This is a genomic window from Mucilaginibacter sp. SMC90 (genome assembly GCF_022811725.1).
In the GTDB taxonomy this organism is placed as follows: domain Bacteria; phylum Bacteroidota; class Bacteroidia; order Sphingobacteriales; family Sphingobacteriaceae; genus Mucilaginibacter.
Genome location: NZ_CP094527.1, coordinates 2,651,533 through 2,709,203 on the forward strand (window position 1 = coordinate 2,651,533; position 57,671 = coordinate 2,709,203).

Below are 57,671 nucleotides of genomic sequence, written 5' to 3' on the forward strand. Positions count from 1 at the left end.
TATTAAAAAGCCATATTCAAACTTACCGTTACAATGGCCAGGTGGCTTCCATATTTCAGCATTATTTTTTATCATCAGCAAATACTGTTTTGGGTTTTAATCCTCTGGATAATAAAATGGATGCCAGCAGAGTTTCAAACAAAACAACACTTAAGCCATACTCAGATAGCATATCGGCAGATAATGTAGATGCCTTGAATTTATTTATAAATGAATGTAAGCGGCAAAAAATTCAGCTTTTCGTTTTTGTATCGCCAAGGTATAATGATGATACCAAGCAAAATTCTTATTTGAAAATGAAAAGTATCTGTCAAAATAATAGGGTTATTTTTCACGATTTTACAAATGATGAATACTTCAAAAATCCGGAATATTATTCGGACAGGGCACATTTGAACAGCAGAGGAGCTAATTTGTATACTGATACTATCGTAGCTTTCATGAAAAAGAAACTGACTCCGTTAGCCAATGTTCAATATTTGAGTAAGAACGAAATACCTGTTTCTCAAAATTAATATTGCATAACGCTAAACAAAAAAAGAGGCCGCTTTAATTTTAAAGCGGCCTCTTTTTGGCTTAAATACTTAAGCCGGGGTAAGCAATTTAATTAACAGTTTTAACGCCAGCACCTGCGGTTACCACTGCCGGAACATTTGCAGCAGCATCAAGCAGTGAGCTGTAAGAGTACGAAGGTACCCAGCTTGATAGCGTTGTGGTGATATTGTTGGCACCACAGTTAGAATAGATATTGGTTGATGTACCGCTAAAATAACCTACAGGGTCTCCATCCAAATTAGTAGTAAGCGGTTTTTTACAGCCCGAGAAATACTCGTTATCTGTCCTTACCATACCGCCGTACCTTGCACCGATAGAATATCCATCATTGTTTAAGTGGTAGTTATTGTACATGTGGATGCTACCAAATACCAAGGTTGGTTCCCTTTCGGCAATATTGTACCAATAGTTGTGGTGCATGGTAACATGTAGTTTACCTGTGTTGGCTGCAACAGCATCGCTTGTTACCGAACCAATTAACACTGATAGATAGGTGTCGTGGAATTTGTTCCATGAAATGGTTACGTAGTCAGATCCTTCAGCAACGCCGATATCTTTACCCCAGTAATCCCAGCCATGGCTGCGGTCTGTTGCAAAATCGCAATGGTCAATCCACACGTGGTGTGACTGGAATTTTACGTAGATACCACATTCAGTTACATAGTTTCTGAATGTAACGTTTTGAATAATAACGTTGCTAACTGTGAAAAGGTAAAGGTTCATACCCTTTAAAACAGCACCGGTTTTACCTATGATGGTAGTGTTTGAACCAACATACACAGGATCTAAACCTGCTCCGGTGATGGTACCGCTAACGTAAACGATTTTAGCTTTAGAGCCGGCTACAGCCGATTTAAATGCAGCTAAAGTAGTTACTGTTACAGCAGTGGCACCTTTACCACCGGTTGTAGTTCCGTTAACATTGGCATATCCGGTTAATACTGTACTTAAAACAGAGCCGGTTGCCGGTGCTGAACCTGCCGGTGCGCTTGAAGCAGGAGGTGTTGTTGTTCCGCTGCTTGCTGTACCTGTAAGGGTGTAAGTGTACTTTCTTCCGTTTGTCAGTGGGCTGCTGTTGTCGGAAGTTGAGAAATACAATCCGTTTGACCAGTGACTAAAGCGACCTTTACCAAGGTCCCTGATGTCGGCATGAACGGAATGCGCCGGACCTAATGCAACACCATTTTCATAAACTTTAAGTGTTGATACGGTTGGCTGTTCGTTTGAATCTCCGTTTACAGGGATAGGGCTAACTTTGTAAGAATAGCCTTCATCTTTTCTGATCGACGAAACGTCCATCGTGTAAACGGTGGGGGCAGTAGCAGTTGTTGCTAAACTTGCCTGAGAATTTAAATCATTAATTGGAACGGTTACTGGTTGGTCTGCATTTTTGGAGCAACTCCCGATGAGAAGAAACGTGCTCAATGCCAAACTGCCAAATGTCATTTTTTTTAAAGATTTTGTTTTTTGCATGTTATAATTTTTAATTAAGGCAACGAAACGCGGTCTTATATTAAAAATTACTGTTAAATTTTATCTAAAGATATAGACTAAAAGCTTAGATAGTTCAAAAGCGCCTATTCTGGTGTTCAAACGTATAAAAATGTGTGAATTCGTAAAACATGTGGTTGTAAGGAATTGCACACTTCATGACATTAATATGACAATTTTAGCTGAGACGAAAATGTAATTTTCTTGTTATTGCCTTTTTTTGTGTGTGAAATTTAGATTTTGTTTAAGGTTTTTAACCTGCAATTAAGAGTTTAAATTGTAAAGATGCCTTTACAAAAGGCAGGTCTTAAACCGGCTGTTGTCACTTACATATACGGCTATTAATTTATCCGTTCATTTAAAATGTCTTTGCAGCCACAAATTCTTTTTTTGCTTCCATGTGGGGAAGTATATAAATGTGTGTTTTACTAATATTAAAGCATATCCATTATTAATGATTTTACATATACCGCAATTGGTAAGGATGTTGTGTTAAAATCCTATCCAATAATATAATGTATATACGCTATTATTATACATCTATAAATACTTTTTGTTTTACAAATGTAAAATGAGCCTTGATTTATAAATAATGAACACTGTTCATTATATTTGCAGCGCATTAATTGATCATGGGAGTAACTGACAGAAAGGAACGCGAAAAAACTGAAATGAGGGAGCTTATAAGAGCTACCGCTATGAGGATGTTCCTGGAAGATGGTTACGCTAAAACGTCTATCCGTAGCATTGCCGAAGCGATAGAGTATAGTCCCGGCACCATCTATCTTTATTTTAAAGATAAAGACGAGCTTTTATACGAAGTACAAGGCGAGGCATACGGCCAGTTACTGGAGGTTTTTAAAAAGGAGGCCACCAGTACCGATCCGCTCGAAAAGCTGAGGCAAGTCGGCAGGGCTTATATTAATTTTGGCCTTCAAAATCCTGAGCTTTACGACCTGATGTTCATTATCCGCGCACCAATGAATGTAGATGAAGAAATTCATAAGGCTAACGGCGGTAACTGCTTTGCTTTCCTGGTTGATTGCCTTAATGACTGCATCAGCAAGGATCTTTTGCGTTTAACGGATTTGCAACAGGCTTCATTGCTGATATGGTCAACAGCACATGGCCTGGTATCGCTTAATTTACGCTGCCGATTAAAGATCATGGATCAGGCAGAAGAAGCCATACCTCAAATTTTAATTAAATCAATGGAAGATTATTTAGCTGCTGTAACAAAATAAAAAAAATTTACTCAATTACTAAACATCGTTCATTATTTAAACATCATATAATATAAAATCATGATTCAGTTTACATCGCATCATTCTGTTTAACAAACCGATAATTTTTTTACTCATATACTAAACATTGTTCATTATGTATACATCGTTCAAAATAAAATCCATTCCAATCATAGCAATATGCATGCTGGTTGGTATTAGCACTTGGGGGCAGGATAGCCACAAGCAGCTTGATAGCTATATAAATGTTGCATTTGCTCAAAATCAGGGTTTAAAAGAGCAACAGTTTGATCTGGATAAGGCTATGGCGGCGCTAAAGGAAGCTCAGGCTATGTATCTGCCTACGGTAAGTTTGCTTGGCAGTTACACCAAATCATCAGGTGGCCGAACTATCGATGTTCCGGTAGGTGACCTGGTTAATCCTGTTTACACCGCATTAAACCAGTTAACCAACTCTAATAAATTCCCTCAATTAAAAAACGAATCGTTCCTGCTTAACCCGGATAATTTTTATGACGCTAAGGTGCGTACATCACTTCCACTTATCAATGCCGAGATCCGTTACAATAAATTAATTAAGCAGCAACTGATAACCAGCCAGCAAGCAGCAGTGAATGTTTATAAAAGGGCTTTAGTAAAAGATATTAAAACGGCTTATTACAGGTATTATCAGTCGCTGCAAAGCATAGCTACCTATAACAGCGCAATAGCTTTGATTAAAGAAAACATTCGCGAAAATGAAAGCATGTTACGCAACGGCGTTCGTAACGGTACCGCTTTGCTTCGTTCTCAAACTGAAAAAGAAAAAACAAATGCTGCTCTTATCCAGGCGCAGCATAACACGCAAAACGCTAAATCATATTTTAACTTTTTGCTCAACAGGTCTTTACAAGACACTATTATTGTTGAACCCCAAACCATAGCGGATATTGCTGCTGATCCGGATACCTCGGCAGGTACCGGGCAACGTGAGGAGTTAAAGCAGTTGCGCACCCTGCAGCAGGTGTACACACTTGATTATAAATTGCAGCGTTCGGGCTTTATCCCTAAGCTCAATACCTTTATTGATCTGGGATCGCAGGGGTTTGATTTTGCCGTGAACAACAAAACACGCTACTATCTATGGGGCGTAAACCTGCAATGGGATATTTTTACCGGAGGACAGCGTAAATACAAAGCAGAACAATCAAAGGCTAATTTCAACGCTGCCACAGCGCAACTGGATCAAACCGAACAATCTTTACAGTTACAGCTCGATCAAACCTACCATAACTATCAGTCGGCTAAAGCAGCATATAAAAGTGTTGTTGCACAGCTCGCATTTGCAGGTAAATATTACAATGACCAGCTAAAGGCTTACCGTGCCGGACAACTCCTGTATCTGGAGCTGGTAGATGCACAAGATCAGTTAACAGGTGCACGCCTGCAAATGGCCGGCGCACAGGCCAGCCTGCAAATTGCCCTTGCCGAGCTTGAACGCCAGCAGGCTACTTATCCAATTAATAACTCAAACTAAAACAGATTGATATGAAAAAAATTAAATACACCGGTTTATTGTTGTGCATACCATTTATTTATGCCTGCAAATCACATCCCGCCATTGTTAGTAACGAAGGTGGGGCCGATACTATCCCTGTACAGGTTATGCAGCTGTCGCAGCGAAGTAACAATGCTCCAATGGCAGTTTCAGGGCAGTTCACTACTGATGATGAGGTAATGCTCTCCTTTAAAATTGGCGGCATCATCAGCGGCCTGAACGTAAAAGAGGGCGACGCAGTAAAAAGAGGTCAACTGCTGGCAACGCTTAATCCTACCGAAATTAATGCTCAGGTACAGCAAGCCAGCCTGGCGACAGAAAAAGCACAGCGCGATTATGAGCGCACCCAAAACCTTTATAAAGACAGTGTAGCTACGCTTGAACAATTGCAAAATAGTAAGACCACTTTACAACAGGCGCAGCAGCAATTAAAAGCAGCATCGTTTAACCGTCAGTATTCTGAGATCCGCGCACCAAAAGATGGCTATATTTTGCATAAGCTGGCCAACGTGGGCCAGCAGGTTACCGCAGGTACTGCTGTATTGCAAACTAATGGTGCTAAAGCAGGTAAGTGGATGTTGCGGGTTGGTATAAGCGATAGCCAGTGGGCTGTACTACAGCTTAATGATAAGGCGACTATCCAAACTACGGCCATGCCCGGACAGGTTTTGGAGGGTTTAGTAAGCCGTAAGTCTGAAGGGGTGGATGCTGTAACGGGTACTTTTAGTGCCGATATTACCATTACAGGTAAAAAGCCGCAGGCTGTAGCGGCGGGGATGTTTGGTAAGGCTACCATTACACCTTCACGCCCCGCTGCTGCCGGAAACAGCACCTGGCAAATCCCGTACGATGCGTTGTTGGATGGTGACGGTAACAGCGGCTACGTGTTTGTGACAGATGATAATAAAACCGCTCATAAAGTAAAGGTAACTGTTGCCGGCATCGATAAAAATACCGTAACCATCAGCAGTGGCCTTGCGGGTGCAAAATCGTTGATCATTTCGGGTTCGGCTTACCTTACCGATAACAGCGTCATCACAGTTCAACCTCCTAAAACCGCTGCCAAATGAAGATCTCTGATTATGCTGTGAAAAACAGCCAGTTTACACTGGTGATCTTTATTATGATCATCGCCTTAGGTATAACCACAATGCTTAACATGCCGCGTTCGGAAGACCCGGAAATGCACCCGCCTTCGTTCCTGGTTATTGTTAATTATCCGGGTACAAGTCCGCGGGATATTGAGGACAGGGTAGTAACGCCGCTGGAGAAGACAATAGGCAGCCTGGATGACATTAAACGGATCCGCACCACCATCTCAAATGGTGTAGCCGTATTGAGGGTTGAATATAAGTACAGCAGCAATATCGACTCTAAATACCAGGAAATAGTACGCGAAGTAAATAATAAACGGAGTGAGCTCCCTACTGATGTAGCAGGTATTGAAATTCAAAAACAACAGCCCACCGATGTAAATGTGCTGCAGGTTGCCCTGGTATCAGAAAATGCTGCCCGCAGTCAGCTGCAGCACTTTGCCGAGAAACTGCAGGACGAACTTGAAAAAGTATCCTCACTCAAACAGGTATCTATTTACGGTTTGCCGGGTCAGCAGGTACGTATCGAGCTTGATCTTGAAAAAATGGCGCAAATGCACTTGCCTGTTAGTGCTGTTACAAACAGTTTACACAGTGAAATGGCCAGTATACCCGGCGGCAGTATCGATGCGGCACATTTAACTTTCAATATTAAAAGTAACGATTACCGTACACTGGATGCTGTGAACAGTACCGTGGTGTATGCTGCAAATGGTAAAAATATCCTGTTAAAAGATATTGCGCATGTATACTATGGCTATGGCGAAGAAAAGCACATTACCCGCCTCAATGGGCATCGTTGCGTGTTTGTGGTAGCCGCCCAAAAAGACGGCGAAAATATTAATAAAACCCAGGCCGGTTACAGTAAGGTACTTACCAGCTTTAAAAAGTTATTACCGGCAAATATCGACCTGGTGCAAAATTTTGATCAGGCTGATAACGTGAACAGGCGTCTGACTGGCTTAAGTCATGATTTTATCATTGCTATATTACTCGTAGCCGTTACACTGATGCCTTTAGGTTTTCGGCCGGCGGTTATTGTGATGATCTCTATCCCGCTTTCGCTGGCTATTGGTATTGTATTGTTGCAGCTTTTCGGGTTCAACCTTAACCAGTTAAGTATTGTAGGTTTGGTTGTGGCACTTGGGCTATTGGTTGATGACAGCATTGTGGTGGTTGAAAACATCGAACGGTGGATGCTTGAGGGGCATAGCCGCCTTGAAGCTACTTTAAAAGCTACCGGGCAAATTGGTAAAGCTGTAGTTGGCTGTACAGTTATCCTGATCATCGCTTTTATGCCGCTGGTGTTTTTGCCCGAAGGCTCGGGCGATTTTATCAGGTGTTTGCCATTGGCTGTAATATTCTGCGTGTTGGCATCCATGCTGGTATCTTTAACGTTTATTCCATTCCTGTCAAGCCGTTTACTGAAAAACCATACCGGCCATCCGGATGGTAACCTGATCATGCGTGGATTGAAAAAGCTGATTCACGGAAGTTATGCCCGTTTATTAGATAAAGCATTGCAGAAGCCCTTTTTAACTATTGGCGTTGCTGTGGTGTTGTTTACAGCTTCAATTTATTTGTTCGGGATCATTGGTTTTAGTTTGTTCCCATCATCAGAGAAACCACAGTTTCTGATCAATATCACTACGCCTAATCAATCCAATCTGCCTTATACTGATACCGTTACGCGGGAGATAGAAAAACAGCTAAAACAAGAACCGCTTATTAAATATTACGCTGCAAACGTGGGGCATGGTAACCCACGGATCTATTATAATGTTATTGCCGAAAATAACCGCAGTGATTTTGCACAACTATTTGTGCAGCTTGACAATGAAACCCGGCCGGATGAAAAGCTTGCCCTCATCCAGAAGTTGCAAAAACGCTGGGCACATTATCCGGGAGCCAGGGTAGAAGTGAAAAATTTTGAACAAGGCCCGCCGGTTGTTGCCCCGATAGAAGTACGTTTATTTGGCGATAACCTGGATACCTTGCGTGCCTATTCACTAAAAGTTGAAAAACTGCTGCATCAAACAGCTGGTACCATGTATATAAATAACCCGGTAAGCTTGTTGAAAAGCGATATCCGCATAGCGGTGAATAAAGAAAAAGCACAGCAGTTTGGTGTTAACTCGTTAGCTGTTGACCAAATAGCAAGGTTGGCCGTTACAGGGCTTGATATGGGCACATACTATAATAATGATAACAAGTATGGCTACACCGTTTTGCTTACCCGTATTAAAGAAGGCAGGCCAGATCTGGATGCCTTCCGTAATTTGTATGTTAACAATGCCCAGGGAAATGCGCTGCCTCTTAACCAGGTAGCAAACCTTCAGTTAGAAGCTTCGCCCGCGGTTATCAATCACCAGGAAAAAAAGCGTGTAGTGTCGGTACAGGCAAACGTGCAAAAAAGCTTTCTGGTAAGCCGGGTTATTGATGACGTTACACAAAAAATGGATAAGCTAAAACTGCCGCCGGGATATAGCTATGAAATGGGAGGCGAAGTTGAATCAAGAAACAACTCCTTTGGTGGGTTTATGAGCATTATCCTGGTAACGGTATTTGTGTTTGTTGCTGTGCTTGTGTTATTGTTTAAAACCTTTAAAAGCACACTTATTATCCTCTCGGTTATCCCGCTTGGGGTGGTAGGAGCGGCGGTAGCGCTTTGGGTTACCGGTAACTCACTGTCTTTTGTGGCTATTATAGGACTGATTGCCTTAGCTGGCATCGAAGTTAAGAATACCATTTTACTGGTTGATTTTACAAACCAGCTGCGGCAGCAAGGCAGAAGTTTGCAGGAGGCTATCCGTGAAGCAGGCGAGGTGCGTTTTTTGCCTATTGTGCTCACTTCCCTAACAGCTATCGGCGGTTTGATCCCGATAGCTATTTCAACTAATCCGCTGATATCTCCGTTAGCTATAGTGCTGATAGGGGGGCTAATCAGTTCTACCTTACTGTCGAGGATAGTGACGCCGATAGTTTACGAGTTGATCCCGCCTAAAATAGAAACTGAATAAGTTTAACGGGCGGCCTTGATATCAAAGCCGCCCGTTTTATTTTAAAAATCAGGGTTGAAACTAAACTTTACTCCATACTCTGAAGCGCCGGGATGGTCAAGGTAATTAAAGCGTCTAATACCGTCAATCCTCAAAAATTTAAAGATATTTCCTATACCTACACCAGCTTCAACGTAAGGTTTGGTGCCTAAAGCATAAGTGCCGTTTGCACCATTGCCGCCCACCGGAAACCGGAACAAATTAGGCGAATAAAGCGGGTTGTTTTCATTACGCAAACCACCAAATAATACTTTAGCCGATAAAAACTCTCTCCATTTCAGGTGTTTTATCAATGGGAATTTATTCAGCAAAAAGCCGTTGAAGCCGTGGTTTAAGTTGATGCCCACATAATGATCACTTACAAATTCCAGATAGGTCATTTGGCTATATGCATCCTCATCATAAGCAAGCGTTTGATTGGCGATAGCAATGTTCAGGAGCGGGAATGGCACTTTTCCTACCAAATAATTTCCAAGTATGGTGATATCCGTGTAGCCCAGCTGAGAAAGGTAGAAACGCTTAAAAATACTTGCTTTAACACCGGTAAAATCATAAGAGCCATTGAACAATCCTTTAAAACCGTGATTGATCTGCAGGTTCATGATCGGGTACTTGCTGTAAATGGTGCGGCGGTATACTGTTCCCTGTAAAATCTGTTCGTGAGGCGCATACCTGAAGGCGAGGTTTAACTCGCTGGTTGTTATATTGTTCACAGTTGTGTTGGCCTCGTTGTTGTATTGAAATACCAGGGAGGCGGCAGGACGCTGGTTCCAGTTTCTGAAGGCGAGATCGAACGAGAAATGGTTTTCAAAATCCCTTACATATTCAATTTTAGCAATCTTGCTATAGAGCCAGTATATTGTTTTTCCTGTTGAAAACGATGAAAGCGCGGCTTGCTGATTGATGGTAGAGAGGTCCCTTCCCGGTACGTTAACATCGTTCAAATAGCTTGCCTTAAGATAATCGTTAGGATAGCGGTAAAAAGGCGTTTTATTAAATGAGTAGAAGGTTGCGATATTGTATTTATACGCCTTGTCGCGTGTGCCGTAAGCGCCAAAACCTTCAAAATAGATTGATTTACTTAACTCCGGGTTAGTGCGGCCGCCAATCTGAAAACGCGAGCCTTCCTGGCTATCACGCGAATAAATAGTACCAATAGGCCCTATCATTACCGGGCCAGCCTTAGCATAGCCACCGGTAAATGTTGCCGCAAACCAGGTTGCCCTCTTGAACTGCGGCATTTTTTCTAATTTAGCAATGCGAGGGTACATCTTTGACTGATGATCGGACAGGGTATCTGGTCGTTGCTGTGCCCAGTATGAGGTGTCTGGTTTGTCGGCGTCCGGCGCTATCTGCAGCTCTTTGCCATCATAAAATGTAGCAGGAAGCGGCTTGTCTGCTATATAATTAGAAAAGATCACCGTTCGCTCACCCATTAACCCAAGCCCTTTGTTTTTTAAGATGCCGAAGTCGGCTTTAACATCGCTTTTGCTTAGGAAATATCGTCCGTTGGAGTTCTGTTCAAAATCAAGCGTGATTTTGAGTGTCCGCATGAAATTAACGTTGATCTGCTTATTTACATTAAGCTCGCATGATCGTACAGCATAGTTGCCGGTCATACTTACCAGTAGCTTACCTTCAAAAAGCAAATCGCCTTTAGTACGTGGTGTAAAGCTCAGTTCAATGAGCTTTTCCTTAGCTGTTTGTATGGTGTCGGTAATGAAAAATTTGTAATAATTGGGCGAATGATCGGCAATTGGACTAAGAAACTGGTTGGTTATAATAAAAACGTTGTTATCATAAATATCAATGACATTGCCGTAAAGACGGTTCATGTACACATCCAAACCTGCAGTATCAATAAATTTAAGGATGTTGGCCTCCTTTCGGGCTTTTAGTATCTGGATGGTTTTAGCAGGCTCTTTACGGTAATAATTTTGGAATTGCTTTTCGCTGAAATAGGTGGGAAGCAACACCTGGGTTTGTCCGTTAGTTTTTACTGTATCAAGCATAAACTGGTACATTTTAAAATAACGGCTGTTCATGAGTTTGGAAGGAACGTCGATAAATGACAAATTGATCCGCTCATACTGGTCGTATTGCAGATAATCGGCGCTTTCCATCCGGTTTTGCTTTTTATGATCTATAACCTGTTGAATAAGTTCAACCGCAGGATTACCTTTATTGCGATAGCGTTGTTTTTTGCCCGAAACTACGGTTACTTCTTTTAATTGGGTTTGACTGCCATGCAACCTTATATGAAGTACGTTTACCTGTCCGGGTTTAATTACTTTGATAATAGTTTGGTAACCGATGTACGAAAAGGAAACATGTGTAAAAGATCTGGGGGCGTTTAACTCAAATTTTCCGTCGGGATCTGCAATCGTCCCGTATTTACCACCAACAAGTTTAACATTTATGCCCGGAAGCGGTTGCCCGGAGGCATCATCTACTACCTGGCCTTTAACACTTGTTACTGCCTGTGCTGCAGTTTTTTTGATACTGTCTGTTTGTTGTGCCAGGCTACATAATGGTAACAATATGTAGATGAGCAATAGTGCTGAAATATAAGGGAACAACCACTTTGTTGAGCTTGACGTCCGGGAAGAAATCTCAAAAGAAATTAGCAAATTGTGGCAGATTAAAATACAAAAAGGGTTCAGTTTTATTCATATTCCGGATTTGAACCCGGAATATGCTTTTCAATTTTCCTAAACGTACAAATTAAATTTGAATTGTTGCAGAAGATCGTATTATTTTAAGATTAACATGGTTGTGGCGCTTTGTTCAGTCAACTTTAATAAACTTTCCGTTTTCATCAAATAACAAGTCCCTGCCTTTGATCTCTGCTTCGAACATCTTTTTGCCCGCGGCATCGGTCACCTGCCCGGCTTCCTTAACTTTTGAGCCCTTGTAATTAATTTTAATATATTCAAAAACGGCAGCAGGTAACCGGGTAACAGGTATCGCATCTACCTCTTCTACAAAGCTGCCGGCTGGTGTAAAGGTAACCGAAGTATCCTCGCCGGATTTGCCACCCCAATTTGCTTCATAATTTCCTTTTTCTTTTTCCCAGGTAACTTTTGTTGCATTGGGGTACTTTTTAAGCAGACTTTGTTTTACAACCGCAGGCACATCTAAACTGTTGGCTGCTTTTGCAATTGCACCAGTGCCTAACAGGGCGGCAGTGATGGATAATAGAATGGTCTTTTTCATAAGTTTTCTTATTTGATTATTACCAATGTAAGGAGCCAATCTGGAGAAAGATGGTAGATATACAATGGTAATAACCAAATGCAAAACACTGGTCCTGCTCACTAACAATGACGATGCCTATTGATGGGGCAAATAAGTGACCCCAGCGGCAAATTCATTTACCAAAGGTGTACACGAAAAGATTGTAACCCTTATTGGTTGAGGTTTGATACTGTAAAAGCCAGGTTAAAAAAGCAAGCGTTAGGTAAATGGTTATTGAGTTTACTTTACTTCCGGTCCGTAAAATTTTAAGCCTAAAACACCGGTCATGATCAGCAACATGAAAAATATTTCAGTGTAGGAGAGGCGCTGGTTTAAAAACGATACTTCAACTAATTTGATCAGGATGAGGGTTATGGCTGTCCATACCGCATAGGCCACAGCAGTAGGTACTAATTTTATAGCCAGCGAAAAGAAATAGATATTACCGATACCAAAAACGATATAGCCCACAAAGGGTAGCCAAACCGGTAAGCCATGCTGAAGGCTTAATACAGAATTAAGACGGAGCGCTTTCAAATCGCTGAATTTCATGAATTTTAGCGAGAATGTCCAGGCCGCTTCAAATGCGGCTGCGATTAAAATATATAGCCAGGCCAATATGTTGTTAGTTTTGTTGCAGTATATCTTCTTGTTCGGGTATTAAGGTGCCGGTTTGTTGCCCGGTATTCAATGGGGGTTCTTCATTTGTTTTGGCAGGAAGAATCGTTTTTGCCCAATTTATAAGCCGCGGCCGCAGGTTATAATACCAGTTAAACCACCGGTATTTGAGTAGCGTTTTTTCATCAAAGCGTTTTACGCTGAAGGCATGCTGCATAAAGTAATCTTTGGGGTAATCATAGTAAAGCCCCCAGTTTTCGGGTTTATTGCCCGGCGCATGGCCAGGGTCATAAACAGTGCCGAACAGGTAATCCCAGAATGAAAACTTAGTTGCAAAGTTGGCGTGAAAAACTTCCTGGTAATTGGCGTGATGCCATAAATGCAGCTGGGGCGAGTTGATAATGTACTTAAGCTTGCCCATGTTTACCTTGATGTTGCCATGTATAAACATGCCGAACATGGCATCTAACATGGCTTTAATTGGTATAACTATTGAGTCTGCACCTAACAAAATGATAGGTGCAAACTCAATAGTTTGATTAATGACGATCTCCATGATATGCGAACGTGAACCAGCCAGGAAATCAACTTCTTTGCCGGAGTGGTGCGCCTCATGAATGCGCCAGAAAAATTTATTAGAGTGCTGAAAGCGATGAAACAAATAAATATATAGGTCATGTGTAAACAGGAAAAATAACACCTGCAATGCTACCGGCCAGCTGCTTATTAAATGCAGATGCGAAAGATCAAAATGCTTTTGCAGCGGAATAATAATATAACTCCCGATGATGATCTTTAAAAAGTAGCTTTGTATCAGCGTATACCACACCAAATCAATCCAAAAGCCTTCCCTGAAAAATTTCAACCCTTTTCTGTAAGGCGAAATTCTTTCCCAGGCTATGATGAATGCTATCCAGCAAAAAAGGATAATGGATGTAATTAAGGTAGTTAGATCCTGCCGAGACATTACTATTTAATTGTTTGTTTTTTCTTTGTATTCGTCGCTGATGTTAACCCTCAGGCGTTTCATCGGTGCCAGTTCTGATTCGTAGACCCTTTTTTCGCCATCGCCGGCTGCAGTTTCTACGTCCCTGATATCGCGTACCAAGCGCTGTAATCCCTGTGGCTCAACAGACGCTGCATGATCTGATCCCCACATGGCGCGGTCAAGCGTAAAGTGGCGTTCAACAAAGGTGGCACCCATAGCTACTGCACCTACAGTAGTAGCAAGACCGGTTTCATGACCCGAATAACCGATAGGGATGCCCGGATATTTGTTCTCCAGGGTTTGGATCATTTTAAGATTAAGCTCCTGCGGAGGGCATGGATAAGCTGAAGTAGAATGAGCGATGAACAATGGATAGTTTTCATCAAAAGCGTTGATATAATCCATAGTTGTTTCGATCTCTTTCATGGTCGACATGCCGGTTGAGAGCATTAATGGTTTGCCGGTTTCCAGGATGCGCTGGATCAAAGCAAAATCAGTTAATGAGGCAGATGCCAGTTTGTAAAGGATGGTATCAAACTGCTCCATGAAATCAACAGATGGTGCATCCCAGGCAGACACAAACCAGTCGATACCTACTTTTTTACAGTATTGATCGATAGTAGCATATTCGGCTATGCCAAATTCAGTTTTGCGTTTGTAGTCGATGTAGGTAATGCGTCCCCATGGGGTATCGCGCATAATATTCCACTGATCTAATGGTACGCAGATCTCCGGTGTGCGTTTTTGAAATTTAACCGCGTCGGCTTTCGCGGCTACAGCTTCATCAATTAATTTTTTACAGATCTCAAGTGAGCCGTTATGGTTAATGCCAATTTCGGCAATGATATAGCTTGGCTGGTCTTTGCCAATAACGCGGCCGTTTTGCAGGGTGATAGTGCCGTTTCTTTTGCCCGATAAAAATTTATCGCTTTTAGCTTCAATGATCAGCTCTGCAAATTCGCGGAAACAGCCATCGCCGCCGTTTAATGAACTTACAAAATCTACCTGTGCTTTAACATGCGGCAAAGCATCAGCAGGAGAGGCGGTAAGGCCGGCCAGTTTCATTACTTCCAGATCATTGTAGTCATCTCCAATATAAGCAACTTCGTTTGGCTGCAGATCTAAGCGGCTGCAAATCTCTTTAAAAACAGCTACTTTATCTTTTATACCTAAATGTAGCTCGGTTATTTGCAGCTTTTCAGCCCTTTTAATTAATGAAGGTGAATTTTCACCGGTGATGATACCTGTATTTACATCAGCAAATTTGCGAAGGCGTTCAACCCCCATACCATCGCGCATGCTGAATTTTTTTAAAAGCTCGCCTTCGTGGTTGTAGTATACTCCGGCATCTGTTAAAACCCCGTCATTGTCGGTCAGCAATAGTTTAATGCCCGCCGCTTTTTGTTTCAAAATCTCGTTCATAATAGTTGGTTTAAATTAAATAGCTGTCCATCCTCCGTCAACAACCAGGTTAGCGCCGGTCATGTAAGCCGATGCCTCGCTGGCTAAAAACACAAGTGCCCCTTGATAATCGTTTGCTTTTGCCATACGGCCTAATAAAGTTTTTGCTGAATAGTTTCCGATAAAATCTTCGGTTTGGCCTGCCTCAACACCACCGGGCGAAAGGGTATTTACCCTCACACCGGTATGCCCCCAATAGGCGGCCAGAAAGCGGGTAAAATTGATGATAGCACCCTTGGTTACCGGGTAAGCAGCCGACTTGTAAAACGTTTGCTGCCCACGCGAATCACGATAAATACTTTGATCGGGGCCAACCATACCATAGGTTGATGCTATGTTGATGATGCTGCCACTGCGGTGCAGCGCCATCTGCGTACCAAACACCTGCGAGCATAAGAACACGCCGGTAATATTTACATTAAGTGATTGTTGGAAAGCCGCTAACGGATAGTTTTCAAACGCTGATAGTTCCTTGGCCATGGCCGGGTTCTCGAACTTATCGTTAATGGCGGCATTGTTCACCAATACATCAACCGAATCATATTTATCAAGCACTGCATTGAGTGCATCTATCAATGATTCTTTGCTGGTTACATCAACGCCCAGCCCCAAATGGTTATCGCCCAGTTCGGCAGCAAATTGCTGTGTTTGTGCAATATCGATATCGGCTACAATAACATTAGCACCGGCTGCAGCAAGTGCTTCGCAGTGCTTGCGGCCAATAAGGCCCAATGCGCCTGTTACAACGGCAGTTTTTCCTTTTAATGAAAACAAATCCATGTTTAGGCTATGCTTTTTGGTTTGATGTTGTAATTGCTCACCTTACGGAAAACTGCTTCAAGTACCTCGCCTTTCAGGTGATCTTTGATGTTGCCGCTTTCAATAGCCTCTTTTACCAAAGGCAATACATCACGGTAAGCCGCAAGGATATAGTCGATATCTTCGGTAGTATGGCTGTAGCACATATTGTGGAAGCCAGCCCAAAGCACGCCGCGCTTGATCATTTCCTGCTGCATGAAGGTTTTTACTTCCAGGCCGTTGCCTGCATCGGGAGTAAAGGTTACCATGCTGCGGCAGTTGAAGCCAACGCAACGGGTGTATTTGTCAACGCCTAATTGAATGGCAAGGCTGTTGTAACCATCTTTCAACAATGCGCCGTGCTCATCAAGATATTGCGGTACTTTTTTATCGCGAAGCTCATTGATGGTAGCAATACAGGCAGCTAATGATAATGCTTCGCCGCCAAAGGTGGTATAACTAAATACTTCCGAGTTAAAAAGTTCCATTACATCTGCACGACCGGTAAGCAATGCTATCGGCATACCGTTGGCACATGCTTTTGAAAATACTGCCAGATCGGCTTTAACATTAAAATACTCTTGCGCACCGCCTAGGGCTACGCGGAAACCTGTCCACATTTCATCAAAAATGAGCAGGGTACCGTTAGCTTTACATACTTCGGCAAGCTCCTGCAGATAGCTCGGTTTGGGCGCTTCAAAAATGAAAGGCTCCAGTATCAAAGCAGCAACGGTTTCATCTAAAGCAGCTTTTACCGATTCAATGTCGTTATATTCAAAAGTGTAAGTTAAATCCTGGATAGCTTCGGGTACTCCTGAGTTACGGCTGGTGATACCAATGTACCAGTCATGCCAGCCATGGTAACCACAGCAAAATACCTTATCGCGACCGGTAAACGCCCGTGCTACACGGATAGCGGCCGAACAAACATCTGCACCAGTTTTAGAGATCTTTACGGCTTCGGCGTTGGGCACAACCTGTTGTACCAGTTCAGAAAGTTCAACTTCTAAAGGGTGCATCAATGAAAAAGTGATACCATCGTTTAATTGCTGGCGGATGGCCTCATCAACGGCCGGGTAAGCATACCCCAATGAAATAGGGCCGATAGCCGAGTTAAGGTCGATGTATTCATTGCCGTCAACATCCCATACGTGCGATCCTTTACCTTTTACAAGATATTTTGGCGCTACACCTTTGGTAAATTGCCCCGGACCTTTGGCGAGGGTTTGGGTAACTGGTTTCTGAACTTTTAAAGCACGTTCGTATAATTTATCCGACTCGGTAATGTTTGGATAATCGTTGTTAAGGTCTATTTTATTAGCCATGATCAATATTTTTATTCTGAAAATTCAGGTGTTAAAATTTGTGGTTGGTGGTGGGCAGTTTGATAGCCCAGTATTTTTTCGGCAATTTGTTTGCCTGTAAAACCTTCATGCTCCAGTACAGAAGGAAGCAGAGTTGGCCTGAACCATTTTTCATTCAGGGCCATAGGCAATACATTGGCTGTTGTGCGGTGTTTTAATAAAACCTCGGCTACAATGGTGTAAAGACCACCGGTTAAAAAATGATCTTCAAGTGTAACCACAAGTTTGCTTTGTGCCGATGCTTTCAGGATAGCTTGCTCATCAACCGGTTTAAGGCTGCGCATATTGATCAAACCGACAGAAAGGCCCTCTCTTTTCAGCATTTCAACAGCAATTAATGCCTGTTCAAATAGCAAACCATAGGTTAAAATGGTTACGTCGGTACCCTCGGCTATTATTTCGGCTTTACCCATAGTAAAAGGCTCGTGTACGTAAGTAGTTTTGCGCGTATTGATGCGGGTATACGCCGGGCTTTTGCTTTCCCAAATTTGCTGCAGCATTTTCACCAGGTCATCTTCATCGGCAGGGGCAAATACGGTTACATTAGGGATGCCCCTCATGATAGAAATATCCTCGATAGCCTGGTGGGTTGGCCCGTTACCATCCGATAAAAAGCCCGGGATAAATGAGCTTAGCTTAACCGGCAAATTGGCTATGCCAACATCGGTACGTACAAACTCAAATGCCCGCATGGTTAAAAAGGCGGCAAGCGCGTGTACAACCGGAGTACGGCCACGCAAAGCCAAACCAGCCGCTGCACCGATCATAGTTTGCTCGGTAATGCCGGTATCAATAAAACGTTTGCCTAATATGCCGGGCAGGTTACGCACCAGGGCACGGTTTTCGGCGGTCATTACAATCACCTGCTCATTGGCAAGCGCTGTTTGGGTTAAAAGTTCTTCGTAACTCATCTTATCGCACCACTAAAGTTTCTGATGTTAATGTTGTATTGTGCTGGCCATGCAGTTCCAATAAAAGCTGTTCAATCTCGTCTGCACTGAAATTGCAGAACCACCTGTCGGCACGTTCCTGGATACTTGGCAGGCCTTTGCCGCGCACGGTATCGGCAATAATTACATTGAGTTTTCCGGTTTGGAAAGGGAAGGCATTAAAAGCTTCATTAAGCTCGGCAAAGCTGTGGCCGTTTATTCTTTTAACTGCTGCGCCAAAGGCTTCAAACTTGTCGGCAAGGGGCTCCAGCGGGATCAGATCTTCCGTACGCATATTGGCCTGGAAATGGTTGCGATCAACCACGAACAGCAGGTTATCCAATTTATAAGCGTTGGCTACCAGCATGGCTTCCCAGCAGGTACCTTCGTTTAGCTCGCCATCGCCCAAAATACAAACCACTTTGTTTGTGCTGCCGCTGATCTTTAGGTCCATAGCAACACCAATAGCCACCGAAGGCAAATGGCCTAATGAGCCGGAATGAAATTCGATGCCGGGGATTTTGGTGTTGGGGTGCCAGTAAATATGATCGTTAAGCAGCAGGTGATTTTTAAGGCGATCTTTATCTAATAAACCCAGTTCGGCAAAGGTGCCGTACAGGGCAGGTACATCATGGCCTTTTGATAAAAAAAGATAATCGCGGTTTGGATCATCGAGGTTATCCTGATTGATGTTCAAAAAACGACTATATAAATAAACGATCAGGTCGACTGCTGATAGGGATGCACCAGTAAAGCAGCCGCCATCGGTAGACATGCGGATGATATGCCCCCGTACTTTCAGAGCGGTGTCCGTTAATTCCTGGTAATTGTTGTTCTCCACTGTTATCATTCGCTTTGTTATAATTCCTGTAAGTTTTTGGTGGGGGCCTGTTTGGTTTGGCCGGATGTGATAGTTTTTAATTCATCCATATGATGCCGGTACCAGTTAACGCCTGCGTATTGTGCGTTAATGTTATAGATCTCAGGCTTTTGATTAAGCAGGTTGAGAATATCATCGCAGGAGAATTGCGGGTTGTTTGCATATAACTCCCGGAATACACGCTCTATGAAATAATAATCCTCAGCATAATCAATAGTAAACCTGTGCGACATGGAATAATCCAAATCTGCAGGCCATATCACATTCCCTATTCTGAACAAATGCGGATTTTCCCAGATATAAGGCGTAGTGTGCTCGAGCTCTAAAGTGCGGTTTGCGCTTTCCCATGCTTTAGTAAGGCATTGCATGGTCATGATTTCCACATCGTTACCATCGGGATAAGTGGCCGGGTGCAGGTTGCTTACAAAATCGAAAGCCTCCCGGTTGTCAAAAAAGTAATCCAATACATCATCTACAATGCGCGGATCGATCAGCGGGCAATCAGACGGGATCTTTAATATTATATCGGCATTATAAAGCTTTGCTGCCTGGTAATGTCTGTCGAGCAGGTTGTTCAGGCTGCCACGATAATAGGGGATGCCTATGTTGATGGCTTCGTTTATAATAATGTCATCATCCGGCATTTCAGAAGTGGCGATGATGATCCCGGCTTCATAACGGATCATTTGAAGCCGCTCGATCATCCGGGCAAGCAGGCTTTTTCCCAATATAGGCAGCATTACCTTACCCGGCAACCGGCTTGAGGCCATACGGGCTTGTACTACTATTAAAATTTTCTTTTTCACGGTAAAATGATTACCAGTTAGCGATCAGTTCTTCGGTCAATTCGGCCTCCTGCTTAACAAGTTGATAGCTATTCATAGCCAGTTGCGGATCAAAGCTTTCCCTATTGCCGTTATGGTTTAAATAACCACGGCAAATGGCTGCGATATTTGTTGCAGATGCGCCATTGTTTTGTACTGGTGCAAGCCGTTTAAGTTCATCAACATTAAAAAGCGAATGAACCTTTTTGCCCAAGGCAATACCGGTATAAACCACGGTTGAATATTGGGTGATGAGCTCACAGCAATTGGCTATCATGTGGTTGGTATTACCCTTGGTGTATATCAATGTATTAGCCGGTGTGTTGGCACGGATCTCCTTTTCGGCCCGGTCAAAATTTTCATTAGGATGAAGTTTAAAGAGCAGGGGGCGACCGCTGGCAATTTTTACGGCCTTTTTAATGAAAGCGATCCTGTTTTCGATACGAAAAGTTTCACGCATATCGGTAGTAGCTACCATAACATAATTATGGTGCGGAAAATCGTTGTTAACATGCTGAACCAGGTTGTCATAGTTTGGCATACCGGTTACCACAATTTTGCTTTCATCAGTGCCTTTACCGGTAAAGTATTGCTTATAACCCTCTGATGCTGCACAGTAAACATCACAAATGTTTGATGATCCGTTTAATGATGTATTGCCGCACAGCGTCGGCGGAAGCTTTAGTCCTCTCACAACACTGCTCCATGGGGTATAACGATCAATCATCCCTTCCTGTACCCAAATGGTTTTAATGTTTTGCATTCGTTGGGGTACAATCAGGTCGGTACAAAATACAACGAGGTCGTATTTGTTTTTTTTTGCTCCAAAATCAATTTGTAAAGCATTTTTTTGAAGGTAATCTTCAGATAGGAGCCTGAATTTGGTAGAAAGTACCGTGCCGCTAAGCAATGTTGTATTATTAACAATATGGTTAAGGGTAGGGTTATCAGTAAACAACTGGCTAAACCAACAATCAAATTCAGGAAGCTCGTTTGCTATCTGGTGCATTTGCGTGGTTTGGTTAATTGAACCGGTAATGAATAGTATTTTCTTCATCCTTTTATTTCAATCAGCAATTGCGGTTAGATTCAATGATTAATAATTTTATCATTTTAATTTAAATTACCGGGCTTAACTGCGGTTAAGTCCTGATAATTTGATAAATGTAGCGGGGCTATTTTTAGATAATGCGAAGCCAGGGTTATGAAATCATTAAGCGAGGTGTGGGGCTGGATTATTTATTAACAAATAATGTATGTTGTTAATAAACCTCTGTTTCATGATTGCGCTAAGGTGTTTAATATAAGGTGTTTGGCGGCTTTAATTACGCTTTTGTGCGTTAGCGTAATTAAACCATTATATTAAATATAATAAGTATTGCAGTAACAAAAAGTACAATCATTCCGCCAAGAAAAAGATAATCGGCCACAGCTTCCGAACGGCCGCCTGGTTTGATAGTCCCCCTGATAGAGAGAAACGAGAGGATACAACTTAGCATAAAGAAAACTAATGCTACTGTTACTATTTCGTCGATATAGGTACGCTGCGAAAGGTTAAGAAATTTTAAGGAAGTAAGTACCACAAAGCATAAACCCAGCAAATTTGATGCTGCGTTTAAAATATGCGGCGATTTATCATTGCGGGACATAAGATTGAGGCTCCTGCCATAAAACTAATAATAAAATTTAAATGATAGAGAAATGTTTAATGTTCAATATCAACAGATAATAACATTGCCGGCGGCACCATGTGTGAAATAATTACAGATTGATTATTTTTATCAAAATATTAATACACCCGTTGCCTGATGTTGAAAGCATTATTTAACAGTTATGTAATCATGCTATTTGGGATAGTCATTCAGTAATTAACGATATATCGCCATTTGTTTTATATGGTTTTTTGTTAAGTATTTGTATTTCAATTTATTGTGTATCTGGTACGCATATTGACAACGGTTAAAGTATTTTAAGTCCCTACATCTTAAACACATTACCTCATGACAAAAAAGTTACTCAGTTTTTTATTTCTCACAGGTTCGGCGGTGTATGCAAATGCCCAGGCCATAGCACCGTCTGCATGGCAAAAGTTTCCGGATAGTACCGTTGTAAGTGTTCATGCATCGTATGATGACGTAAGCGGGATTCACCGGTGGTTATTTGGTGAGAATTATCGTAAAGATTGGGCAATGAAGGTTAAACTGCCGGTTTTAAAGCTATCACAAATAAATGGTGGATTAACGCCTGTAAAACAAGGCGGCGGTATGGAATCCAAATCATTAAGGCTGGAAGATAAAACCGGCCGCGAATGGGTATTGCGCAGCGTTGAAAAGGTACCGGATAAATTGCTTCCGCCAAATTTGCAGGGTACTTTCGCCGTGGATTGGGTGGGCGATGAGTTTAGCGGCCAGCATCCTTATACTGCACTGGTAGTACCGCCACTTGCCGCCGCCGCCAAAGTACCTCATGCTAACCCTGTAATTGGGGTTGTTGCTGATGACCCCGCACTGGGCCAGTATAGTAAAACCTTTGTTGGTCTGGTTTGCCTGATAGAAGAGCGGGAACCGATAGGTAATTCGGATAACTCATTTAAAATGCAGGATCAGCTTTTAAAAAGTAATGACAATCGTTTGGATGGAAAAGGGTTTTTACGTGCAAGGCTGCTGGACCTACTCATGACCGACTGGGACCGGCATGAAGATCAATGGCGCTGGGCCGATACAAAAAGTGGTAAAGGTAAAATTTATACTGCTGTACCTCGCGACCGTGACCAGGTTTTTCATGTTACTCAAGGCGTTTTTCCATCAATTGCATCATTGCCCTGGCTCGACCCCATGCTTGAAGATTTTAGCGGAGATATTCCACGGGTGAAGTATTCGCTTTTTAAAACACGGTTCGTGAAAGAGTACCCTGATGCGCAATTGTCGTATGATGAGTATATGAAAGTGGTAAATGAATTTGTAAAAGCCGAAACCGACGCGGTGCTTGAAGCAAGCTTACAACGGTTGCCTAAAGAGATTTATAACTTTAGGCACGATGAAATGTTTGCGAAGCTCAAAAAGCGCCGTGACAATATCCCTGCGGCTATGATTGAATACTACAAATTCATTAACCGGATAGTAGATATACGCACAACCGACAAGAGCGAGTTGATAACTATAAATGATGCTCCCGGTTATGCTACACGTGTAACAGTTTCGAGAATAAATAAAGGTGGCGAAACAAAGGATCAACTGATGGATATTACCTACAGCCCCGATATAACTAAAGAGATCAGACTGTATACATCGGCTGGGAATGATAATGTGCAGATCAACACAGCTAACTCGCCCATTAAATTGAGGCTGATTGATAGTATAGGCAGTAAAACTGTTGATGTTAAAAGTTCAAACAAAAGGATTCAGTTTTACGGCCGTGAGGATAGTGTAACCTTTACGGGTAACACAGGCAGATTGAATAAGCATCTGTCAAATGATACTTCAAACACACAGTTTTTACCCACTAACCTATATAATGTATGGATGCCTCTTGCAACGGCAGCCTTAAATAAGGATGATGGCTTTTTACTCGGTTTAGGTTTTCAATACACCGGGCACGATGGTTTTCGGAAACTTCCTTACTCAACATTACAGCAGGTAATGATCACTCATTCATTTGCTACCGATGCGTTCAGGATAAAGTATAATGGTGAATGGATTGATGCGTTTGGTAAAACGGATTTTGTGATGAAGGCCAATATCCAATCGCCGGATAATACCGTGAACTTTTTTGGTCTTGGTAACGAAAGCGCGTTGAACAAATTTCAGGGCTATCGCACTTTCTATCGTACGCGTTATGATATTTACCAGTTTGATCCTGCTTTACGCTGGCATACAGGTAAAAACAGTAACCTGAGCTTTGGCCCGTCATTGCAGTTTTATCATTTAAGTCTTGAGGATAATAAAGGGCGCTTTATCAATCAGCAATCGCTTATTCATTCATATGATAGCTTAACCGTTAACAAGGACAAGGCACACGTTGGTTTGATTCTGAATTACACTACAAATCAACGCGATAATAACATACTGCCAACAAAAGGCTTTTATTTTACCGTTACGGCGCAGGGTTATACAGGGCTCAATAGCTATTCAAAATCATTTGTGCAGATTTTGCCCGAATTTACCTATTACCAAAAGTTAACCCCTGGTGGTGCGATAGTATTATCCGACAGGATAGGCGGTGGAGTTGGCTTTGGGCAGGCTGCCTTTTATCAATCTATGTTTTTAGGTGGTCAGGGCAACCTGCTTGGCTACCTGGCTAACCGTTTTGCAGGCAAGCAGATGGTGTTTAATAATTTGCAGGGACGAATTAAACTTGCCGACATTGCCAGTTATATAATACCTGGTCAGTTAGGCCTGGTGGGATTTTATGATGCAGGCCGCGTTTGGATTGATAACGAGCATTCAGACAAATGGCATACAGGTACCGGCGGTGGATTATATTTTGCACCCGCCAGTTTAACTGTATTACAAATATTGGCCGGTCATTCAAGCGAAGGCTGGTATCCGTATATATCGCTTAATTTCAGGTTGTAGTAAGCCTGTTTAAGCAAGCTTGACGTTTTAATAAAAAAGCTACGGAGTGTAAACAGGATTTACACTCCGTAGCTTTTTATTTTAATGCCGGCATAAGTTACCAATCAAAACCTCCTTTTAATGGGGTTATTTCGTTAACTCGGTTTCGTATAAAACCTTGCCTTCCTTATTAATGGCTTTAACATGAAGCTTATTGCTGTTAATGGCAAAGTACATAAACCCGTGTTCTGATGCTTCAAAGCGGCTGTAAGGAACTCCGGGAGTAATGGGTGTAAGCTCTGAGCCGGCTCCCGAAATAAACTGGTGGGTGTAACCTTCAGGTTTAAGGTGCTGAAGCGAATGATCATGGCCCGAAAGGTATACATCTACTTTGTATTTTTCAAAAATGCCTGCCATCTTTTCTCTTACCGTTAAGGTATCATAATTTTTAATGCGTGGTCCTACGGTATAATAGGGGTGATGACCGATGATCATTTTCCATTTTACATTGGCCTGTGCATTTTTTAATTGTTCATTTATCCACACCAGTTGTTCATCAACCTGCTGTTTTTTCTCTTCGTGTAACATGGGGTCGGTATCGATCATCAGCATGAGTACTTTATCTCCGCCCTTACCTAAAGAAAATTCCTTTTTGTAATATAATGATGGCATGTTCCAGCGGCGGCTTACTTTGCTGTACCGTATTTGTGCTGACGGATCGGCACCATAATCATGATTGCCTAAAACAGGATACCAGTTACACTGCAACGAGTGTGCTGTGTAAATATTCTCGAACGAATAATGCCATAGCGGGTCATTTTCACTTATAACCCCCAGCGGGTAAAAATTATCACCAACAGAGATCACAAAGTCGTTAGGGTTGGAGGCTCCCCATAACCCCATTTGTTTGGCTACTTCGGTCTGGTCATATTCGCCATTTCTGCCCCAGTCGCCTATAGCCATAAAATGAACGTTAAATTCGTCTTTTAAAGACGCTTTAGATGATAGATCGTCGCTTTCAAGATGGGTTATGTTTTCACCTGCTAAGGCAGTGATCGGTGTTATTAGTGATGCGCCAATGGCGGTAATGGTAGTGTTTTTCAGAAAATCGCGACGTTTCATTTGATGGGAAATAGCTGAATAATAGATGGCTAAAATACCTAAACACCAATGTTTGAAATGATATCATAGGGTTAAATGATTGTTAATATTATATTAATAATCAGGCGTATTTTTTTACTTGAAACTGCCGAATTTAAAAGATCACCCGGTTAAAGTTTAAGTGTGAATAAGCTAAAGTGCTCAATTGACTGCTAACAGGATGTGCTGTGTTTTTTATTTTCATCGATTAATTATTTTTCTTTTTAGATTAAGTAGCTCATAATTAATAGCTAATTTGTTTTATGTTGAAAGAAAATTTCTAAGAAGTTAATATTGGAGGTGCCTCAACTGAACAATTTGAATGATTATGCCGTATAACACCCTACCTGATTTGTTATAGCGGTGGCAAAACTATTTTTACCCTGAATAAAGATCGTTTAGCGAATAGAAGCTTTAACAACCTCATCAATTTTTGGAATGGATTTTTAAGGCTTTGCGAGGTTCATGAACAACCGTTTAATTTTGTTATTATTCCTGTTATTGTCATTTAAAGTAAAAGCACAAAACTGCACTTTGAATGTCAGCCTAACAGCATCCTCTACCACCATATGTTCAGGCAGTTCGGTGGTGTTAACGGCCGGGGCTACTGCCGGCACCGAGCCTTATACATATTTATGGAGTACGGGCGAAACCGGCCCAGCTATCAGTGTAAATAAAGCCGGTACTTACACGGTAACTCTTACAGATAAAACAGCAGGTTGCAAAGGTGTTTCAAAAAAAATAACTATTGCCGATGCAAATACACCGACCGCCCCAACGGCTAAAAATGTGGTAGTATGTCCAAATAGTTCGGCAACGCTTACAGCCACCGGCCCCGGCGGTAATTACCAATGGTTTGACGCGCCTGTGGGTGGTAACTTTTTAGCAAGTTCAAGCACTTTCACCACACCGCCAATAACATCCTCAACTACTTATTATGTGCAAACCACAGTTGCGGACTGTACAAGTCCGCGAACAGCTGTGTCTGTATACATAACCGGCAAGCCCGATGTTACCGGCGGGGCTACTTGTACCGGTGGGATAGTTACTTTATCGGCAAGTGGAGGGCAAAGTTACACATGGTATGCTTCGGCCACCGACGGAACTGTTTTAGGCACGGGAGCATCATTTGTTACACCGCCATTAACTAAAACCACTACTTATTATGTTGTTGCAATAATTAATGGCTGTACCAGCGTACCAACCCCTGTTGTTGCTAAAGTTAATACGCCGCCGCCTACTCCTGTGGTTTCAAATGTTAACATTTGTTCGGGCTCGGTTGCAACTTTACATGCAGATGCAGCTGCCGGTTTTTTTCAATGGTTTGATGTGCCAACAGGAGGGACGGCACTTATTTCGAGCCCTGATTATACAACGCCGGCATTAACTGCAAGCAAAACTTATTATGTACAAACAGTACTTAACGATTGTGTGAGCCCGCGTGTGCCCGTAAAAGTATCGGTTAATCCAATACCCGTGGCACCTGCTCCTCAAACAACAACGGTTTGCTACGGTTCGGTAGCAACATTAACAGCTCCCGCAGGCACTACCGGTACTTACGCCTGGTATGATGCGCAAACAGGCGGCCGGTTACTAAAATCCGGTGCAAAATTCATAACCTCTGCGTTAACTAAAACTATTACTTATTATCTCGAAAATACTTCGGCTGCCGGTTGTACCAGCGATCGTGCGCCAGTAAAAGTTATCGTTAATCCATTTATAGGCGCGCCAGTAGCGGCAGGTGCTGTGATCTGTTCCGGCTCAGTGACTTCGTTAACAGCAACTTCGGCAACTAATGGTACTTATCAGTGGTTTGATGCACCCTCGGGCGGCAAACTTTTATCGTCACAGGCAGGGTATACAACCCCTTCGTTAACAAACAGCGTTACTTATTATGTGCAAACCACTGTTGATGGGTGTACAAGCGCCCGTACGGCCGTGCCTGTAACTGTTATTCCACCGGTAACCGCCCCACAAGTACCTGCTACCTCTGTTTGTTATAATGGATCTGCCGTGCTTACAGCTACAGGAAATGGAGAGGGTTTCACCTGGTATGACAGTGCTACCGGAGGCACAATTTTATCGTCAGGGCCAACATATGTTACGCCTAATTTAACTGCATCCACAACATATTATGTAGAAAGTGCATCAAATAGCTGTATTAGCACGCGTACCGCAGTTACTGTTAAAGTAAACGCTCAGCCTGCAGCTCCGGTTGCTTCTAATACTTCGGTTTGCTCAGGTACATCAGCTAAGCTTACAGCTACCGGTAACGGAGATATATTGTGGTTTGCAAGCTCAACTTCGGCAACACCGCTATTTACCGGGAACACGTTCAACACGCCAATTATCTCAGAAAAAACAACTTATTATGTACAAAGCAGGGTTGGTGATTGCCTGAGCAGCCGGGTGCCGGTAACAGTTACAATCAACTCGGCCGGCGAAACACAATTTTTATATACTTCAGGAACTTTTAGTCCTCAGAGTCCTAATCCTAAACCTATAATAAATAATCCATCAGGTGGTACGTTCAGTTCGTCACCGGCGGGGTTGGTATTTGCGGATACCCATACCGGCGAGATCGACGTAAAGGCAAGTGCCCCGGGCAAATATATCGTTACCATAACCGGTAACGGTCCATGTTCATCAACCTATAGTGCGGGTGTAGAGATAGTAGCCATTTTTAATGCTAAGTTCGCTTACGGCGGGCCGTTTTGCCAGTACGAAACAAATCCAAAGCCAATGTTCCCGTCTGATGCAAGTGCCGGAACCTTTTCTGTATCGCCGGCAGGCTTGGTTTTTGCAAGCACAGCAACGGGCGAAATTAATTTGGCCAAAACAATACCCGGCACTTACGAGGTAACAAATACTATCTATAACCCTAACGGAACTGTAGCAAGCACAGCCAGGGCTGAGGTAACTATACAGCCAGGGGCAAGCGCAAAGGCAGGCCCGGATCAGGATGTACAACCCGGGGAAAGCGTTCATCTGGCTGGCAGTATAACTGGTGTTAACGGCGGCAAATGGTCGGGCGGTTTGGGTAGATTTAGCGATGCCACGGATCTGAACACTACCTATATCCCGGCTGCAGGCGAAAAGCAGGTGACACTTACTTTAACCTCCAATGATCCGGCGGGCAATTGCGGGCCGGCTACAGACAGGGTTGTTATCAATATTGGCTCTACTTTACAGGCACCAACAGCATCCGGCACAACAACATGTATGGGAAGCATTGCTACCGTATCAGCTACAGGCCCCGGCGGTACATACCGTTGGTATAGTGCAGCTACAAATGGTACGTTGTTATCAACCGGGCCTAATTTTATTACCCCGGCGCTCAACCAAACAACAACATATTATGTAAATACAACAGTTGATGGTATTACAAGTGATATGACCGCGGTTACCGTAACGATTAGTGAGCCGCCTCATGCCCCGGTTGTAAATAATGTACCGGCTTGTGAAGGCAGTCATACTACCTTAACTGCAACAGGTTCAAGTGGTACGTATCAATGGTATGATGCACCGGAGGGCGGAAATTTGTTATCGCTTAATAATACGTACGTAACACCGGCTTTAATAGCAAATACAAGCTATTACGTGCAGGCAGTTGTTGCCGGTTGTGTAAGTGCGCGTACCAAGGTTGATGTGACGGTTAATCCTTTGCCGGTTATCATCAGTGGGTCTGCTGATAATGTTTGCAGCGGCATAGCTCAAAACTATTCCATCACAGCCGATAGGCCCGGCACTACTTTTTTATGGTCAAGGGCGGCAGTGCAGGGAATTAGTAATGCAGTGGCAGCCGATCAAACATCGGCACAAATAGCCGAAACATTGATAAATACAACCGCCAACCCTATTGACGTTACTTATTTGATAACACCGGTATCCAACGGTTGTTCGGGCATGCCATTTAGCTATGTGGTTACGGTTTATCCATCGCCGCAGCCTACAAGTGCCCCAACTGCTACGTTGTGCAATATGACAGCGGTTAATTATGCTGTTGCATTCAGTCCCCCCGGCACAAGTTTTAGCTGGTCGAGAGATGCGGTGCCCGGCATCAGTAACCAATCGGTATCCGGACAAATGGCAAAAGTTATCCGCGAGGTGTTGTTTAATACAACCAATGCGCCTGTTAAAGTTACCTACATATATAATTACCAAACAAGCAATTGTACCGGTGTACCATTTAAGTGGGTTGCAACCGTTAACCCTTCCGTAAATGTTACCAGTAAAGCAACAGATATAGCCTGTAGCGGAGAGCCGCTTGATTATACTATTACGTCAAATGTTCCATCTGCAACATTTACCTGGAGCCGCGCTGTGGTAGCCGGCATCAGTAATGCTGCAGTGGTGAATAAAACCGGTAGTAAGATTGATGAAGTGCTGGTTAACAAAGGAACATCTGCCATAAATGTTGTTTATGTTATCACCCCATCGGCCTTTGGTTGTGACGGTACGCCGTTTGCTTATGTTGTAAAGGTTAATCCGGAGGTGAAATTACCTGAGATCCGCACAAATTCGCCGGTATGTGTAAACAGTACCATTAAGCTAAATGTGCCAACTACTCCCAATGCTATTTATAGCTGGACTGGGCCTAACGGTTTTAAATCATCGTTGCAGAACCCGGAGATTAAAAACGTTACCGCTGATATGGCCGGTACTTATTCATTATATATTACAGTTAACAATTGCAGCAGCCCGGTGGCTACAAAAGAAGTAATAGTAAACAAACCACCTACGGCTAATGCCGGTACAAACATTTTGGCTTGTGTTACTGATCAATATATCCAGCTGGAGGGAAAGATAGGAGGAGGTACTACCACCGGTGTCTGGTCAAAAAAAGGGAGTAATTCCGGACAGTTTTTACCTTCAAATAATGAGCTGGGCGCAAGATACGAACCTACTGCCGAGGAAAAGGCCGCCGGATCGGTAACGTTGGTGCTATCTTCTACCAGTAAGGATGATTGTAGTATTGCAACTTCTGAAATGACTATAACATTTGGCAAAACCCCGGGTGCAAACGCAGGTAGCGATATTGAGGTTTGCGCAAAGCGTGACCCCATCAAGCTGGACGGAAATATCCTGATACAGGGCGGCGGCAAATGGACAAGTTCTGGCAGCGGGACATTGCTCTATGCTGATAATGCCCAGAAGGCAATTTACACTCCTTCTGAAGAGGATATCAAAAACCGGTCGGTGAAACTTACGCTTACTGCAAATACACCGGGGCAGTGCTACACGGCAAGCGACGATATGGTTATTAAATTTATACCACCACCCGCAGTTAATGCAGGAGGCATAAGATATGTGTTAAAAAATCACACCATTACCCTGACACCGACCGTAAGCGATGAAAATGTTCAGTATTTATGGCTTCCTGATATGGGCTTAAGTAATAACAAAGTAAAAGAGCCTGTAGTTACCGGCAATGAAGATATTGCCTATACACTGTACGTTACGGATGTTCGTGGTTGTGTTAATCAAAGTCAAACTATTGTTAAGGTATCTCCAGATATTACTGTTCCCAATACTTTTACGCCTAATGGCGACGGTTTTAACGATTATTGGGAAGTAAAAGGCCTGGTAGCTTATGAAAGCTCAACAGTAGATGTGTTTAACAGGTATGGTGAACGGTTATATCATTCTATAGGATATGGTGTGCCGTGGGATGGAAATTTTAACGGGCGGCAATTACCGGCAGGAACATATTTTTATATCATCGATCTGAAAATGGGTAAACCACCGTTATCCGGCTCGGTCACCATCCTGAGATAGAATGTCCTGAAATAAAAAACCGAAACAGCCTGCAACGTTTTTTTCCAAAATGCGTCATATAATTAAACACGCGATCATGAAAAAACTAATCTTCTCACTTATGGCGTCGCTACTGACCGTTTCGATAGCCTTTAATACTTCTGCACAAACTGTAAGCCGTAATGTATCTGGCTATAATGGTATAGCATGTGGTGGCCCGTTTAACGTTTTTATTAAAATTGATGGGACTGAAAGCCTGAAACTTGACGTTGACGCTAATATTGTTGACGATATTAAGACCGAAGTACAGGGTGGCATATTGAAAGTTGAGTTTAAAGATCACTGGAAAAATCACCGTAATATCCAGCGCGCTAATATTTACATCACTGCTAAAAGCCTGGGGTATCTTGCTAACAGTGGCTCCGGCAACTCAACTGTTGATGGTGTAATGACTGCCGATAATGCAAAAATTGCACTAAGTGGCTCAGGAAATATTAAAACAGCCGTTAAATCAGGCTCATTAGACATGAGGATAAGCGGATCGGGTTCAATAGATGTTAAAGGAAGTACAGGCATGGCCGATTGCCATATTTCAGGCTCGGGCGAGATCAACGGTAAGTCGCTAAAAACAGAAACCGTTGAAGCGTCAATCGCGGGTTCTGGAAATATCAATGTTATAGCCAGTAAAACAGTTTCGGCACGTATTTCAGGTTCTGGAAGTGTTGTTTACTCTGGCTCTGCTACAACAGGCGAAACCCATTACGCCGGCTCAGGCAGGGTAAGCAAGGTTGACTAAAATCGATTAGCTTTTATATTGAAAGGCTGCTCCAACCATGGGCAGCCTTTTTTATTAAAGGCAGATTTTTTATGTTTTACTTATCTCAGCGGCTACCCTTTGTGCAGACCGGATACATGATTCCATACCGCGGCTTAAATTATCGGCGTAAGTACCGGCAAAATAAATGCGGCCTTCAGGCTTCATGATCTGGGGCCAAAAACGGTGCATCTGACCTATCGGAAAGGGTTCCATTTCACAGGCGGGGGCAAATGTATCGCGTGTCCAGTCTTTGGTTAAAGCTTGTTCAATGGTATCGTGCTTGCCCGGGTAAACCTGCCTGAAGGCATCAAGTACTTGCTGTGGGGTGAGGCCGCCAGGCCCGTAAGCTTTCAGGATCACCCTGTCGCTGCCCGCCTCATTGGTTTCTTCCCATATTGATGATATGTATGGATGTTCAAAGTCCATATTAATGCTTTTAAATCCGTCATCTAGCCAAAAACGGCTGCTCGCCTCAAATACATAAAACGGGTGTGATGAATAAGTTGTACGGTTAACCACGTACTGCTTTTCGGGCGAAAGTGGAGGCGATAGCGGTATTGTTTTAAATATGGGCAGTGTAATACAATTTACCAGGAAGTCGGCATTCATTTCCTGGTCTGCCTTGCCATAAGGTTTGCATTTTACCGTAATACCGGTTGCTGAGTGGCTTATAGCAGTAATGCGATGATTTAGCTTTACTCTTTTGCCCAGTCGCCTGGCAAATGCAATGGGCAGTTGTTCGTTGCCGCCTTTTAAATGATAAGTATCTCCTTCGGACAGTGGAATACCACGCGATTCCATAACATAGGCCCTCCATAAATGGTACAATGCCGAAGTTCTCTGGCCACCCAGTTGCGCAAGTGCAGCTGCGGATGCGCCCTCTTTTTTGTAAAGCTCGCTAACAGGAATTTTATCAAGATCATCATATCCTACGCCAAAAGGCTGGTAAGGATCGGTAAACTTGCCAGTATAGGTTTTGAGGTAAAACGAACTAAGCGCATATAATGGATTATCGGCCAGAAACTTTACCTCACGTTCATTAAAGCCCATTTTTGTTAACACGGCTGGGTCTTTCATCTGGTTATCTGTATAAAACTTGCCGCCAATCATACGTAAGCCGTTACGGTTGGGTGCAGCAGCCGAGCCTTCTGCATGGGGGTAGGGCAGTGCAGTTAGCTTAAATTCGTCAACATATTCAAAATACTTTTCGTAACCCGGTTTGGTGATATGGTCAGCGCCATAATCAGCATATAAACCATCAGATAATCCGTCCCTACCCGTAAAAACATGGCCGCCATACCGGCCATCGGCCTCCAGTACTATTACGTCATGGCCGGCTTTCATTAATTCATATGCGCAGCAAAGCCCTGTAATACCCGCTCCCGCAACAATTACCTTTTTGCCCGATGTTGCATTATTGTTGGGTGTTATTGCCTTTGAATCATCAATTTGTTGAGCGCTTAACAATTGCGGGGTGAGTACAGCGCCGGCACCGGCCAGCAAAGTATGTTTTATGAATGATCGTCTTTTGATGCCTTTCATGTTAATGATGATTTGATGCGGGATAGCTTTCAATAAATTTAGTATTATTTAGCTATGACTGTTAACATCGATTAAATTTTGAGCATCTGTTAGCCTGATGTAGAAGCGTTGTAGTGAAATAAAAATGCCTGCCCGTGAAAACAGGCAGGCCCCAGACAGTTAATATATTAATGTATCGGCAGATAGCTATTTACATGGCAGGAGTAAAACCCTTGCGCTGGCTCTTTAGTTTAATAGCCTGGTATATCATGATCACTATAAATAAAGTGAGCAAAATCAAAAGCCCCATTTTTACTACCGGCGAATCAGGGCCATCGGCCAGAGGCTGCTCAACCGGGAGCCTTGTCAGCGTTTCGACCACTGCAGGCACTAATGAAAAGAATAACGTGGCCGTCATTCCAATAGTCTGTACATAATCAGTTTTGCTTCCAAAAATGCGTAAGGAGGGAGCATAGTAAACTATAGGAAGTAATATTAAAATAAGAAACGAAAGGTTATGCGCACTGCTTAAATGCCCGGTTTTCATAACCAGGAATGATGTTAAACAAGCTAATACAGTAAAAATACCATAAAGCTTACCGTTTTTGGTGTTGGGGGCAATTTTGCCATCCTGAAACAAGGCGATAAAACCAATGGCAACTCCCACCAGGCTTATTGCCGTATGAATAACTCCGAACGTTGATAAATGATTTGGCATAATAATGTGTTTTAAGGTTAGTGATTTTTGGTGATTCATTACTGAGCACTATAAATATATCAATACCAATACCTGTTTTGTATTTGATTGATAATGAGATTCTTGTATTTATTCTGACTTTAAGATGACGAAATGTCGTAACGGATTACCATGACTAACGGAATGCCGTAATTTTCAGTTACTGAATACCATGCAAACTTATATGCGGGGTTGAGGGTTAGTTAAAATAGTTGCATATAAATCAGAAACAAATGTTGAGCATTTATTATAAGATCTGGGTTGATGCCATTAAGCAGGAAAGGGCAAAGAAAGGGGCAAATGGTAATTGGAAAGCATATACCATTATCCCGATATCATTAATTCAGGGTGTTAACCTGTTGACGCTGCTATTTATTCTTCGTTTTTTTACCGATATCCCTATTCTTTTTACAATAAACCTAACCAGGGATAGGGCTATAAATGCATGTGTTGCAGGTTTGCTTGTATTTTTTATACCCTTTGTGATATTGAATTACCTGCTCATTTTTAGCAATGATCGCTATAATAAGTTGATGAACTTATACCCCGCCCGGGGCAATAAGCTTTACCGTAATTATGTTTTGATTAGTCTGGGTATTATAGTGGTCCCTTTTGTATTTAAGCTGATTTTTTTATAACGGTCATTAACACCAATAAATCGTTAAACCGTTATGATCTGGTTTTTTATAGCAAAAAGCACCATGCCGGTTCTTGATTTAAGCCCAAATTTCTGAAATAATGATTCGCGATAGTTATCGATAGTATGGGGGCTTAGGTTCATTTCGTCGGCAATTTGCCTGTAGGTAAGTTCTGAGCAGCTTAGTTTCAGGAATATAAGTTCGTTTGAGGTAAGCTCTTTAGATTTATCGGCAGATGTGTTTTTATTTTGCATAGTATACAACAATTTGCCGCTAACCAGTTCATTTAGATAATAGCCATGCTTTTGGATATTTTGCATTGCATAAACTACGTCCCTGATCTTTGATTCTTTGAGCATATAACCAACGGCCCCGCTTTTGAGCATGTTTATAATAGGTTTGTCTTCGTCAGACATGCTCAGCGCCAATACTTTTACCGCCGGATGGTTCTCCTTTAACCAGGCGGTAGCTTTGTAACCATCCATAACCGGCATGGTGATATCCATCAATACAATCTCGGGTAAGGGGAATTTTTTGAGTTTACTGATCATATCTTCTCCATTTTCGGCATCAAAAAGGATGTTGATCTCTTTAAAATCATCGAGCAGACTAATCATACCTTGCCTGAACAAAGTGTGGTTATCAATAATAGCAATTTGTATAGACGGGACAGGGGACGAAGTTTGCATTAATTATAGGTTAATTTGTTAACTGTCGTTAACTATAATGCAAAGTAGGAAAAATAATGTATTTCTATTTCATTTTATTACCTGTTTTAACCTAAAAAAAGGGTGATAACACCCTTTTTGATTCTCATAGCTTCAACGAGATTTGAGATATTAAGAAATGCCCCCAAAATGAAATTTATACCCCTGATAAAATAAAAAAGCGAAGTATCCAATGCCAATGAAAAAACATCAGCGCGTTAAAAATGAGCTCAGATGATAAGCCTAAACTGAAGGAGGACCCTAAACCTTTTTACTTAATTTAAACATTGATGTTACCCATTGTAAAGGCCCTTAGCAGTTACGATGGGTTCTTTGTTTTACAGCCGCCTGTCTTCTTCTTTTATCGGCAGGTCATTAATACTGGCGTAGCGCTTTTGCATCAGGCCATTTTCGTCAAACTCCCAGTTCTCGTTGCCATATGCGCGAAACCATTGGCCTTCGGCATTGTGATATTCATATTCAAAACGCACAGCAATCCTATTGTCTGTAAATGCCCACAATTCTTTTTTTAATTTGTAGTCGAATTCTTTTTGCCATTTACGGGTTAAAAACTTAACCACCTGCTCCCGGCCGTTCACAAATTCGGAGCGGTTACGCCATTCGGTGTCAATTGTATAGGCTAATGACACCCTTGCCGGATCCTGGCTATTCCATGCATCTTCGGCTAATTGCACCTTTTGAGTGGCTGTTTCAAAATTAAATGGGGGTAGTGGCAGCTTCTGTTCCATGATGGTAATAATCTAATTTGATGTACCAAAGTTAAGATGGCTTAATTCCAATTTATGGTACTATTTACGGTTCTTTTGGTATTAACTATTCTTTTTTTAAATTAGATAAACTCTCCTATCCAATTTATTACCTGTTTATCATGAAAGCCAAAAATATTAAACCAATCGTACTTGCCGATTCGGCAGGAGTGGAGGCGTATATGCAAAAGCTTGATCATCCGTTGAAAGAAGTATTGGAAGCTTTAAGAAAGATCATCCTGGGTGTTGACAGTGAAATAGGTGAGCATATCAAATGGAACGCACCAAGCTTTTTGTATATCGGCGAGATGAAGCCCTTTGATCCCAAAGAGTATAAGAGATATATGATCGTTTCAAACGTATTTCAAAAGGATTGTATCAGGCTGGTTTTTCCTTCGGGAGCTAAAATCAATGATACCTCGGGTTTGCTTTCCGGAGATTATGAAGATGGACGCCGACTTGCATATTTTCATAATATGGAAGAAGTTGAGGCAAAAGAAGAGATGCTGAAAAAGGCAATTACAACCTGGCTTACTTTATTAGATAAATAGTACAGTGCTATGATCAAATTTATCCGGTACGTAAAAGACCTTGATGTGGAAGCTGTTAAGGGGATGATAGAAAAAGATCCGCGCTGGCTTACATGGGCTGAAGACAGCGGTAAAAATGCGCTTCATTACTTGGGTGGTGTTGAAATAGGCAAGCGCCCGGATAAGGCTGAGGATAGTTTGACGATACTTAAATTGTTACTGGACTGCGGTATGGATATCAATTCAATCCACCGGATAAAGGAGGAGTGCGGTTTTTTCCCGGCTACACCGCTGTGGTATGCTTATACGAGGGGGCGAAATGAGCTGTTATATAAATATCTGCTGGCCAAAGGTGCTGATCCCGAGCAATGTATGTATGCAATAACCTGGTATAATGATATCGGCGGTGCCGACCTGTTTAAAAGCTATGGAGCACAAACAGACAGCAGTGCAGGCATCGATACCCCATTTATGGCGGCGTATAACTGGAAACGTTTTGAAATAGCCGAATGGTTTTTAAAGAACGGGGCCGATGTAAACTTTGCCGATAAGGATGGCAATACTACACTCTTTTATGCCGTGAAACGGAAATATAAGCTGGATCAGATCAGGTTGTTGCTAAGGTTTGGTGCCGATTTCAACAAAGAGAATAAGCAAGGGATATCGGCTAAGAAATTTGCAGAGCAGAATAATCAGACAGGGATTTTGAAGTTGTTTAAGGAATGATTCGTGAATATCTTTTGTAGAGACGCATCACATGCGTCTCCTTTAGGACAAGCCAATTTGCGTGGTAACGGAGAACTTAATCAGCATGCGGGAGACGCATGTGATGCGTCTCTACAAAAACTTACATCCAGGCCAGGTACCCCATTAATATCACCATTAGCTTACCTACCTTACTTGGCAGTATATCAAAGTGCTTTTTAAATGCTGCTGTGAAGTGATGTGCGTTTTTATAGCCAACGCTTTCGGCAACTTCACTAACGCTGCGGCCGTCTTTGAGCAGTTTATGGGCATGGTTCATCCGGAGTTCGGCCAGATGGCCAAAAACAGTATTTCCAAATAAGGCTTTAAATCCCTTCTTTAGCTTAAAATCATTAAGCCCTGTTTTGCGCGATAGCTCCATCAGTGAGCATGGTTGTTTTATATTTTGCTCTACAATATTTTTAGCTTCCAGTAAGCGCGCTTTGTCGGTACTGCTAAAAGGCGGATGGAGGTTTGTTTCTTCGGGTTGATGCAGCCTGATCAATAAATCCACCACGCCTGCTTCAAGTAACAGGCGTTTTATGTAAGGAGTTTGACCATTATCTAAAATGTTTTTACTGATGACCTGTGCCTTTGCGGTCAGGTCTTTTTTTGTCAAATAGTCATAGTGCTTTTTAACATCGGCTGGCAACGTTCCCTGAGCAGATAACTTTTCAATGAATAATTCGTCGATACATATCGCCAGCATTGTGCTGTTGGTATGGAGCGATATATTGGCGTTTAGATCTATCGTGCTGGCGGAAGAGCTATTGTCTTTGTTTATTCTTATAACTGTTCTGTCAAGATCTGCCTCAATCTTGCCATCCAACGCAAAAAACATAACCCTGCACGGTTTGGGATAATTAAAACTAATTGAGAACGATTGGGTAGCATTAGCAATACTGTATACAACACAAATTCCTTCAAACCAGCATTCCTCTACTTTAATCCCTCCATCTGCAAGTTTTATTTCCTGGCTTCTTTTTTCAAGGCATGACGCGGCGATAAAGCCGTTGGGGTAGCTTAAATGGATATTGTTTGATGAAACAGGAGTAAGGTTTGTGTGCATAAAATCCGTTTAGCGTTGTTTTCAATCCGTTTGGCGTTAACCAAACTTGATAGCTATGCTACAAATTTGCATCATTATTTTTAATTAGTCTAAATAAATGAAAAATATTCTTCCTTGGGTACTTGTTCTGTCAACATCAACCGCTGTTTATGCTCAGCGCGACACAACAAGGAAGGATAGCACTAAGCAACTAAAAGAGGTAGTAGTAACAGGAACGCGCACTGCAAAAAGTTTACAGCAGGTACCTATCCCGATAACCCGCATCACATCCGAAGAAATCAAAAAACGCGGACTGGTGCGCCTGAACGAGGTTTTATCGGAACAAACCGGCATCAATATCCTCGATGACCCGCATGGACAAGGCATCCAGATCCAGGGGTTCGATCCAGCCTATACCCTGATCCTGATAGATGGCTTGCCGCTTATCGGTCGCAGTACCGGCATATTGGAACTGTCGCGCATTACTACCAACAATATCGACAGAATTGAAATAGTTAAAGGCCCTACATCTTCCCTTTACGGCTCGGAGGCAATGGCCGGCGTAGTGAATATCATTACTGCCGAGCCAGCCAAAGGCTTTTCGGGTGGAGTAGCCGGGCGGTATGGTACCAATAAAAACGCCGATATCTCCCTGAACTCATCATACAAAACAGATAAATTCTACATCAGCGGTTTTGCCAACCGAAACAGCAGCGGAGGCTACAGCCTGCAACCTGCATCGGACATCCCAACGGTTTCCCCATTTCATGGATATACACTTAACGGAAAAACTGCTTATCGCTTTGATGATAACACCAGTTTGAAATTATCAGTAAGATATTTTACCAATGACCAGGACAGCCGTTTTTCGGTTGATGACAGCCGTTTTGCATCGGGTAAGGGCACTGAAAAGGATTTCAATATAGCGCCGGTACTTACCCATCGCTTCAGCAAAAAAGATGTTTCGGTATTGCAGCTTTACCGCTCGGTTTATAAAACCAATTCTGACATCAGGTACGAGGATAATAACGATGTTTATGATCAAACTTATTTTACCCAAACCTTTAACCGTGCCGAAGTTCAGAACGATTATGCAGTTCAGGACAACCTGAAATTAACCGCTGGTATTGGCGGGCAGTATGAAACTGTAGAGGCTACCCGTTATACCAAACAGCAATCATTCACATCTGGCTATGGCTATTTTCAGGCAGATTGGATCCCGGTAAAAAAGCTTGACATTATAGCAGGCGGCAGGTTTGACGCACACAGTGTTTATAAATCACAGTTTAGCCCTAAACTGGCTGCGAGCTATGCGCTTAGTGATAAGCTCACCATATTAGGTTCGGCAGGTAAAGGTTACAAAGCGCCCGATTTCAGGCAGCTTTACCTCAACTTTACCAATGCCGAAGTTGGCTATAGTGTGTTTGGTTACGAAGAGGCAAAAGCCGGAATAGCCCGTTTACAGCAGGAGGGGCAGATAGAAACGGTATTGATCGATCCCGCTACACTTAAAAGATTGAATGCTGAGAGCTCAACAGCCTTCAACTTCGGGTTCAGATATAAACCGGTAACCAAACTTTACTGGACAGCCAACCTGTTTCGCAATAACATCAGCAACCTGATCGAGACGGCCGCCATCGCCCTGAAAACAAACGGGCAATCGGTTTTCTCTTACTTTAACCTCAACAAAGTTTATACACAAGGCGTTGAAACAGATGTTACCTATCAGCTTTTTAAACCCCTGCAAATTGGCGGTGGCTTCCAATACCTCGAAGCTTATGACCAGGATGTACTTGACCAGATCAAGGCCGGCAAAGTATTCACCAAAGACCCTGAAACCAATCTAACAAAAGCTTTAAAACGAAGTGACTACGGTGGTTTGCTTGGCAGGTCTAAATATACCTACAACATCAGGCTAAATTATAATGAGGAAAAAACCGGGGTCAACACCTCGGTAAGGGCTATTTATCGCGGAAGATATGGCTATAAAGACAGTGATGGCAATGGCATTGTAAACCGGGACGATGAATATACCAACGGCTATATGCTGATCAACGCATCTGTTTCAAAGCTGTTTATGAACAATGCACTCCGGTTGCAAATAACTGCGCAAAACCTGTTTAACCATAAAGATCCGCAGGTGATCCTGAACCTGCCCGGCAGGCTTATTTACGCCGGGTTGGCTTACAATTTTAACAAGCAATAATTATTAAACTATCATACAGTAAACACACATGAACAAATTCAAAACGTTATCATTGGCATTAGGCGCGGCTGTTATATTACTGGCATCATCATGCAGCAAAAACAACGACGATCCAACTCCTGAAGCAAGTAAACTTACCACCAAAACTATTGCTGATCTTGACGGTGCATCAAAGGCTACAGTTTATTTCAGCCTTGCAACAGGAGCAGAGGTTACAGGGGCTGATACTGCTTCAGCTACTAAATGGGACCTTAAATTTAAATCGACCAGCATATTTACAAATGGTGGTACATCAGGCACCGGGACAGCCCAGGCCCAGGTAGTGAGCAGCACGTTTGAAACTTTAACAGCTGCCCCAACAGCCGATTACAAAAGCGATGCAACGGGCGCTCCTGCCATTTCGGGCTGGTATACTTATACTGCCGAAACTGCGCCGCAGCATGCCATACTGGCAACTCCTGGTAAAATATTCGTGATCAAAACTGCTGATGGCAAATATGCTAAAGTTGAAATGATCAGCTATTATAAGGGCAATCCAAACACTACAACTACTGCTTTTGCTGATCTTACCACAAGACCGGCATCACGCTACTATACTTTCCGCTACGCTTATCAGGGCGATGGAACAACAAGCTTCAAATAAGACAGGTTTTCTTTGGTTGGTTAATTATGTCGGAAGCCTCCTGAAAAGGAGGCTTTTTTGTTTTATACTTGTTTATGAAAACTCAAAACGCGGCATATTATATCCAATCGTTAAACCTGTTGCCCCACCCCGAAGGCGGTTATTACAAAGAGACTTTTCGTTCCGAACAGGAGGTTAGCCGCGTTGCCGGGGCAGATGTTAAACAGGCATGCACCTCCATTTACTATTTATTGGAGGATGCAGATTTCTCAGGTTTTCATCGTATTGCATCAGATGAGATCTGGTATTTTCACAAGGGGCAGCCATTGATCATTCACGTGATCCAAAAAGATGGCAGTTTGATAAGTCATGAATTGTCCGATGAAAATACGGGTAGCTTTTCGGTTGTTGTACAAGCCGGGCTATGGTTTGCCGCCGAGTTAAAAACAGGAGAGGGTTTTGCGCTGGTGAGTTGTGCCGTTGCGCCAGGTTTTGATTTTAGCGAGTTTGAAATGGCTAAAAGAGAAGAATTAGTTTTGGACTATCCTCAGCATCAGGCTTTATTAACAAGAATGTGTCGGGAATAGCTCAGCAGAATAAGAGGCACCTACGGAGCCAACAGCCATTTATGATTAATGGCTATAAACACGATACTCCTACGGAGTGTTTATAGCTATGATAGTAAGAACTGTAGCATTTCGTGTTATAAAATAATAAATACCGGCTCAAATCGTCCTCGATCACCTAATCACCCGCAATTGAAAACTTACGCCCCTAACACTCCGTAGGAGTATCGTGTTTATAGCTAATAGCATCACGAAATTCGGCTCCGTAGGTGCCGCGTAAACCTAAGCAGAAACATCACCATTTTAATATTTTCAATCCGCCCATTTTATTTAATTTTGCCGAATGGATTTTATTATTGAAGCAGCCGTAAAAGCAGTTAAGCATTTATACCAAACTGACATTGAACCGGCTGCCGTTAGCATACAGGAAACCCGTAAGGAGTTTGAAGGACAGGTAACCATAGTAACCTTCCCGTTTACCAAATTTTCGCGCAAGGGGCCTGAACAAACAGGTGCCGAAATAGGGGAATTCTTAAAAAACGAGTTGAAAGAAGTTGCTTCTTTTAACGTGATCAAAGGTTTCCTTAATCTTTCTATCAGCGATGAATACTGGATCAGCCAGTTATATAATCATATTACTGCCGATGATTTCGCGGTAGCAAAACCTAACGGGCAAAAGGTAATGGTGGAGTATTCATCTCCCAATACCAATAAACCGCTGCACCTTGGCCATATCCGTAACAACCTGTTAGGTTATTCGGTTGCTGAGATCCTGGCTGCCGATGGGTATGAGGTGATCAAAACCAATTTGGTTAATGACCGTGGTATCCACATCTGTAAATCCATGCTGGCCTGGCAAAAGTTCGGCAATGGCGAAACTCCTGAATCCTCAGGTATGAAAGGCGATCACCTGGTGGGTAAATACTATGTGTTGTTTGATAAGGAGCTAAGGGAACAGCTTAAACCTGTTTTGAACGAAGTTTACGAGAAGCATAACCTTTCGGCCTACAAAGAAAATCAGAAGACGAAGATTGAGGAATCGTTAGCTACTATAGCAAAAGTAAAGGAAAAACGTGCGCAGGTGGAACACGCGAATCAAAAGGTGATTAGCGAACTTGATGAAAAAATTGCAGGGGAAGAAAATAAGGTTAAAGAATTATTAGCTACGATTGCTGAGATAAAAGAACAGCGCGATAAAGCTATCGAGGCGAATCAAAAGGCTATTGGTGAGCTTGATGGTAAAATAGCGGGCGAAGAAGATAAGATCAAAGAGATAGCCAAAAATGCTACACCTATCATGATTGAAACCCAGCAGATGCTGCAAAAATGGGAAGCCGGTGATGAGGAGGTAATGAACCTATGGCGGACCATGAATGGTTGGGTATACGCTGGTTTTGCCGAAACCTACAAACAACTGGGCGTTGATTTTGATAAATACTACTACGAATCGAACACTTACCTTTTAGGTAAAGATATTATTGAAGAAGGCCTTGCAAAAGGTGTATTCTTTAAAAAAGCAGATAACTCGGTTTGGATAGACCTTACCTCTGATGGGCTTGACGAAAAGCTTGTTCTCCGTGGCGATGGCACTTCAGTTTACATTACCCAGGATATGGGTACCGCCCAGTTGAAATACAACGATTACCACATGGATAAATCAATCTACGTGGTAGGTAATGAACAGGATTATCACTTCAAAGTGCTGTTCCTCATACTGCAGAAATTGGGTAAAACCGGTTCGGATGGGTTATTCCACCTTTCATATGGTATGGTCGACCTTCCATCGGGCAAAATGAAGTCACGTGAAGGTACAGTAGTTGATGCCGATGACCTGATGGCCGAAATGGAAACTACAGCTAAAGAGCAAACTGAAGCTATGGGTAAAGTAGATGGCTTTAGCGAAGAATACAAGACTGAGCTTTATCATACCATAGGTATGGGCGCGCTTAAATACTTCCTGTTAAAGGTAGATCCGAAAAAACGTTTACTGTTTGATCCTAATGAATCGGTAGATTTTCAGGGACATACAGGGCCGTTTATTCAATATACGCATGCCCGTATTAAATCGGTGCTAAGCAGGGCCGATTACAATACCGAAATCAAACCTGTTGTAGCTGAATTAGCAGGCGTGGAACGTGATCTGATCGTATTGCTAAGCAAATATCCTGAAACGGTTAAAGAAGCGGCCAAAGGATACAGCCCGGCTATTATTGCCAACTACATATATGAACTTGCCAAAACATACAACAAGTTCTACCACGAAAAATCAATATTACAGGCCGAGGATGAGGATTCAAAGCAATTTCGGTTGGCTTTGTCTGCATCATCAGCTAAAGTGATCAGCAAAGGCATGAAGCTTTTAGGTATTGAAGTGCCGGAGAGGATGTAGCCCCCTAACCCCCTGAAGGGGGAACAGAACTAAAATTAAAAAGCCTTTAGCAAATATCTGCTAAAGGCTTTTATGTTATAACTCCCCCTTTAGGGGGCCGGGGGGCTACCTCCAATAACCCTTCACCCAAACATAACCGCGATTAGTTGGTTGCCAGTGGCCTTGAACGTACACACGATTGTATCTTGGCCTTGCATAGAAACCATGACGGTAAACGTATCGGTTGCCGCGCCAAACCCATTCGCCGGGTACCCAGACTGCGTTAGGATAAGGAGCTACCGGACGTACGTAAACCGGTTCGGCGGGGCGCTCGGTTATGTAAGCCTGGCTTGAACATGATGCAAATAATGAGCCTGTTAGGGCAAGTACTATTCCTAATTTAGCAATGGTTTTCATTTCAGATGTTTTTTAGTTATTCAGTATAATAACTATTGACAGCATCCAACATTGAAAGTTTAACCGGGCTTAGGCCTTGAATTTATCGGCCACTACCAAATCCTTGCTACCGTGGGTATATTTGTAAAATCCGCTTCCAGTTTTAGCCCCTAAGTGGCCTGCTGTAACCATATTCACCAATAGCGGACAGGGCGCATATTTGGGATTGCCAAAACCATCATGTAATACTTTTAATATGGCAACACAAACATCAAGACCGATAAAATCGGCTAATTGCAGCGGCCCCATCGGGTGTGCCATGCCCAGTTTCATTACCGTATCGATTTCCTGAACACCGGCTACGCCTTCATATAAAGTATAAACAGCCTCGTTTATCATCGGCATTAAAATACGGTTGGCTACAAAGCCGGGATAGTCGTTTACCTCAACGGGATCTTTGCCCAAAGTTCGCGAAAGTTCCATTATGGCTTCGGTAACCGCATTGGTTGTTGCATAACCCCTTATCACTTCAACCAATTTCATTACCGGAACCGGGTTCATGAAATGCATACCTATTACATTACCCGGATGTTTAGTTACTGAAGCTATTTTAGTAATGGAGATGGAAGAGGTATTGGAGGCAAGGATAACTTTATCATTGCAAATCTCGCTTAGTTGTTTAAAAAGTTTAAGCTTTATTTCTTGGTTTTCAGTAGCGGCCTCAATTACCAGATCGGCATTCTGAGTGCCTTCCACCAAGTCGGTAAAAATGTGGATTCGGTTAAGCGTTTGTGCCTTTGCCTGTTCATCCATCGCGCCTTTTTTTACCTGCCTGTCGAGGTTGTTGCTGATGGTTTGTAGCGCTTTGCTCAGGGCATCATCGCTGATATCAACCAACGATACCTCAAAACCATATTGGGCAAAAGTATGGGCAATGCCGTTGCCCATGGTGCCAGAGCCAATTACAGTAATGTTTTTCATATTGTGAATTTACAAAACCGGCAAAATATAGGTTTATAAGCTGCCGACGTTACAAGGTAATAAAGTTACCGGCCTCTTTAACGGTTTTTTTGTTGATTGTTTTAAAATCGGGAATTTGCCCAAGATCGGCTACGCCCGAATAGTCAAGGATATAGCTTTTTGAGTATATGTCCTTATCGCCGTTAAAAATAACCCCCATAACCGGGATGCCATATTTTTTTAAGGCATGTAACGACAGCAAAGTATGGTTAATACTGCCTAAGTAATGTTTGGTTACCAATATCACCCGTGCATTGAGCTGTTTGATGAGATCAATGATCAGGAAATTATCATTTAGTGGCACCATGAGTCCACCGGCACCCTCTATGATCAGCTGGTTATCTGTTTTGGGCAGAACAATGTTTTCCAGGTCGATGGTTATTTTATCAAGAGCGGCCGATTTGTGAGGTGAAAATGGCTGAGTTAAAGCATAAGCCTCCGGAAAAAACTGTGTAACCTGGTTTGAGACAAGGCTTTTAACCTTTAGCGTATCACTTTGATCAAGATCGCCGGATTGTATGGGTTTCCAGTAGTCGGCATTTAATTTTTCGGTTAAAATAGCCGAAACCAGGGTTTTACCAATCCCGGTATCAATGCCGGAAATAAATATCGGTTGCTTATCGGGCATGTAATAATGTAAATTTATTAAGTGTAGTAGCCAGCAAAGTTAATTCATTTTCGCTATTAAAACTATGCAGGCAAATTCTGACGCGTTCTGTGCCTTGTGCAACTGTTGGGCTTAGAATGGGCCTTACATCCAGGTTATTCATTTGCAATTGCCTGGCTGCTTCGCGGGCCATTTCATTGCTCCCGAGTATAATGCACTGGATAGGGCTGTCGCTGTTTAGCAGCGTGAAATTTTCGCCTGTATTTACCGCCTGTTTAAATAGTTCAATGTTCGTTTTTAGGCTGATGATAGCTTCGCTGGAGTTTTTTAACAGCTGATAGGCCATGTTGATAGCTGCCAGCTGATGGAAAGAGGCAGCGGTTGTGTAAATAAAAGAGCGTGCAAAATTAATCAGGTAATTCCGCAGATTGTTGCTGCCAAGCACTATGGCCCCGTGGCCACCCAGTGCCTTGCCAAATGTTACCACACGGGCAAAAACTCTTTGTTGTAAACCAAGTTCGTAAACCAATCCTTTAGGGCGAAGACCTACCGCATGCGCCTCGTCAACAATCAGTGCGGCGTTATATTTTTCAGTCAGGCTAAGGATCTCCAAAAGGGGAGGAGCATCACCATCCATAGAATAAACACCTTCAATAACCACGTAGCAATTGCCTTTGGCCAATTTTAGCTTAGCTTCCAAACTTTCCAGATCGTTATGTTTGAAATTATAGCGGTTGGCGTAGCTCAATCTTGCCCCGTCGATGATAGAGGCGTGCACCAGTTCGTCTAAAATAATGGTATCGCCGCGTTGTGCAAGGGATGAAAGCAGGCCAAGGTTGGCATCGTAGCCCGAATTAAAGAGCAAGCCGGCTTCGCTATCATGATGTGCTGCAATTTGCTTTTCCAGATCTTCGGCATATTGTATGTTGCCCGATAGTAGTCTTGACCCGGCGGCTCCATTGAGGCTAAGCGGATGAGTATTTACTTCGTGTACTATACTTTGTTTTAAAACAGCCGAATGGGCAAAGCCGAGGTAATCGTTCGAGCAAAAATCAATCAAACCGTTTTCGGGCTTAAGCTCCCGGTATGTTCCTGATTGTTGTCGCTCATACAATTTGTTCTTTAAGAAATCTTCGGCTGGTTTCAATGTGCTTCGTTTTATGCAAAAATAAAAAAAGCGACCATTGGTCGCTTTTTTCTATGTGATAATGTTTTACTGGCCACCGCCACCCTGGCGCATGCGGTCCATTCTTTCCTTCATTGCTTTGTCAAAAGCTGCAGCCTGATCGGCTGTTAAAATAGCTTTGATCTTGGTGGTGGTTGCTTCCATCATTGGGCGCATTGCAGATCGCATTGCATCCCTGTCGCCATTGGCAGCAGTACGCACGCTATCCATTTTGGTTGCCTGCTCTTTGTAAACTGCAGTGATCTTGGTTGTTTGATCATCTGTTAATTTAAGCTGGGTTTGCAAATCTTTAGCTCTTTCTTCAGGGCTTTTCCTCATACCGCCTTGTGCGTGGCTGGCTGCTGAAATTCCGATCAGGAAACAGCACATTAACAATAATTTTTTCATAGCTTTTTTAATTTAATTTACGTTTTAACAGTATGATAAAGATATATCGTAATGGTTTAAAAAAGCTGATGTAACTTAATTGTTGCCTTGCTGTAAATTTGATATGGAGCGCTGCATTTGTGCCATCATGCTGGTAAGGCTTTCCATTGTAGGCTCGGGCGATGGCTCTGGTAAATGCGTTGAAATATAACCTTTGGCTTTCCACAGTTCCAGCACATCTTCGCCTTGTATCTCGTAAGGTTCATAAACCGGGTTATCAGAAATAAGCTTTAGTTTTTTATTCTCTTTAAACTTATTGCCGATACGTTTATAAACCACACCATCATTTTTGGATATTACTACATAGGTTTCGCCGCTTTTTACGTCGCCCCAGTTTTCAACATATTCACCTATTATAATAGTGCCTGATTGCAAAGGCAGCATTGAGTCGCCTTTGATCTCAAAGGCGCGAAAAGTGCCCTGTTTAAACATGGGTAAATAAAACTTGGGTAATTGGGCTACGTACTCAGGATCGGCATAACCGTTAAGATAGCCTGCACTTGCTTTTACAGGTACCATTTCTATATTTTCATTTTCATCCTTATCAACAGAAATGCTCAGGATACGCAGGTTAGCAGGGTTACCTTTTGGCTTTGGCTGCCATTTTTCGTTGATGGTTTCGTTGATGAAGTCATCAATAGTAACATCAAAATAGGTTGCTAATGTTTTTAGTAAGTCGTATTTTGGGTCGGCCCTGTCTTCTTCGTATGCGCCTACTAATGAACGTTTTATACCTAATTCGTCCGCAAATTGCTGCTGCGTTAAACCCTTCTTTTTGCGGAGAAACTTAATATTTTGTGAAATTATTGACATAAAATTTGGATTTGCTAAATTTATTAGTAATTTTATGCTCATAAAGTTAGTAATAATTATCTGTTCACCAAATTTTTTATCATAAAATGAAACGTTTTGTTTATATCATTACCGACAGGAACCGTAAAAATTTACATGTTGGTTTGTGTTCAGACCTGATGAAAACCATCCAGTTTTACAGCGAAATGCCAACCTTGTTTTTTGACAACGCGCAGCAGCTTAACCGTTTGGTTTATTTTGAGGAGATCAACACCGAAGAGCAGGCCATGGAACGTTTTAAAACGGTGAGCACTTATACACGCCCGCAAAAAGAAAAAATGATCAGATCTGTTAACGCCGATTGGATAGACCTGACCATTGGATTAAAATATGAGCAAGGCTTGCGTGTTAGGCCACAACTGCGCCCGTCATTAAATGCAAACCGTAGGGTTATGGCTTTTTAATAAATTTTAAAGCACCCGAGTTCATGCAATACCTTTTGCCGCCGCGGTCGGCAGGGCCATCATCAAATACATGGCCAAGGTGTAAGCCCGTGCTTTTCTCGATAACCTCGTCGCGGCTCATGCCGTAGCTGTTATCAGTAATTATTGCTACTTTTTTTGGGTCAACCGGTTTAACGAAACTTGGCCAGCCCGTACCGCTGTCAAATTTATCGTCGGAGGTGAATAATGTATCGCCGGTTGCAGCACTTACGTAAATGCCTTTTTCATGGTTGTTCCAATATTCATTATGATAAGGCGGTTCAGTTCCGCTTTCAACCATAATGTGATATTGGTCAGGTGTAAGTGTTTTTTTCCATTCGGCGGCTGGCTTGCTCAACTTGCGTTTGGTATCCTGTCCGTTAGTATTATGGCATCCTAAAGCTGTTAATATGCTTAATGCGATCACTGCTAAAATGAATATTTTCATAGCCTGTTATATTTTGATATTATCCTGGTAATATGTGCTCCTTTTTGTTAACAGAAGCATTAGAATCTATAACTCAAATACGTAATTATATTATAGCAGGATTGTCATACGGCAGTCTGTTTATATTACTTTCTTCTTTGGTTCTAAAACTTTACTTACAAGGTGTACTATGCCGTTGTTTTGCTTAATATCAAACCGGCTGATAACACTTTTGCCACCGTTTCCATCAATCAAAACGATATTATTGCTGCTATCTATTTTAGCGAATAACTTACCACCCGAAAGCGTAGTGAACGTAGCCATTCCTTTACCTTTATTGATCTTTTTTTGAATGTCTCTTTCTTTTAGCTGCCCGGCAATAGCGTGGTACGCAACTAAATCTGTAAGTTCCCAGATGTGTGCAGGTTTTGCAAGCGAATCAAATTTACCGGTGGGCATGTCGCTGTATCCGTCATCAACCGGTACAAATATGGTTATGGGCCCACGACTTGTGTATGTTCGGGTAAGGTTTGTTTTTTGAATGAAAATATAAAAAGTATGAGTATTGGGGGCAAGCGATATGTTTTTTACAATATCATTGGTTGGGAGCATGGCGGCCCCGGCCGCTTGGTTACCGCTTTTATTTACAGTTTGAGCCAGCAGCATAGCCGGGCTAAGTACAGTAAATATAAATGGCAGTAAAGTTTTCATAGTGTGTAGGTTACAAGCTAAACATACAAAATATAAATAGGTTTTGAAATGATTAACCGGGTTACACATTAAAACTTACCTTTGTTTACCTATGGATGTCTTTCCTACACAATACTCAACCTTATCATCAAAAGCACTGAATATAAAACTTCAGAAAAGTTATGGTTTAAGCGATACTACCTGCCGGTTGTTGATCCGCAATGTGAGCGATACCTATGTTATTGAAAACGCAACGGAAAAATACATTTTCAAAATTTACCGTGATGCACACCGCAAACTGGAGGAGATCAAAGGCGAAGTTGAGTTATTGAGCATCTTGTTTGAAAAAGGTGCCAAAGTAGCCAACCCCATTCCTGATACGGACGGAGAAGTATTACAGGTTTTCAACGCTGCCGAAGGAACCCGGTATGGCATTTTGTTTTCATGGGCACAAGGTAGTGTTGTTTATGCGATGAATGATCAGCAGCTCGAAACTGTGGGCAGGGAGATGGCGGCGATACATAATATTACATCTGCAATTGAGCTTTACCATCATCGCCAGCAGTATTCAATCGAAACTGTTATCGTTAATCCGTTAAGGATACTTGAGTCTGCATTTGTGGAGCTGGAGGATGATTTTGCCTATCTAAAGCAAGCTGCTACGGAAGTGATTGAACGATTTAATCAATTTGATGGTAGTTTTAGCTACGGCTATTGCCACTTTGATTTCATGCCTAAAAATTTTCATTTCAATGATGCAGGCGATATAACTTTCTTTGATTTTGATTTCGTGGGCAAAGGGCTATTGGCTTATGATATTACTTCTTTTTTTATTCATTACTTTTTAGAGTTTACTTCTGGCAAAATCAGCCAACAAGAGGCTCGTGATGCATTCGGCGTTTTTGTTGATAGTTACCGTAAAGTGCGGCCATTATCAAATGAAGAAATTGCCGCTATACCATATTTAGGTTTTGGCTTTTGGCTGTTTTATTTTGGCTTTCAGTGTGAAAACTTTGATGACTGGTCGAATTTATTCTGGGGGCCTAAGTTTATGAAAGACAGGGTGGCGCTGATAAAGAAATGGATGGAAACGGCGCATGTGTTACTGCCGTAGCCATCATTGATGATAAATATAAAACAGAAAAAGCGGCCATCGGCCGCTTTTTCTGTTTTCGTCACAGTAAGTATTATTACCAACCCGGTGTAAAGCCTAAGCCAAACAAAGGTTTTTTAACATCACTGCGGTTAAACGGAACGGCAAGGTAAGGTTCCAGGATAAACGCCCCAAAAACGTTGATACGTAAAGAGATACCCGCGCTCAAGGCCGGTACACGGCCGTAAATGTTTTGAGTGGTTACATTTCCGGTATTATCAACAACGTCCTGCTGACCAATTACCGGCGGGTCTTTCTGGAAATAAATATGATCGCCAGAATTCCAGGCTAATCCCGCATCAAAAAATAAGTTAAGATCGGTAAACAGGAATTTGGATTTGATTGCTGCTAATTTTTCGGGACCTGTAAACGGCAAACGCACCTCAAAATTAAACACAGCTAAGCGGCTGCCCGATAACTGATCAATAGTGAAGCCATTTGTGGTGGCCTTGCCGTTATTATAAAATGTTTGGCCTTCATAACCCCTGATATAAAAAGGATAACCCACAAATAATGGATAAAGCCCTTTATCATCGCCAAACCTACCTGTAGCAAAGAACCTGGCAGCAAAGGTAACAGGAGCGGTGCGTACGTATTTTCTTATATCAATAGTTGGCGAAAAGAAACGGTAAGTACCAAAGTTATAACCGGCTTCCAGCCTGTACCTGAATCCGTTTAATGGCGCTGTAACACCAAAAAATGAGTTATCACCAATTAACGCAGTCGAAAGCGTTAAAATGGAATATGCTTTTAAGTTATAGAAATAAGTTGAGCCGTAATTTTGGTTAAGGGTTGCAGATTCTTCGTCATTCGGGATCTTTTTCCTGTCGGAGTTGATATAGTTACCTATATTAACCTGTTGTTTACCGTTTACTACTGTGGTATCCAGCAGGTAAGAATCGCTGTAACGGTCAACGCGATAATAGTTGTGTGATGCAGCACCACTTACCTCAAAACGAGTTGTCCTTGATATAGGGTAGGAGGTGAACACCCTGCCGGCGTCTTCAAAATTGCGGATAATGTCAATATTATCTGAATAAACGGTTTGATTTTTACCGCCAACGTTTTTTACCGGGTAAGTGGTAGTATTGAAGCCAAACTGGTAGGGGATGTGAGAAATACCAACACCAAGGTTCCAGCGGCCGGTTTGGTTTACGTAGGTTACCGCAGCGCCAGAATCATAGATCTGTCCGTTTACCGATGCGGCGGCAAAGATCTGGTTGCGGCCCAAAATATCACTAAACACCCCCTGGATCCCGCTTGAAAGACTCGTGCCATAAAAGTTGCTTACACCAACTCCGATGCCGCTACCGGCAAGGTAATCGAGTTTGAATTTAGAGCGGAAGGGGATAGCCTTAACCGAATCGGTCGGGATTTTGCGATAGGCTAAAAAGTTATTGAGGTTAGAGTTGATCAGGTCAACACCTACCGAACGGTTTGGAGGCAGGGTTCCTGCTGCAAAATTAATATCCCCCGGCTGCACTACAACTGGTGTAAAATCGGATGCTTTGGCGTTATAAATAGAATATTTTTGCGCCCGGTAATATGAGTAAACTACATCATCATGATTGGAAATGCTTAAAGCCGGCGAGTATTCTGTAATACCTGAAATACCCGTAAACAGGTTTGTCATTTGTTCTATCTGACCCGAAGCAGTAGTATAACGGTAAAGATTGCGGAACCCATCACGGTTTGACAGGAAATAGATCTGCTTTCCATCTGCCGAATACTGAGGGTTCAGGTTATTGGCACCATTAAAAATTTTGATATCGGTTACTTTTCCTGTTGCCAGGTCAAGTTCTGCCAGGTTAAAGGGGATATCCTGTTCAAGTGATTGATCATAGGTGCTCCGGTCGCTTGAAAATACGATCTTTTTACCATCGGGCGAGTAGCTTGGCTGATAATCGGAATACTTGTCGTTGGTAAGCTGGGTGATCTTTTTGGTGTCGAAGTTATAAGAATATAAATCACCCTGACCTTCAACCAATCCCTGAAAAACAATATCTCTGCCATTTGGCGACCATGACAGGTTACTGAACTGGCCTACCTGCTCCATAGAGATATCGTCAATGACATTACCGCTTTTCAGGTCAACCACATCAAGCCTGTTACGACCTTTGCTAAACACGCTAAACGCGAATTTGCTACCATCCGGCGACCATGCTCCGGCCGATTCGATGAAGTTAAATTCGTCAATATGAGTATTGGATACCTTACTCGTAAGCTTGCGCAATATACGCCCGCTTTTGGCATCGGCCAGGTAAAGATCAATGCTAAACAAACTTTTGGCCGATAGGAAAGCCACATATTTACCATCGGGGCTCACAGACGGTGCAACAACAAGGTCGCCTCCGTTTTTGCTATCTATCAGTTTTATGCCCTTAGGTGTTTGGGTGGTATCTTTTAAAAATGGTTTGTACGTAGCTTCAATTGAATTTTTCCAAAGGCGGGAAAGGGTGCGGTCGTCATAACCAAATGTACGCCTAATGCCATAGTCCATACCAAATTTGGCCGCATTTTTAAAGAAGGGGACTATAACCGTATCGCCATAAGTTGAGCCAATAAACGACCAGAAAGCCTCGCCATAACGATAAGGGAAGTATTTGCTGCTTTCTGTAAGGTCGCGCACGGTAGGGATATCATGGTTCAGATAAGCGTCACGCATCCACATAGCCGTGTAGGTGTCCTTTTTACCTAATGACAGGTATTCGGCCATACCCTCAATCATCCAAAGCGGAATGTTATTGATATTTTCATATTCAGACGAATCATGCCCCATCAGCAAGCGATACTGAAAGGCATGCACCAACTCGTGGCCTATTACGTGCCTTGTAGTTTGGTTGGTTTCCATCACCGGCATTACCACGCGGTTTTTAAGGCCTTCGGTAACACCGCCTGTACCTACGCTGATCTCGCCGTCAATAGCGGTAGTTTGCTGAAAATCTGGGTGATTGGCGTATAAAATTATTGGATTGGCATGTTTAAAGGTGTCCCTGAAAACTTGTTGGTGCAGGGTATACCAAAGCTCACTTTCCTGCGCAAAACGCTTCACCATGCTATCATTTTTCAGGTAATAGTAAATCTCAAAGTGCGGAGTTTTGTAAACGTTAAACTTGAGGTTTTTATATCTTACTTTGTTTTGGCCAAAATACTGTGCCTGCGCGTTGGTGCCTATCAGCAGCGAGCCAACTAAACAAAATAATATGATGGTGTGCTTTTTAACTCTATTGAAAAGTGAGTAAACTTTATTCATATATTATTTAACTAAATAGATATGGCTAATTTAACAAAATAAGGTTGCTCTTAATTAAAAAACAACCTTATTCATTTTCTCTTCATTAACAGAAAGTAAGCGCCGGTAATACTTTATTTATTGCCCGGCGGTGCATTATTTTCCGGATTTTCAGGATTGTTTTCCTGTACAGGTGTTACGCCGGTTGTATCAATAGGGTTGCTTAAGCTATCTGTTGATGTTGTATCTTCTTCAATATGTGGCGATGGGCAGTTATAGGTTTTGGTGATCTTGGTCCATGGTTTAGGGAACGGGCCATAGGTATACCCCAGCGATTTGTCGGCGTAAACTCTTTCCATAAAGCTGCCGAAAATTGGCAGGGCAGTGTGCGACCCTTCGCCGGTTTCGGATGAGGTAAAGTGTACCGAACGGTCATCGGCACCAACCCAAACACCGGTTACCAGATCTTTGGTGATACCCATATACCAGCCATCAACATAATCAGATGAAGTACCGGTTTTACCGCCTATCTGGTTATCTTTTTTCCAAAGGCCATTGTATTCCCACAGGGCTTGTGAAGTACCACCTGGTTCTTCCATACCTCCGCGGAACATATAAAGCATTAACCAGGCTGTTTCTTCGCTCAATACTTTTTCGGTTTTAAGCTTAAACTCCTGTATTACATTACCCTGCTGATCGGTGATTTTGGTAACCAGTAACGGGTCAATTTTTTCGCCTTTGTTAAGGAAGGTACTGTATGCCCTAACCATTTCATAAACAGAAACATCGTTTGAGCCAAGCGATACCGATGGAACTGATTTTAACGGGCTTTCGATGCCACAGCGATGGGCATATTCAACAATCTTATCCCAGCCAACTTTTTCTGTAAGCTGTGCGGTAATAGAGTTGACAGATTTTCCCATAGCCCAGCGCAAAGACATTTCGCGGTACGAAAAGTGAAAATCGGCATTGTTGGGTTCCCAAACTTTGTCTTCACCATTGTCTTTATATTTTATAGATACCGGCTTGTCGGTGAACTTGTCGCACGGTGTATAGCCGTTGTCAAGCGCTGTAAGGTATGCGAAAGGTTTGAAGGTTGAGCCTGCCTGCCTGCGGCTTTGGTTAACGTGGTCGTAGTTAAAGAAACGATGGTCTATGCCGCCTATCCAAACCTTTATTTTACCGGTTGATGGCTCCAGGGTCATCATGCCTGTATTCAGGATTTTGGCGTAGTATTTTATGGAATCGATAGTAGAGAAAGTAGTATCCTGTTCACCATGCCAGGTAAACACCCTCATCCTTTTCTTAGCCTTAAAGTAGTCCTGGATTTTTACTGTATCGCTGCTGTATTTTTTTTCCAGTAATTTATAAATAGGCAGTCTTTGTTCGTTTTTTAGAATAAAATCTTTGATCTCAACACCTTTTGAATCGCGCCATGGGTTTTTGTTTCCCCAAAGATTATAAAAGCGTTTTTGCAACATCTTCATCTTTTCGGCAACGGCCTCTTCGGCATATTGCTGCATCTTTGAGTCGATGGTGGTGTAGATCTTCAAACCGTCTTCGTAAAGGTTGTAATCGTTCTCTTTACACCATTTATCCAGCCATTTTTCAACGGCCCGGCGCAGGTATGAATCACCATGTGAATCGTCTTCAACGTAACTCAAATCAAGGCCGAGCGGCAGCGCCACATTAGCTTTAAACTGATCGGCGGTGAGGTATTTGTATTTTTCCATCTGCCCCAAAACGGTATTGCGCCTTTCGGTAGCACGCTGCGGGTTTTTGATTGGATTATAGCTTGACGTAGCCTTAAGCATACCGATAAGTAATGCCGATTCGGCCGGATTTAAAGCACCTGGTTGCTTATTAAAGTATTTTAGCGATGCAGTTTTAATACCATACGTATTATTACCGAATGGCACCGTATTAAAATACAGCGTTAGTATCTGCTGTTTGCTGTAAACGTGTTCAATTTTAAAGGCGGTAAGCCATTCCTTACATTTATACACAACCGTACGCAGTACCGGGATATGCTTGATAACACCCTGCGATTTCTTTTTACGTGTTTCGAACAGGTTTTTGGCCAACTGTTGGGTAATGGTACTTGCGCCACGCCTGTCGCCTTTGGCAGTTGAAAGCACACTGGTAAAAAACGAATAAAAATCTACACCGCCATGGCTGTAAAAACGTGCATCCTCAGTTGCTATAAGGGCGTTTACAAGGTTAGGAGAGATTTCTTTAAATTCGATGGGTGAGCGGTTTTCTTTGTAGTACTGGCCTATCAATTTGCCATCGGCAGTGTAAACTTCTGAACCTACCGAAAGTACAGGGCTTTTTATGTCCTGCATGTCCGGAGAGTATCCGAAAAGCCAAAGAAAGTTAAGTTCTATTGAACAAAAAAAGATGATAACAAAATAAAAGAATATGACGAAGTATCTTAAAAAGCGATTGCGTATACGTCTGA

At 42.5% G+C, this 57,671-nt stretch carries 46 protein-coding genes (2 of these 46 only partly in view); 17 read left to right on the forward strand and 29 right to left on the reverse strand.

Annotated elements, in window-relative coordinates:
• Positions 1 to 515, forward strand: partial view of a hypothetical protein gene (locus MTO98_RS11485; RefSeq protein WP_243486790.1) — the 3' portion only. 469 nt of this gene lie to the left of the window's left edge; the window shows 515 of its 984 coding nt (coding positions 470-984); its start codon lies off the left edge, out of view; the stop codon is at positions 513 to 515.
• A gap of 88 nt (positions 516 to 603) precedes the next feature.
• On the opposite strand, the gene MTO98_RS11490 is transcribed toward MTO98_RS11485, so the two are convergent.
• A complete protein-coding gene (locus MTO98_RS11490; protein ID WP_243486791.1) occupies positions 604 to 2,028 on the reverse strand; it encodes a polysaccharide lyase family 1 protein in 1,425 nt (474 codons plus the stop codon).
• 650 nt (positions 2,029 to 2,678) lie between these two features.
• Here MTO98_RS11490 and MTO98_RS11495 point away from each other — a divergent pair.
• From MTO98_RS11495 to MTO98_RS11510, 4 genes are all read left to right on the forward strand, one after another.
• Complete coding sequence (locus MTO98_RS11495; RefSeq protein WP_243486792.1) at positions 2,679 to 3,290, forward strand: TetR/AcrR family transcriptional regulator; 612 nt, start codon at positions 2,679 to 2,681, stop codon at positions 3,288 to 3,290.
• 136 nt (positions 3,291 to 3,426) lie between these two features.
• Positions 3,427 to 4,806 (forward strand): TolC family protein, encoded by a 1,380-nt coding sequence (locus MTO98_RS11500; protein ID WP_243486793.1) that lies wholly within the window; start codon positions 3,427 to 3,429, stop codon positions 4,804 to 4,806.
• 11 nt (positions 4,807 to 4,817) lie between these two features.
• Positions 4,818 to 5,897 (forward strand): efflux RND transporter periplasmic adaptor subunit, encoded by a 1,080-nt coding sequence (locus MTO98_RS11505; RefSeq protein ID WP_243486794.1) that lies wholly within the window; start codon positions 4,818 to 4,820, stop codon positions 5,895 to 5,897.
• Entirely contained in the window at positions 5,894 to 8,941 is a 3,048-nt protein-coding gene (locus MTO98_RS11510; RefSeq protein ID WP_243486795.1) for an efflux RND transporter permease subunit, read from the forward strand. The genes MTO98_RS11505 and MTO98_RS11510 overlap by 4 nt, the downstream gene beginning before the upstream one ends.
• 41 nt (positions 8,942 to 8,982) lie before the next feature.
• Here the strand turns inward: MTO98_RS11510 and MTO98_RS11515 are convergent, their stop codons facing one another.
• From MTO98_RS11515 to MTO98_RS11570, 12 genes are all read right to left on the reverse strand, one after another.
• The gene (locus MTO98_RS11515; RefSeq protein WP_243486796.1) at positions 8,983 to 11,520 is read right to left on the reverse strand and encodes a DUF5686 and carboxypeptidase-like regulatory domain-containing protein; all 2,538 of its coding nucleotides are present in this window, start codon (positions 11,518 to 11,520) and stop codon (positions 8,983 to 8,985) included.
• Positions 11,521 to 11,767: 247 nt separating this feature from the next.
• Positions 11,768 to 12,196 carry a PepSY-like domain-containing protein gene (locus tag MTO98_RS11520; protein ID WP_243486797.1) on the reverse strand — a complete coding sequence of 143 codons (429 nt, stop codon included), beginning with the start codon at positions 12,194 to 12,196 and terminating at the stop codon, positions 11,768 to 11,770.
• Positions 12,197 to 12,457: 261 nt separating this feature from the next.
• Positions 12,458 to 12,835, reverse strand: coding sequence for a multidrug efflux SMR transporter (locus MTO98_RS11525; RefSeq protein ID WP_243486798.1), 378 nt, complete (start codon positions 12,833 to 12,835; stop codon positions 12,458 to 12,460).
• 7 nt (positions 12,836 to 12,842) lie between these two features.
• The gene (locus MTO98_RS11530; RefSeq protein ID WP_243486799.1) at positions 12,843 to 13,802 is read right to left on the reverse strand and encodes a sterol desaturase family protein; all 960 of its coding nucleotides are present in this window, start codon (positions 13,800 to 13,802) and stop codon (positions 12,843 to 12,845) included.
• A 6-nt stretch (positions 13,803 to 13,808) separates the two neighbouring features.
• Positions 13,809 to 15,245: an N-acetylneuraminate synthase family protein gene (locus MTO98_RS11535; protein ID WP_243486800.1), complete on the reverse strand. Its 1,437-nt coding sequence runs from the start codon at positions 15,243 to 15,245 to the stop codon at positions 13,809 to 13,811.
• A 15-nt stretch (positions 15,246 to 15,260) separates the two neighbouring features.
• Positions 15,261 to 16,064, reverse strand: coding sequence for an SDR family oxidoreductase (locus tag MTO98_RS11540; protein ID WP_243486801.1), 804 nt, complete (start codon positions 16,062 to 16,064; stop codon positions 15,261 to 15,263).
• A 2-nt stretch (positions 16,065 to 16,066) separates the two neighbouring features.
• The gene (locus MTO98_RS11545; RefSeq protein WP_243486802.1) at positions 16,067 to 17,407 is read right to left on the reverse strand and encodes an aminotransferase class III-fold pyridoxal phosphate-dependent enzyme; all 1,341 of its coding nucleotides are present in this window, start codon (positions 17,405 to 17,407) and stop codon (positions 16,067 to 16,069) included.
• An 11-nt stretch (positions 17,408 to 17,418) separates the two neighbouring features.
• A complete protein-coding gene (locus MTO98_RS11550; protein WP_243486803.1) occupies positions 17,419 to 18,357 on the reverse strand; it encodes a transketolase family protein in 939 nt (312 codons plus the stop codon).
• Between the two features lies 1 nt (position 18,358).
• Positions 18,359 to 19,225: a transketolase gene (locus MTO98_RS11555; RefSeq protein WP_243486804.1), complete on the reverse strand. Its 867-nt coding sequence runs from the start codon at positions 19,223 to 19,225 to the stop codon at positions 18,359 to 18,361.
• An 8-nt stretch (positions 19,226 to 19,233) separates the two neighbouring features.
• Positions 19,234 to 20,061: a glycosyltransferase family protein gene (locus MTO98_RS11560; protein WP_243486805.1), complete on the reverse strand. Its 828-nt coding sequence runs from the start codon at positions 20,059 to 20,061 to the stop codon at positions 19,234 to 19,236.
• A 10-nt stretch (positions 20,062 to 20,071) separates the two neighbouring features.
• The gene (locus MTO98_RS11565; protein WP_243486806.1) at positions 20,072 to 21,136 is read right to left on the reverse strand and encodes a hypothetical protein; all 1,065 of its coding nucleotides are present in this window, start codon (positions 21,134 to 21,136) and stop codon (positions 20,072 to 20,074) included.
• A 292-nt stretch (positions 21,137 to 21,428) separates the two neighbouring features.
• Positions 21,429 to 21,728, reverse strand: coding sequence for a hypothetical protein (locus tag MTO98_RS11570; RefSeq protein WP_243486807.1), 300 nt, complete (start codon positions 21,726 to 21,728; stop codon positions 21,429 to 21,431).
• A gap of 351 nt (positions 21,729 to 22,079) precedes the next feature.
• On the opposite strand from MTO98_RS11570, the gene MTO98_RS11575 reads away from it, so the two are divergent.
• Positions 22,080 to 24,653, forward strand: a complete 2,574-nt coding sequence (locus MTO98_RS11575) for a BamA/TamA family outer membrane protein (protein ID WP_243486808.1) — start codon at positions 22,080 to 22,082, stop codon at positions 24,651 to 24,653.
• Between the two features lie 126 nt (positions 24,654 to 24,779).
• Here MTO98_RS11575 and MTO98_RS11580 read toward each other — a convergent pair whose 3' ends face one another.
• Positions 24,780 to 25,754 carry a metallophosphoesterase gene (locus tag MTO98_RS11580; protein WP_243486809.1) on the reverse strand — a complete coding sequence of 325 codons (975 nt, stop codon included), beginning with the start codon at positions 25,752 to 25,754 and terminating at the stop codon, positions 24,780 to 24,782.
• A 483-nt stretch (positions 25,755 to 26,237) separates the two neighbouring features.
• Here MTO98_RS11580 and MTO98_RS11585 point away from each other — a divergent pair, with 483 nt between their 5' ends.
• Together MTO98_RS11585 and MTO98_RS11590 are read left to right on the forward strand one after the other, a co-directional pair.
• Complete coding sequence (locus tag MTO98_RS11585; protein WP_243486810.1) at positions 26,238 to 31,550, forward strand: PKD-like domain-containing protein; 5,313 nt, start codon at positions 26,238 to 26,240, stop codon at positions 31,548 to 31,550.
• Between the two features lie 76 nt (positions 31,551 to 31,626).
• On the forward strand, positions 31,627 to 32,325 hold the full coding sequence (locus tag MTO98_RS11590; RefSeq protein WP_243486811.1) for a head GIN domain-containing protein: 699 nt from the start codon (positions 31,627 to 31,629) through the stop codon (positions 32,323 to 32,325).
• Between the two features lie 69 nt (positions 32,326 to 32,394).
• Here MTO98_RS11590 and MTO98_RS11595 read toward each other — a convergent pair whose 3' ends face one another.
• Together MTO98_RS11595 and MTO98_RS11600 are read right to left on the reverse strand one after the other, a co-directional pair.
• On the reverse strand, positions 32,395 to 33,888 hold the full coding sequence (locus MTO98_RS11595; protein ID WP_243486812.1) for an NAD(P)/FAD-dependent oxidoreductase: 1,494 nt from the start codon (positions 33,886 to 33,888) through the stop codon (positions 32,395 to 32,397).
• A 190-nt stretch (positions 33,889 to 34,078) separates the two neighbouring features.
• Complete coding sequence (locus MTO98_RS11600; protein ID WP_243486813.1) at positions 34,079 to 34,585, reverse strand: hypothetical protein; 507 nt, start codon at positions 34,583 to 34,585, stop codon at positions 34,079 to 34,081.
• 251 nt (positions 34,586 to 34,836) lie between these two features.
• Here MTO98_RS11600 and MTO98_RS11605 point away from each other — a divergent pair, with 251 nt between their 5' ends.
• On the forward strand, positions 34,837 to 35,241 hold the full coding sequence (locus tag MTO98_RS11605; protein WP_243486814.1) for a hypothetical protein: 405 nt from the start codon (positions 34,837 to 34,839) through the stop codon (positions 35,239 to 35,241).
• Positions 35,242 to 35,264: 23 nt separating this feature from the next.
• On the opposite strand, the gene MTO98_RS11610 is transcribed toward MTO98_RS11605, so the two are convergent.
• Both MTO98_RS11610 and MTO98_RS11615 read right to left on the reverse strand, forming a co-directional pair.
• Positions 35,265 to 35,930 carry a response regulator transcription factor gene (locus MTO98_RS11610; RefSeq protein WP_243486815.1) on the reverse strand — a complete coding sequence of 222 codons (666 nt, stop codon included), beginning with the start codon at positions 35,928 to 35,930 and terminating at the stop codon, positions 35,265 to 35,267.
• A gap of 356 nt (positions 35,931 to 36,286) precedes the next feature.
• On the reverse strand, positions 36,287 to 36,697 hold the full coding sequence (locus MTO98_RS11615) for a nuclear transport factor 2 family protein (protein ID WP_243486816.1): 411 nt from the start codon (positions 36,695 to 36,697) through the stop codon (positions 36,287 to 36,289).
• Positions 36,698 to 36,837: 140 nt separating this feature from the next.
• Between MTO98_RS11615 and MTO98_RS11620 the strand changes: the two genes are divergently transcribed.
• Positions 36,838 to 37,266, forward strand: coding sequence for a DUF1801 domain-containing protein (locus MTO98_RS11620; protein ID WP_243486817.1), 429 nt, complete (start codon positions 36,838 to 36,840; stop codon positions 37,264 to 37,266).
• A 9-nt stretch (positions 37,267 to 37,275) separates the two neighbouring features.
• Positions 37,276 to 37,971 carry an ankyrin repeat domain-containing protein gene (locus MTO98_RS11625; protein WP_243486818.1) on the forward strand — a complete coding sequence of 232 codons (696 nt, stop codon included), beginning with the start codon at positions 37,276 to 37,278 and terminating at the stop codon, positions 37,969 to 37,971.
• 121 nt (positions 37,972 to 38,092) lie between these two features.
• On the opposite strand, the gene MTO98_RS11630 is transcribed toward MTO98_RS11625, so the two are convergent.
• Positions 38,093 to 39,058: a helix-turn-helix transcriptional regulator gene (locus MTO98_RS11630; protein WP_243486819.1), complete on the reverse strand. Its 966-nt coding sequence runs from the start codon at positions 39,056 to 39,058 to the stop codon at positions 38,093 to 38,095.
• 97 nt (positions 39,059 to 39,155) lie between these two features.
• Here MTO98_RS11630 and MTO98_RS11635 point away from each other — a divergent pair, with 97 nt between their 5' ends.
• From MTO98_RS11635 to argS, 4 genes are all read left to right on the forward strand, one after another.
• Positions 39,156 to 41,243, forward strand: coding sequence for a TonB-dependent siderophore receptor (locus MTO98_RS11635; RefSeq protein WP_243486820.1), 2,088 nt, complete (start codon positions 39,156 to 39,158; stop codon positions 41,241 to 41,243).
• A gap of 28 nt (positions 41,244 to 41,271) precedes the next feature.
• Positions 41,272 to 41,886 (forward strand): HmuY family protein, encoded by a 615-nt coding sequence (locus tag MTO98_RS11640; protein ID WP_243486821.1) that lies wholly within the window; start codon positions 41,272 to 41,274, stop codon positions 41,884 to 41,886.
• 74 nt (positions 41,887 to 41,960) lie between these two features.
• The gene (locus MTO98_RS11645; RefSeq protein ID WP_243486822.1) at positions 41,961 to 42,452 is read left to right on the forward strand and encodes a cupin domain-containing protein; all 492 of its coding nucleotides are present in this window, start codon (positions 41,961 to 41,963) and stop codon (positions 42,450 to 42,452) included.
• 322 nt (positions 42,453 to 42,774) lie between these two features.
• The gene (gene argS, locus MTO98_RS11650; RefSeq protein WP_243486823.1) at positions 42,775 to 44,820 is read left to right on the forward strand and encodes an arginine--tRNA ligase; all 2,046 of its coding nucleotides are present in this window, start codon (positions 42,775 to 42,777) and stop codon (positions 44,818 to 44,820) included.
• Between the two features lie 105 nt (positions 44,821 to 44,925).
• On the opposite strand, the gene MTO98_RS11655 is transcribed toward argS, so the two are convergent.
• The 6 genes from MTO98_RS11655 to MTO98_RS11680 all read right to left on the reverse strand — a co-directional run bounded on the left by MTO98_RS11655 (position 44,926) and on the right by MTO98_RS11680 (position 49,247).
• Positions 44,926 to 45,216 (reverse strand): hypothetical protein, encoded by a 291-nt coding sequence (locus MTO98_RS11655; protein WP_243486824.1) that lies wholly within the window; start codon positions 45,214 to 45,216, stop codon positions 44,926 to 44,928.
• A gap of 69 nt (positions 45,217 to 45,285) precedes the next feature.
• Positions 45,286 to 46,176, reverse strand: a complete 891-nt coding sequence (locus tag MTO98_RS11660; RefSeq protein WP_243486825.1) for a 3-hydroxyacyl-CoA dehydrogenase family protein — start codon at positions 46,174 to 46,176, stop codon at positions 45,286 to 45,288.
• Positions 46,177 to 46,225: 49 nt separating this feature from the next.
• Positions 46,226 to 46,843 (reverse strand): dethiobiotin synthase, encoded by a 618-nt coding sequence (gene bioD / locus MTO98_RS11665; RefSeq protein ID WP_243486826.1) that lies wholly within the window; start codon positions 46,841 to 46,843, stop codon positions 46,226 to 46,228.
• Positions 46,833 to 47,969, reverse strand: coding sequence for a pyridoxal phosphate-dependent aminotransferase family protein (locus tag MTO98_RS11670; RefSeq protein WP_243486827.1), 1,137 nt, complete (start codon positions 47,967 to 47,969; stop codon positions 46,833 to 46,835). Before MTO98_RS11670 ends, bioD begins: the two co-directional genes overlap by 11 nt.
• 66 nt (positions 47,970 to 48,035) lie before the next feature.
• Positions 48,036 to 48,395, reverse strand: coding sequence for a hypothetical protein (locus tag MTO98_RS11675; RefSeq protein WP_243486828.1), 360 nt, complete (start codon positions 48,393 to 48,395; stop codon positions 48,036 to 48,038).
• A 75-nt stretch (positions 48,396 to 48,470) separates the two neighbouring features.
• Complete coding sequence (locus tag MTO98_RS11680; RefSeq protein WP_243486829.1) at positions 48,471 to 49,247, reverse strand: XRE family transcriptional regulator; 777 nt, start codon at positions 49,245 to 49,247, stop codon at positions 48,471 to 48,473.
• Between the two features lie 86 nt (positions 49,248 to 49,333).
• Here MTO98_RS11680 and MTO98_RS11685 point away from each other — a divergent pair, with 86 nt between their 5' ends.
• Positions 49,334 to 49,690 (forward strand): GIY-YIG nuclease family protein, encoded by a 357-nt coding sequence (locus MTO98_RS11685; RefSeq protein ID WP_243486830.1) that lies wholly within the window; start codon positions 49,334 to 49,336, stop codon positions 49,688 to 49,690.
• On the opposite strand, the gene msrB is transcribed toward MTO98_RS11685, so the two are convergent.
• A complete protein-coding gene (msrB, locus tag MTO98_RS11690; RefSeq protein ID WP_243486831.1) occupies positions 49,677 to 50,156 on the reverse strand; it encodes a peptide-methionine (R)-S-oxide reductase MsrB in 480 nt (159 codons plus the stop codon). The genes MTO98_RS11685 and msrB overlap by 14 nt on opposite strands.
• A gap of 120 nt (positions 50,157 to 50,276) precedes the next feature.
• A complete protein-coding gene (locus MTO98_RS11695; protein ID WP_243486832.1) occupies positions 50,277 to 50,846 on the reverse strand; it encodes a fasciclin domain-containing protein in 570 nt (189 codons plus the stop codon).
• Positions 50,847 to 50,937: 91 nt separating this feature from the next.
• Between MTO98_RS11695 and MTO98_RS11700 the strand changes: the two genes are divergently transcribed.
• Positions 50,938 to 51,939, forward strand: coding sequence for a phosphotransferase enzyme family protein (locus tag MTO98_RS11700; protein WP_243486833.1), 1,002 nt, complete (start codon positions 50,938 to 50,940; stop codon positions 51,937 to 51,939).
• A 76-nt stretch (positions 51,940 to 52,015) separates the two neighbouring features.
• Here the strand turns inward: MTO98_RS11700 and MTO98_RS11705 are convergent, their stop codons facing one another.
• Together MTO98_RS11705 and MTO98_RS11710 are read right to left on the reverse strand one after the other, a co-directional pair.
• Complete coding sequence (locus MTO98_RS11705) at positions 52,016 to 55,231, reverse strand: DPP IV N-terminal domain-containing protein (RefSeq protein WP_243486834.1); 3,216 nt, start codon at positions 55,229 to 55,231, stop codon at positions 52,016 to 52,018.
• A 113-nt stretch (positions 55,232 to 55,344) separates the two neighbouring features.
• On the reverse strand, positions 55,345 to 57,671 hold the 3' portion of the coding sequence (locus MTO98_RS11710; protein WP_243486835.1) for a penicillin-binding protein 1A. 4 nt of this gene lie beyond the right edge of the window; the window shows 2,327 of its 2,331 coding nt (coding positions 5-2,331); its start codon lies beyond the right edge, outside the window — the gene reads right to left on this strand; the stop codon is at positions 55,345 to 55,347.

Bases quoted from the DNA above. Each gene is read 5' to 3' on its own strand.
- MTO98_RS11620 (WP_243486817.1), top strand. From the start codon at position 36,838: ATGAAAGCCAAAAATATTAAACCAATCGTACTTGCCGATTCGGCAGGA.
- MTO98_RS11700 (WP_243486833.1), top strand. From the start codon at position 50,938: ATGGATGTCTTTCCTACACAATACTCAACCTTATCATCAAAAGCACTG.
- MTO98_RS11570 (WP_243486807.1), bottom strand. From the start codon at position 21,728: ATGTCCCGCAATGATAAATCGCCGCATATTTTAAACGCAGCATCAAAT.
- MTO98_RS11590 (WP_243486811.1), top strand. From the start codon at position 31,627: ATGAAAAAACTAATCTTCTCACTTATGGCGTCGCTACTGACCGTTTCG.
- MTO98_RS11545 (WP_243486802.1), bottom strand. From the start codon at position 17,407: ATGGCTAATAAAATAGACCTTAACAACGATTATCCAAACATTACCGAG.
- MTO98_RS11660 (WP_243486825.1), bottom strand. From the start codon at position 46,176: ATGAAAAACATTACTGTAATTGGCTCTGGCACCATGGGCAACGGCATT.
- MTO98_RS11490 (WP_243486791.1), bottom strand. From the start codon at position 2,028: ATGCAAAAAACAAAATCTTTAAAAAAAATGACATTTGGCAGTTTGGCA.
- MTO98_RS11630 (WP_243486819.1), bottom strand. From the start codon at position 39,058: ATGCACACAAACCTTACTCCTGTTTCATCAAACAATATCCATTTAAGC.
- bioD (WP_243486826.1), bottom strand. From the start codon at position 46,843: ATGCCCGATAAGCAACCGATATTTATTTCCGGCATTGATACCGGGATT.
- MTO98_RS11615 (WP_243486816.1), bottom strand. From the start codon at position 36,697: ATGGAACAGAAGCTGCCACTACCCCCATTTAATTTTGAAACAGCCACT.
- MTO98_RS11625 (WP_243486818.1), top strand. From the start codon at position 37,276: ATGATCAAATTTATCCGGTACGTAAAAGACCTTGATGTGGAAGCTGTT.
- MTO98_RS11680 (WP_243486829.1), bottom strand. From the start codon at position 49,247: ATGTCAATAATTTCACAAAATATTAAGTTTCTCCGCAAAAAGAAGGGT.
- MTO98_RS11605 (WP_243486814.1), top strand. From the start codon at position 34,837: ATGTTGAGCATTTATTATAAGATCTGGGTTGATGCCATTAAGCAGGAA.
- MTO98_RS11580 (WP_243486809.1), bottom strand. From the start codon at position 25,754: ATGAAACGTCGCGATTTTCTGAAAAACACTACCATTACCGCCATTGGC.
- MTO98_RS11640 (WP_243486821.1), top strand. From the start codon at position 41,272: ATGAACAAATTCAAAACGTTATCATTGGCATTAGGCGCGGCTGTTATA.
- MTO98_RS11535 (WP_243486800.1), bottom strand. From the start codon at position 15,245: ATGAACGAGATTTTGAAACAAAAAGCGGCGGGCATTAAACTATTGCTG.
- MTO98_RS11540 (WP_243486801.1), bottom strand. From the start codon at position 16,064: ATGGATTTGTTTTCATTAAAAGGAAAAACTGCCGTTGTAACAGGCGCA.
- MTO98_RS11520 (WP_243486797.1), bottom strand. From the start codon at position 12,196: ATGAAAAAGACCATTCTATTATCCATCACTGCCGCCCTGTTAGGCACT.
- MTO98_RS11530 (WP_243486799.1), bottom strand. From the start codon at position 13,802: ATGTCTCGGCAGGATCTAACTACCTTAATTACATCCATTATCCTTTTT.
- MTO98_RS11600 (WP_243486813.1), bottom strand. From the start codon at position 34,585: ATGCCAAATCATTTATCAACGTTCGGAGTTATTCATACGGCAATAAGC.
- MTO98_RS11555 (WP_243486804.1), bottom strand. From the start codon at position 19,225: ATGATAACAGTGGAGAACAACAATTACCAGGAATTAACGGACACCGCT.
- MTO98_RS11595 (WP_243486812.1), bottom strand. From the start codon at position 33,888: ATGAAAGGCATCAAAAGACGATCATTCATAAAACATACTTTGCTGGCC.
- MTO98_RS11655 (WP_243486824.1), bottom strand. From the start codon at position 45,216: ATGAAAACCATTGCTAAATTAGGAATAGTACTTGCCCTAACAGGCTCA.
- MTO98_RS11705 (WP_243486834.1), bottom strand. From the start codon at position 55,231: ATGAATAAAGTTTACTCACTTTTCAATAGAGTTAAAAAGCACACCATC.
- MTO98_RS11575 (WP_243486808.1), top strand. From the start codon at position 22,080: ATGACAAAAAAGTTACTCAGTTTTTTATTTCTCACAGGTTCGGCGGTG.
- MTO98_RS11645 (WP_243486822.1), top strand. From the start codon at position 41,961: ATGAAAACTCAAAACGCGGCATATTATATCCAATCGTTAAACCTGTTG.
- MTO98_RS11495 (WP_243486792.1), top strand. From the start codon at position 2,679: ATGGGAGTAACTGACAGAAAGGAACGCGAAAAAACTGAAATGAGGGAG.
- MTO98_RS11500 (WP_243486793.1), top strand. From the start codon at position 3,427: ATGTATACATCGTTCAAAATAAAATCCATTCCAATCATAGCAATATGC.
- MTO98_RS11675 (WP_243486828.1), bottom strand. From the start codon at position 48,395: ATGAAAAAATTATTGTTAATGTGCTGTTTCCTGATCGGAATTTCAGCA.
- MTO98_RS11505 (WP_243486794.1), top strand. From the start codon at position 4,818: ATGAAAAAAATTAAATACACCGGTTTATTGTTGTGCATACCATTTATT.
- MTO98_RS11635 (WP_243486820.1), top strand. From the start codon at position 39,156: ATGAAAAATATTCTTCCTTGGGTACTTGTTCTGTCAACATCAACCGCT.
- MTO98_RS11610 (WP_243486815.1), bottom strand. From the start codon at position 35,930: ATGCAAACTTCGTCCCCTGTCCCGTCTATACAAATTGCTATTATTGAT.
- MTO98_RS11510 (WP_243486795.1), top strand. From the start codon at position 5,894: ATGAAGATCTCTGATTATGCTGTGAAAAACAGCCAGTTTACACTGGTG.
- MTO98_RS11685 (WP_243486830.1), top strand. From the start codon at position 49,334: ATGAAACGTTTTGTTTATATCATTACCGACAGGAACCGTAAAAATTTA.
- MTO98_RS11565 (WP_243486806.1), bottom strand. From the start codon at position 21,136: ATGAAGAAAATACTATTCATTACCGGTTCAATTAACCAAACCACGCAA.
- MTO98_RS11550 (WP_243486803.1), bottom strand. From the start codon at position 18,357: ATGAGTTACGAAGAACTTTTAACCCAAACAGCGCTTGCCAATGAGCAG.
- argS (WP_243486823.1), top strand. From the start codon at position 42,775: ATGGATTTTATTATTGAAGCAGCCGTAAAAGCAGTTAAGCATTTATAC.
- MTO98_RS11585 (WP_243486810.1), top strand. From the start codon at position 26,238: ATGAACAACCGTTTAATTTTGTTATTATTCCTGTTATTGTCATTTAAA.
- msrB (WP_243486831.1), bottom strand. From the start codon at position 50,156: ATGAAAATATTCATTTTAGCAGTGATCGCATTAAGCATATTAACAGCT.
- MTO98_RS11695 (WP_243486832.1), bottom strand. From the start codon at position 50,846: ATGAAAACTTTACTGCCATTTATATTTACTGTACTTAGCCCGGCTATG.